The sequence below is a fragment of the Rhodospirillales bacterium genome, assembly GCA_016712595.1.
Lineage (GTDB): Bacteria > Pseudomonadota > Alphaproteobacteria > Rhodospirillales > Defluviicoccaceae > Defluviicoccus.
In genome coordinates this window covers 286,860-342,803 of the sequence record JADJQT010000001.1, presented here as the reverse complement: position 1 = coordinate 342,803, position 55,944 = coordinate 286,860, and the positions used below count along the sequence as shown (strand labels likewise).

General features: G+C 61.3%; 55 protein-coding genes and 5 pseudogenes (2 of these 60 running past the window's edge). 31 read left to right on the top strand and 29 right to left on the bottom strand.

Annotated features, from left to right (window positions below; translation table 11 throughout):
* Both IPK66_01535 and IPK66_01530 read left to right on the top strand, forming a co-directional pair.
* Window positions 1-336: the 3' portion of a CidA/LrgA family protein gene (locus tag IPK66_01535; protein MBK8174014.1), read on the top strand. Its footprint begins 27 nt before the window's first position; 336 of the gene's 363 nt are visible here — the last part of the coding sequence; its start codon lies beyond the left edge, outside the window; it ends in the stop codon at window positions 334-336.
* Window positions 333-1,052, top strand: coding sequence for an LrgB family protein (locus IPK66_01530; protein ID MBK8174013.1), 720 nt, complete (start codon window positions 333-335; stop codon window positions 1,050-1,052). The genes IPK66_01535 and IPK66_01530 overlap by 4 nt, the downstream gene beginning before the upstream one ends.
* An 18-nt stretch (window positions 1,053-1,070) precedes the next feature.
* On the opposite strand, the gene glgC is transcribed toward IPK66_01530, so the two are convergent.
* On the bottom strand, window positions 1,071-2,315 hold the full coding sequence (glgC, locus tag IPK66_01525; GenBank protein MBK8174012.1) for a glucose-1-phosphate adenylyltransferase: 1,245 nt from the start codon (window positions 2,313-2,315) through the stop codon (window positions 1,071-1,073).
* A 789-nt stretch (window positions 2,316-3,104) separates the two neighbouring features.
* On the opposite strand from glgC, the gene IPK66_01520 reads away from it, so the two are divergent.
* From IPK66_01520 to IPK66_01495, 6 genes are all read left to right on the top strand, one after another.
* On the top strand, window positions 3,105-3,302 hold the full coding sequence (locus tag IPK66_01520) for a hypothetical protein (GenBank protein ID MBK8174011.1): 198 nt from the start codon (window positions 3,105-3,107) through the stop codon (window positions 3,300-3,302).
* A 14-nt stretch (window positions 3,303-3,316) separates the two neighbouring features.
* The gene (locus IPK66_01515) at window positions 3,317-4,195 is read left to right on the top strand and encodes an FTR1 family protein (protein ID MBK8174010.1); all 879 of its coding nucleotides are present in this window, start codon (window positions 3,317-3,319) and stop codon (window positions 4,193-4,195) included.
* Entirely contained in the window at window positions 4,192-5,394 is a 1,203-nt protein-coding gene (gene efeO, locus IPK66_01510) for an iron uptake system protein EfeO (protein ID MBK8174009.1), read from the top strand. Before IPK66_01515 ends, efeO (IPK66_01510) begins: the two co-directional genes overlap by 4 nt.
* A gap of 44 nt (window positions 5,395-5,438) precedes the next feature.
* Window positions 5,439-6,743 carry a deferrochelatase/peroxidase EfeB gene (gene efeB, locus IPK66_01505; protein MBK8174008.1) on the top strand — a complete coding sequence of 435 codons (1,305 nt, stop codon included), beginning with the start codon at window positions 5,439-5,441 and terminating at the stop codon, window positions 6,741-6,743.
* Between the two features lie 30 nt (window positions 6,744-6,773).
* The gene (gene efeO / locus IPK66_01500; GenBank protein MBK8174007.1) at window positions 6,774-7,619 is read left to right on the top strand and encodes an iron uptake system protein EfeO; all 846 of its coding nucleotides are present in this window, start codon (window positions 6,774-6,776) and stop codon (window positions 7,617-7,619) included.
* A 236-nt stretch (window positions 7,620-7,855) separates the two neighbouring features.
* Complete coding sequence (locus tag IPK66_01495) at window positions 7,856-8,173, top strand: hypothetical protein (GenBank protein ID MBK8174006.1); 318 nt, start codon at window positions 7,856-7,858, stop codon at window positions 8,171-8,173.
* Between the two features lie 70 nt (window positions 8,174-8,243).
* On the opposite strand, the gene IPK66_01490 is transcribed toward IPK66_01495, so the two are convergent.
* A complete protein-coding gene (locus IPK66_01490; GenBank protein MBK8174005.1) occupies window positions 8,244-8,687 on the bottom strand; it encodes a YccF domain-containing protein in 444 nt (147 codons plus the stop codon).
* 405 nt (window positions 8,688-9,092) lie between these two features.
* Here IPK66_01490 and IPK66_01485 point away from each other — a divergent pair, with 405 nt between their 5' ends.
* On the top strand, window positions 9,093-9,851 hold the full coding sequence (locus IPK66_01485; protein ID MBK8174004.1) for a DUF4157 domain-containing protein: 759 nt from the start codon (window positions 9,093-9,095) through the stop codon (window positions 9,849-9,851).
* A 245-nt stretch (window positions 9,852-10,096) separates the two neighbouring features.
* On the opposite strand, the gene IPK66_01480 is transcribed toward IPK66_01485, so the two are convergent.
* The 3 genes from IPK66_01480 to IPK66_01470 all read right to left on the bottom strand — a co-directional run bounded on the left by IPK66_01480 (window position 10,097) and on the right by IPK66_01470 (window position 13,472).
* Window positions 10,097-11,302: an AraC family transcriptional regulator gene (locus tag IPK66_01480; protein MBK8174003.1), complete on the bottom strand. Its 1,206-nt coding sequence runs from the start codon at window positions 11,300-11,302 to the stop codon at window positions 10,097-10,099.
* Window positions 11,265-12,257 (bottom strand): AraC family transcriptional regulator, encoded by a 993-nt coding sequence (locus IPK66_01475; protein MBK8174002.1) that lies wholly within the window; start codon window positions 12,255-12,257, stop codon window positions 11,265-11,267. Before IPK66_01475 ends, IPK66_01480 begins: the two co-directional genes overlap by 38 nt.
* A gap of 168 nt (window positions 12,258-12,425) precedes the next feature.
* Window positions 12,426-13,472 (bottom strand): hypothetical protein, encoded by a 1,047-nt coding sequence (locus IPK66_01470; GenBank protein ID MBK8174001.1) that lies wholly within the window; start codon window positions 13,470-13,472, stop codon window positions 12,426-12,428.
* A gap of 147 nt (window positions 13,473-13,619) precedes the next feature.
* Between IPK66_01470 and truA the strand changes: the two genes are divergently transcribed.
* Both truA and IPK66_01460 read left to right on the top strand, forming a co-directional pair.
* The gene (gene truA, locus IPK66_01465; protein MBK8174000.1) at window positions 13,620-14,357 is read left to right on the top strand and encodes a tRNA pseudouridine(38-40) synthase TruA; all 738 of its coding nucleotides are present in this window, start codon (window positions 13,620-13,622) and stop codon (window positions 14,355-14,357) included.
* 216 nt (window positions 14,358-14,573) lie between these two features.
* A complete protein-coding gene (locus IPK66_01460; protein ID MBK8173999.1) occupies window positions 14,574-15,602 on the top strand; it encodes an SHOCT domain-containing protein in 1,029 nt (342 codons plus the stop codon).
* 16 nt (window positions 15,603-15,618) lie between these two features.
* Here the strand turns inward: IPK66_01460 and IPK66_01455 are convergent, their stop codons facing one another.
* From IPK66_01455 to dapD, 3 genes are all read right to left on the bottom strand, one after another.
* The gene (locus tag IPK66_01455; protein MBK8173998.1) at window positions 15,619-16,182 is read right to left on the bottom strand and encodes a hypothetical protein; all 564 of its coding nucleotides are present in this window, start codon (window positions 16,180-16,182) and stop codon (window positions 15,619-15,621) included.
* Window positions 16,176-17,342 carry a succinyl-diaminopimelate desuccinylase gene (gene dapE, locus IPK66_01450; protein ID MBK8173997.1) on the bottom strand — a complete coding sequence of 389 codons (1,167 nt, stop codon included), beginning with the start codon at window positions 17,340-17,342 and terminating at the stop codon, window positions 16,176-16,178. The genes IPK66_01455 and dapE overlap by 7 nt, the downstream gene beginning before the upstream one ends.
* Window positions 17,343-17,420: 78 nt before the next feature.
* The gene (gene dapD, locus IPK66_01445) at window positions 17,421-18,263 is read right to left on the bottom strand and encodes a 2,3,4,5-tetrahydropyridine-2,6-dicarboxylate N-succinyltransferase (protein MBK8173996.1); all 843 of its coding nucleotides are present in this window, start codon (window positions 18,261-18,263) and stop codon (window positions 17,421-17,423) included.
* A gap of 266 nt (window positions 18,264-18,529) precedes the next feature.
* Here dapD and IPK66_01440 point away from each other — a divergent pair, with 266 nt between their 5' ends.
* Both IPK66_01440 and IPK66_01435 read left to right on the top strand, forming a co-directional pair.
* Entirely contained in the window at window positions 18,530-19,051 is a 522-nt protein-coding gene (locus IPK66_01440) for an alkaline phosphatase family protein (protein MBK8173995.1), read from the top strand.
* Between the two features lie 144 nt (window positions 19,052-19,195).
* A complete protein-coding gene (locus IPK66_01435; GenBank protein MBK8173994.1) occupies window positions 19,196-19,558 on the top strand; it encodes a hypothetical protein in 363 nt (120 codons plus the stop codon).
* 102 nt (window positions 19,559-19,660) lie between these two features.
* On the opposite strand, the gene IPK66_01430 is transcribed toward IPK66_01435, so the two are convergent.
* Window positions 19,661-20,413, bottom strand: coding sequence for a pyrimidine 5'-nucleotidase (locus IPK66_01430; protein MBK8173993.1), 753 nt, complete (start codon window positions 20,411-20,413; stop codon window positions 19,661-19,663).
* Window positions 20,414-20,534: 121 nt separating this feature from the next.
* On the opposite strand from IPK66_01430, the gene IPK66_01425 reads away from it, so the two are divergent.
* Complete coding sequence (locus tag IPK66_01425) at window positions 20,535-22,217, top strand: EAL domain-containing protein (GenBank protein ID MBK8173992.1); 1,683 nt, start codon at window positions 20,535-20,537, stop codon at window positions 22,215-22,217.
* 157 nt (window positions 22,218-22,374) lie between these two features.
* Here the strand turns inward: IPK66_01425 and argB are convergent, their stop codons facing one another.
* The 4 genes from argB to IPK66_01405 all read right to left on the bottom strand — a co-directional run bounded on the left by argB (window position 22,375) and on the right by IPK66_01405 (window position 26,547).
* Window positions 22,375-23,286, bottom strand: coding sequence for an acetylglutamate kinase (gene argB, locus IPK66_01420; GenBank protein ID MBK8173991.1), 912 nt, complete (start codon window positions 23,284-23,286; stop codon window positions 22,375-22,377).
* Between the two features lie 173 nt (window positions 23,287-23,459).
* On the bottom strand, window positions 23,460-24,311 hold the full coding sequence (locus IPK66_01415) for a response regulator (GenBank protein MBK8173990.1): 852 nt from the start codon (window positions 24,309-24,311) through the stop codon (window positions 23,460-23,462).
* A gap of 120 nt (window positions 24,312-24,431) precedes the next feature.
* Window positions 24,432-24,887, bottom strand: coding sequence for a response regulator (locus IPK66_01410; protein MBK8173989.1), 456 nt, complete (start codon window positions 24,885-24,887; stop codon window positions 24,432-24,434).
* 142 nt (window positions 24,888-25,029) lie between these two features.
* Window positions 25,030-26,547 (bottom strand): PAS domain S-box protein, encoded by a 1,518-nt coding sequence (locus tag IPK66_01405; GenBank protein MBK8173988.1) that lies wholly within the window; start codon window positions 26,545-26,547, stop codon window positions 25,030-25,032.
* Window positions 26,548-27,022: 475 nt separating this feature from the next.
* Here IPK66_01405 and IPK66_01400 point away from each other — a divergent pair, with 475 nt between their 5' ends.
* The 4 genes and pseudogenes from IPK66_01400 (at window position 27,023) to tnpB (ending at window position 28,475) form a co-directional block, all read left to right on the top strand.
* On the top strand, window positions 27,023-27,382 hold the full coding sequence (locus IPK66_01400; GenBank protein ID MBK8173987.1) for a transposase family protein: 360 nt from the start codon (window positions 27,023-27,025) through the stop codon (window positions 27,380-27,382).
* A complete protein-coding gene (locus tag IPK66_01395) occupies window positions 27,282-27,587 on the top strand; it encodes a transposase (GenBank protein MBK8173986.1) in 306 nt (101 codons plus the stop codon). The genes IPK66_01400 and IPK66_01395 overlap by 101 nt, the downstream gene beginning before the upstream one ends.
* A gap of 127 nt (window positions 27,588-27,714) precedes the next feature.
* Window positions 27,715-28,176, top strand: a complete 462-nt coding sequence (locus tag IPK66_01390; protein MBK8173985.1) for a transposase — start codon at window positions 27,715-27,717, stop codon at window positions 28,174-28,176.
* Window positions 28,173-28,475, top strand: a pseudogene (gene tnpB, locus IPK66_01385) (IS66 family insertion sequence element accessory protein TnpB). Before IPK66_01390 ends, tnpB begins: the two are co-directional and overlap by 4 nt.
* Here tnpB and IPK66_01380 read toward each other — a convergent pair.
* Window positions 28,403-29,506, bottom strand: a complete 1,104-nt coding sequence (locus IPK66_01380; protein MBK8173984.1) for an IS1595 family transposase — start codon at window positions 29,504-29,506, stop codon at window positions 28,403-28,405. The pseudogene tnpB and the gene IPK66_01380 sit on opposite strands and share 73 nt — an antisense overlap.
* Here IPK66_01380 and IPK66_01375 point away from each other — a divergent pair.
* Together IPK66_01375 and IPK66_01370 are read left to right on the top strand one after the other, a co-directional pair.
* Window positions 29,454-29,726, top strand: coding sequence for an IS66 family insertion sequence element accessory protein TnpB (locus IPK66_01375; protein MBK8173983.1), 273 nt, complete (start codon window positions 29,454-29,456; stop codon window positions 29,724-29,726). The two genes, IPK66_01380 and IPK66_01375, sit on opposite strands and share 53 nt — an antisense overlap.
* Window positions 29,727-29,771: 45 nt before the next feature.
* Window positions 29,772-31,078 (top strand): annotated as a pseudogene (locus tag IPK66_01370) (IS66 family transposase).
* Window positions 31,079-31,566: 488 nt separating this feature from the next.
* Here the strand turns inward: IPK66_01370 and IPK66_01365 are convergent.
* The 3 genes from IPK66_01365 to IPK66_01355 form a co-directional block, all read right to left on the bottom strand.
* Window positions 31,567-32,898, bottom strand: a complete 1,332-nt coding sequence (locus tag IPK66_01365; protein ID MBK8173982.1) for a CCA tRNA nucleotidyltransferase — start codon at window positions 32,896-32,898, stop codon at window positions 31,567-31,569.
* Between the two features lie 266 nt (window positions 32,899-33,164).
* A complete protein-coding gene (locus IPK66_01360) occupies window positions 33,165-34,565 on the bottom strand; it encodes an adenosylhomocysteinase (GenBank protein ID MBK8173981.1) in 1,401 nt (466 codons plus the stop codon).
* Between the two features lie 358 nt (window positions 34,566-34,923).
* Window positions 34,924-35,526, bottom strand: a complete 603-nt coding sequence (locus IPK66_01355; GenBank protein ID MBK8173980.1) for a protein-tyrosine-phosphatase — start codon at window positions 35,524-35,526, stop codon at window positions 34,924-34,926.
* Between the two features lie 343 nt (window positions 35,527-35,869).
* Between IPK66_01355 and IPK66_01350 the strand changes: the two genes are divergently transcribed.
* Entirely contained in the window at window positions 35,870-36,118 is a 249-nt protein-coding gene (locus IPK66_01350) for a GlsB/YeaQ/YmgE family stress response membrane protein (GenBank protein MBK8173979.1), read from the top strand.
* 145 nt (window positions 36,119-36,263) lie between these two features.
* Here IPK66_01350 and IPK66_01345 read toward each other — a convergent pair whose 3' ends face one another.
* The 6 genes from IPK66_01345 to IPK66_01320 all read right to left on the bottom strand — a co-directional run bounded on the left by IPK66_01345 (window position 36,264) and on the right by IPK66_01320 (window position 42,333).
* On the bottom strand, window positions 36,264-36,428 hold the full coding sequence (locus IPK66_01345; GenBank protein MBK8173978.1) for a hypothetical protein: 165 nt from the start codon (window positions 36,426-36,428) through the stop codon (window positions 36,264-36,266).
* A gap of 158 nt (window positions 36,429-36,586) precedes the next feature.
* Window positions 36,587-37,873, bottom strand: a complete 1,287-nt coding sequence (locus tag IPK66_01340; GenBank protein ID MBK8173977.1) for an insulinase family protein — start codon at window positions 37,871-37,873, stop codon at window positions 36,587-36,589.
* The gene (locus IPK66_01335; GenBank protein MBK8173976.1) at window positions 37,870-39,282 is read right to left on the bottom strand and encodes a threonine synthase; all 1,413 of its coding nucleotides are present in this window, start codon (window positions 39,280-39,282) and stop codon (window positions 37,870-37,872) included. The genes IPK66_01340 and IPK66_01335 overlap by 4 nt, the downstream gene beginning before the upstream one ends.
* Window positions 39,283-39,492: 210 nt before the next feature.
* Window positions 39,493-39,975, bottom strand: coding sequence for a Smr/MutS family protein (locus IPK66_01330; protein MBK8173975.1), 483 nt, complete (start codon window positions 39,973-39,975; stop codon window positions 39,493-39,495).
* 281 nt (window positions 39,976-40,256) lie between these two features.
* Window positions 40,257-41,471, bottom strand: a complete 1,215-nt coding sequence (locus IPK66_01325) for an MltA domain-containing protein (GenBank protein ID MBK8173974.1) — start codon at window positions 41,469-41,471, stop codon at window positions 40,257-40,259.
* Window positions 41,472-41,625: 154 nt separating this feature from the next.
* Window positions 41,626-42,333 (bottom strand): Tim44 domain-containing protein, encoded by a 708-nt coding sequence (locus tag IPK66_01320; protein MBK8173973.1) that lies wholly within the window; start codon window positions 42,331-42,333, stop codon window positions 41,626-41,628.
* Between the two features lie 156 nt (window positions 42,334-42,489).
* Here IPK66_01320 and IPK66_01315 point away from each other — a divergent pair, with 156 nt between their 5' ends.
* Together IPK66_01315 and secB are read left to right on the top strand one after the other, a co-directional pair.
* Window positions 42,490-43,080: an FxsA family protein gene (locus IPK66_01315; protein ID MBK8173972.1), complete on the top strand. Its 591-nt coding sequence runs from the start codon at window positions 42,490-42,492 to the stop codon at window positions 43,078-43,080.
* 39 nt (window positions 43,081-43,119) lie between these two features.
* Window positions 43,120-43,653: a protein-export chaperone SecB gene (secB, locus tag IPK66_01310; GenBank protein MBK8173971.1), complete on the top strand. Its 534-nt coding sequence runs from the start codon at window positions 43,120-43,122 to the stop codon at window positions 43,651-43,653.
* Window positions 43,654-43,656: 3 nt separating this feature from the next.
* Here the strand turns inward: secB and dnaQ are convergent, their stop codons facing one another.
* The 4 genes from dnaQ to IPK66_01290 all read right to left on the bottom strand — a co-directional run bounded on the left by dnaQ (window position 43,657) and on the right by IPK66_01290 (window position 46,632).
* Window positions 43,657-44,385: a DNA polymerase III subunit epsilon gene (dnaQ, locus tag IPK66_01305; protein ID MBK8173970.1), complete on the bottom strand. Its 729-nt coding sequence runs from the start codon at window positions 44,383-44,385 to the stop codon at window positions 43,657-43,659.
* Window positions 44,386-44,501: 116 nt separating this feature from the next.
* Entirely contained in the window at window positions 44,502-45,110 is a 609-nt protein-coding gene (locus tag IPK66_01300; GenBank protein MBK8173969.1) for a dephospho-CoA kinase, read from the bottom strand.
* Window positions 45,107-46,021 carry a shikimate dehydrogenase gene (locus IPK66_01295; protein MBK8173968.1) on the bottom strand — a complete coding sequence of 305 codons (915 nt, stop codon included), beginning with the start codon at window positions 46,019-46,021 and terminating at the stop codon, window positions 45,107-45,109. Before IPK66_01295 ends, IPK66_01300 begins: the two co-directional genes overlap by 4 nt.
* Window positions 46,018-46,632 (bottom strand): Maf-like protein, encoded by a 615-nt coding sequence (locus tag IPK66_01290; GenBank protein MBK8173967.1) that lies wholly within the window; start codon window positions 46,630-46,632, stop codon window positions 46,018-46,020. Before IPK66_01290 ends, IPK66_01295 begins: the two co-directional genes overlap by 4 nt.
* Before the next feature lie 455 nt (window positions 46,633-47,087).
* Between IPK66_01290 and IPK66_01285 the strand changes: the two genes are divergently transcribed.
* The 6 genes from IPK66_01285 to IPK66_01260 all read left to right on the top strand — a co-directional run bounded on the left by IPK66_01285 (window position 47,088) and on the right by IPK66_01260 (window position 52,814).
* Window positions 47,088-48,164, top strand: a complete 1,077-nt coding sequence (locus tag IPK66_01285; protein MBK8173966.1) for a uroporphyrinogen decarboxylase — start codon at window positions 47,088-47,090, stop codon at window positions 48,162-48,164.
* Window positions 48,157-49,227: a ferrochelatase gene (gene hemH / locus IPK66_01280; protein ID MBK8173965.1), complete on the top strand. Its 1,071-nt coding sequence runs from the start codon at window positions 48,157-48,159 to the stop codon at window positions 49,225-49,227. The genes IPK66_01285 and hemH overlap by 8 nt, the downstream gene beginning before the upstream one ends.
* An 18-nt stretch (window positions 49,228-49,245) precedes the next feature.
* On the top strand, window positions 49,246-49,680 hold the full coding sequence (gene hemJ, locus IPK66_01275) for a protoporphyrinogen oxidase HemJ (protein MBK8173964.1): 435 nt from the start codon (window positions 49,246-49,248) through the stop codon (window positions 49,678-49,680).
* 241 nt (window positions 49,681-49,921) lie between these two features.
* The gene (gene rho, locus IPK66_01270) at window positions 49,922-51,172 is read left to right on the top strand and encodes a transcription termination factor Rho (GenBank protein ID MBK8173963.1); all 1,251 of its coding nucleotides are present in this window, start codon (window positions 49,922-49,924) and stop codon (window positions 51,170-51,172) included.
* Window positions 51,173-51,407: 235 nt separating this feature from the next.
* Complete coding sequence (locus IPK66_01265; protein MBK8173962.1) at window positions 51,408-52,034, top strand: SDR family oxidoreductase; 627 nt, start codon at window positions 51,408-51,410, stop codon at window positions 52,032-52,034.
* Between the two features lie 177 nt (window positions 52,035-52,211).
* The gene (locus IPK66_01260; GenBank protein MBK8173961.1) at window positions 52,212-52,814 is read left to right on the top strand and encodes an MBL fold metallo-hydrolase; all 603 of its coding nucleotides are present in this window, start codon (window positions 52,212-52,214) and stop codon (window positions 52,812-52,814) included.
* 74 nt (window positions 52,815-52,888) lie between these two features.
* Here IPK66_01260 and IPK66_01255 read toward each other — a convergent pair.
* Window positions 52,889-53,071, bottom strand: a pseudogene (locus IPK66_01255) (IS630 family transposase).
* Between IPK66_01255 and IPK66_01250 the strand changes: the two are divergent.
* Window positions 53,067-53,270 (top strand): annotated as a pseudogene (locus tag IPK66_01250) (transposase). The pseudogenes IPK66_01255 and IPK66_01250 sit on opposite strands and share 5 nt — an antisense overlap.
* A 73-nt stretch (window positions 53,271-53,343) precedes the next feature.
* Here IPK66_01250 and IPK66_01245 read toward each other — a convergent pair.
* Window positions 53,344-54,778, bottom strand: a pseudogene (locus IPK66_01245) (IS1182 family transposase).
* 709 nt (window positions 54,779-55,487) lie between these two features.
* Here IPK66_01245 and IPK66_01240 point away from each other — a divergent pair.
* On the top strand, window positions 55,488-55,944 hold the 5' portion of the coding sequence (locus IPK66_01240) for a disulfide bond formation protein B (GenBank protein ID MBK8173960.1). The gene runs 74 nt beyond the window's last position; 457 of the gene's 531 nt are visible here — the first part of the coding sequence; its start codon is at window positions 55,488-55,490; its stop codon lies off the right edge, out of view.

Sequence of the window (55,944 nt, the reverse complement as noted above, 5' to 3'; positions counted from 1 at the left end):
CTGATTTGTCAGCTCGCCGGCGAGATTGCGTCGCGCGGCCTGTCGCTCCCCGTCTCCGGACCGGTTATCGGCATGGTGCTCTTGTTCTGCGGCGTTGCCTTGCGCGGCGAAGCACCGCCCGGCCTCGAAGCTGTTTCGTCCGGGATCTTGCGTCACCTCTCGCTCTTGTTCGTGCCGGCGGGCGTGGGGGTGATGACACACGTTCAATTCATCGCCGATCAGTGGTTGCCGCTGACCGTCTCGCTTCTTGTCTCGACATTGCTGGCCATTGCCGTAACGTCGCAGGTTTACCGTGCGCTCGCCCGGGCCGGCGTGGAAAGGGGCGACGCGCAATGAGCACGGCCGGTCAGGGGATCTGGATCTACCTCGCCGCGACACCGCTGACGTGGCTTGCGCTGACACTCGTCGCTTACGAGGCCGGCGTCGTGATCAACCATGCCGCCGGGCGAAGGGCGCTGGTCAATCCGGTGCTCATCGCCGTGATCCTCATCGCGCTGCTGTTGACGGCGACCGGCACCTCTTATCAGAGGTATTTCGATGGCGCGCAGTTCGTCCACTTCTTGTTGGGGCCGGCGACGGTGGCGCTCGCCGTGCCGTTGTGGCGGCAGTTCCACCACGTCCGTCGTTCATGGGCGGCGGTAATCGTAGCCCTGTTCGCCGGCTCGTTCACCGCGGTGACGAGCGCCATCGGCATCGCTTGGCTGCTTGGCGCGACGCCGGAGATGCTCGCCTCGCTCGCACCGAAGTCGGTGACGACACCGATCGCCATGGCGGTTTCCGCCGAGCTGAACGGCCTGCCGACGGTTACCGCGGTAGCCGTGATCATCACCGGCGTTGTCGGCGCCGTGCTCGGCACCACGGTGCTGCGCGTCCTGAGGGTGCACGATCCGCACGCTGTGGGCTTTGCTCTCGGCCTCACCTGCCACGGCTTGGGAACGGCCCGGGCGTTTCAAATCAGCGACGAGGCAGGTGGTTTCGCCGGTCTGGCGATGGGCCTGAATGGGTTCGTTACGGCGGTGGTCCTTCCCCTGGCGTGGGTCTTGTTCTCGTAGCCGCGCGCGACCAGCATTTCAGATGCCGATTATCCCGACTTCGACCGGCGAGCGCGCGCCCGGTACGACGACGATGCCTTTGTCGCTGACATGATAGCGTCGCCGGTCGCGTTCGATGTCGAGCCCGATCCGCTCGCCAGCTGGCAGCCGCACGTTCTTGTCGAGGATCGTGCGGCGAAGGTGCGCGCCTGCGCCGATCTCGCAATTATCGAGCACGACGCACTCCTCAAGCACCGCACCGGCGTGCACGTGCACATTGCGCCCAACCACCGAATCCCGCACTTGGCCGGCAATGATGCTTCCGCCAGATATCAGCGAGTTGTGGGCGGCTCCCGGGCTGCCGTCGAAGGATTCGAACCGGGCGGGCGGGTCGGGATAGCTCGCCGTCCGCAGCGGCCAGCGGCGGTTGTGGAGATTGAGCGGCGGTCGGGTCGAGCGAATTTCCATGTTTGCCTCGAAGTACGCGTCAATGGTGCCGACGTCTCGCCAGTAGGCTACGTCGTTGGCTTCGGCCGGAATGCGGTTTGTTCGAAAATCGTAGGCGAACACCCGCTCGCTCTCGAGCCGGGGCGGCAGAATGTCGTGCCCGAAGTCGTGCGAGCTGCCGGGATTGTGCGCGTCTTCGTGCAGCATGCGGAGCAACGCATCCGTCGAGAACACATAATTGCCCATCGATGCAAGCACCTTGTCCGGCTCGCCCGGCATCGTCGGTGCCTGCGGGTCCTTTTCGATAAAGCGAACGATCCGGCCGTCCGTCATGCTTTCGACGACGCCGAACTCGCCGGCAAGACTACGGTCCGACGGCATGGTCGCAACGGTAACGTCCGCAGACCTGTGGCGATGAAAAGCGATCATATCGAGCACATTCATCCGATAGACGTGATCGGCGCCAAAGACGACAACGACGTCCGGCTTCGATTGCTCGATCAAATTCACATTCTGCCAGATCGCATCGGCGGTACCCCGGTACCATGTCTCGCCGGCGGCACGCATTTGCGCCGGAACCGGGATAATGAACTGCGAGCCAAGGATATTGGCAAATTGCCAACCTTCCTTGAGGTGCAACAGCAGCGACTGGCTCTTGAACTGCACGAGAACATAGATCGAGGAAATGCCGCTGTTAACAAGGTTGCTGAGCACGAAATCGACAATTCGATATTTACCGGCAAACGAAACCGCTGGTTTCGCGCGATCGTCCGTAAGTGGTGCCAGGCGAGTTCCCTTGCCGCCGGCAAGGACAAATGCCAGAGCCCTGAGATTCATTGCGGCCCTCCGTTGCCCATGCACTCAGCGACCAACAACGCCGAGGCGAGCGGAAGGTTGCGTGAAATTCCCGAATGTGGCTCGTCGAGCGGATGTGGCGATGATGATCGCGAAGATTACTTCCGCACCATCCCTATGCCGGAGATGTGAGCCGATCCTCGCGGGGCAAAACTCGCGGCTTCGTTGCCAGTCCCTGGCCTTTGATTTTGCCTTTATGGGCCGTCCTCACCTCGTGGCGGCGGGATAGCGCCCATTCGTGCAGGCGGGCCGGCTCTTCGGATCGGAAGGAAACCGGTCTGGAGGATCGCGTCCGGGGCAGGCGATCACCGACATCGCGGGCGCGCCGTCAAACGACATTTCCTCGCGCTTTTCCCGCAAGTGATTCCCGCTTGACGGCGCGAGTGCCGCTGACTATGAGTCAAATGCAAATGCGAATTACTATTAGTTATGTGGCTCGACGTGGACATCAGCCTGTGAAACAGACCGAACTTGGTGTTCTCAGCCCGGCGGAAAGCCGTCTTCTTCGGTCGATGAGATCACCGGCGTCGCGCACCTGCTCGCCCCTCATGACAGCGGTCCACCTCAGCTGTGGGCCCTTGATCAAAACGGCGATGCAAAAAGGCCTCGATCCATGATGTTTTGGCGCGCCCTCGATCCCAGGACACTGGTGTCCACCTTCGCCCGCATCGCTCGATCCTTCGCGGCGCACGCGCGGAAGGCGAAAGCACCCAGGCGGCATCAACCTTCCTCTGCTCGTGCCTCCCCTCCGCGCGCGATCCGCCGCCCCCGATGGCGGTGATGCTGGCGGTGGTGACGAGATCCCGCGTCGTGCTCGCAACGGCCGGGGTGACTCACGATGCTTCTCGCGTGAAGGGGCGAACGGGCTGCCGGTTTGACGGCTCGCAGGATCGCGCGTTTTGGTCGCGTAAAGCCCAGGGCGGTGCCCGTCGCCCGATCGAAACCATGCCCGATCAAAACAACGATTGAGAGAAGGTCCTTCGATGTTGGTCCCATTCCTGATCATGTTGCGTGAAGGCATCGAGGCCGCGCTTATCGTTGGTATCATCGCCAGCTATCTCAAGCAGACCGGCCGCGTCGCGTGGATGCCCGCCGTGTGGCTGGGGATCCTGCTCGCTGTGGCGACGTCGTTGTTCGCCGGAGCCGTACTGCAGTTCGCCAGCGCCGAATTTCCGCAGAAAGCACAGGAGTTCTTCGAAGCGATTGTCGGGATCGTCGCCGTGGTCGTGCTCACGTCGATGGTTTTTTGGATGCGAAGGATCGGGCGTTCGATCAAAGCTGGGCTGCATGCCTCGATTGACGCCGCGCTTGCAGGTGCCGAAGGCCACCCTGCCGGACAGGGATGGGCACTTGTCGGGATGGTCTTTTTCGCCGTCGCGCGCGAAGGGCTGGAATCGATCTTCTTTCTGCTCGCCGTCTTCCAGCAGAGTTCGGGGCCGGCGGCACCGATGGGCGCGCTGCTCGGCATCGCCACCGCCGTGGTTCTCGGGTGGGGAATCTACGCTGGTGGCGTTCGCCTCGATCTCCGCCGGTTTTTCCGCTGGACCGGCGTGTTCGTGCTCGTCGTCGCCGCCGGTATCCTTGCTGGATCGCTCAGGGCACTGCACGAGTCGGGAGTGTGGAATTACCTGCAGGCGACCGCCTTTAATCTTCGCTCGGTTCTGCCGGCGGATAGTCCGCTCGGCACCGTCTTCGCCGGTCTCTTCGGCTACCACGACGCGCCCGCAATCGGCGAGGTCGTCGCGTACGTCGCGTTCCTTGCAACGACGCTGGCGGCCTTCCTGGCCCCCGCGGGCAACGCGATGGCGAAGCCTTCTCTGGCTGCCGGTCGATCAGCGTCAACCAACCACGAAAAGGCATGAAATCCGTGTCCCCTTCGCACACCTCCGGTCCCGCGCCGCGCATCAAGATGAAGCTTGCCGTCGCGGGCGCCGTCGTCCTGGTCTTGGCGGGCGGCGCGGCCTTTTACATCGCCTCGAAGGCGGCCAGGCAAGCGGCGCCAGACGCGGCGGAGTCGGATGTTCTGGTAACGATTACCGCGCGGGCCTGCGAACCCAACGACCTCGTCGTTCCGGCAGGGCGCAGGACGTTTCAGATCACCAACGCCTCCGACCGCGCCGTGGAGTGGGAAATCCTCGATGGCGTCATGGTGGTCGAGGAGCGCGAAAATATCGCGCCCGGTTTCAAGCAGGCGCTCACGGCGAAACTCTCGCCGGGCGAGTACGCGATTACCTGTGGCTTGCTCAGCAATCCGCGCGGCCGCTTGCGCGTTACGCCCTCGACGCAGGCAGCCGAGGAAGCGGCGGCTGCCCCATCCCCGGTGGCGTTCGTCGGTCCGCTCGCCGAATATAAGGTATACCTCGCCCTTGAAGCCTCGACGCTTGTTCAGGCCACCGACGCCTTCGTTGCGGCGATTAAGGCGGGCGATTTGGCAGGGGCTCAAGCTCTCTACGCGCCGACGCGCACGGCTTACAAGCGGATCGAGCCGATGGCCGAACGCTTCGCCGATCTTGATAGCGCGATCGACGCGCGCGCCGCTGATTTCGAAAAACGCGAGCAAGATCCCGCGTTTACCGGCTTTCATCGCCTCGAATACGGGCTGTTCGCCATCGGCAGCACCGAAGGGCTGGCCTCGTTCGCTGATAAGCTCCAGGCGGATGTGAGCGCTCTGCGCCAGCGTGTGCGTACGCTTCAGGTCGCGCCGGATGTCTTGGCGGGGGCGGCGGAGCGGATCGTAACCCGCATCGCCGAGCAGACGAGCGCGGGCGAGCAGAACCTCTACAGCCACACCGATCTATCCGACTTCGCGGCCAATCTCGAGGGCGGCCGTAAGATCACCAGGCTGCTTCGCCCGCTGGCCGCAACCGCCGAGAAGGATCTTGCCGCGAATATTGACGCGCGTTTCGAGGCCGCCTCCGCCACCCTTGATCGCTTTCGCCGCGCCGATGGTTTCGTGCCCTACGCCGAGGTCAGCGCGGAGGACCGGACAGATTTCTCCAATCAGATGCGCGCATTGGCGGATGAAATCGCCAAGTTCAACGCCGCGCTGGGTCTGAGCTGAGCGGGAGATCATGCATTATGACGATCGCTGACATCGACGGTGAGATGATCTGCGCGTCGGCCGCTTTCAATCGCCGCAGACTGCTTGCCGGCATGGGAGGGACCGCCCTTGCGCTGATCGCAGACGCCGGGAAACCGCGCGCCGCAGGCGAGCAAACGGCCGGCAGGAGTAACGTTGCGCGCGCACCGATCAGCGAGCGCACCCTGGAGCGCCAGCCGTTTTACGGCGCGCATCAGGCGGGCGTGCTCACGCCACGCCCGGAAACCGGCATGGTCGCGGCGTTCGACGTGTTGGCGTCGACTCCGGATGAACTTGTCGACCTCTTCCGTACCTTGAGCGGGCGCATCGCTTTTCTGATGCAAGGCGGAACGCCGCCCGCCCGCGATCCGCGATTCCCCCCGGCGGACTCGGGCATTCTCGGTCCCGTGGTGGCGCCTGACAACCTGGCGGTCACCGTTTCGCTTGGCGCGTCGATGTTCGACGACCGCTTCGGCCTCGCCGCCCATCGTCCGGCGCACCTGGTGCGCATGATGCGCTTTCAGAACGACGCGCTCGATGCATCCCGCTGCCACGGCGATTTGTCGTTACAGATTTGTTCCAACACAGCCGATGCAAACATTCACGCCTTACGAGACATCTTGAAGACGATGCCCGACAGCCTGCTGCTGCGCTGGATGCAGGACGGCTCGGTGCCCGTGCTGCCGGAAAAACCCGGCTCCCCACCCGAGAGTGCGCGCAATTTCCTTGGCTTCCGCGACGGCTCAGCCAACCCGGACGTCAACGACGAAGCCCTGATGAACCGGATCGTCTGGACTGCGGCAGGACAGGGCGAGCCAGCCTGGTGCGCGGGTGGCACCTATCAGGCGGTCAGGATCATTCGCAATTTCGTCGAACGTTGGGACCGGACCCCGCTGGGTGAACAAGAACGCATCATCGGCCGCCAAAAAGCGAGTGGATCCCCCCTTGCCGGCGGCACCGAAGGTGACGAGCCAGCTTTCGAAAACGATCTCAAAGGTGAAATTACGCCGCTCGACGCACACATTCGCCTAGCCAATAATCGGAACAAGGACAGCCAAGACCATTTAATCCTGCGGCGCCCATTTAACTACTCAAATGGCGTGACAAAAGCGGGACAACTCGATCAAGGCCTCCTCTTTATCGCCTACCAATCTGACTTAGAGCGTGGATTTATTACTGTTCAGCGCCAGTTAGATGGTGAGCCGCTTGAGGAATACATAAAGCCTGTGGGTGGTGGCTTCTTCTTTACCCTTCCTGGGGTCGCAAATGAAAATGATTTTCTTGGTGGGGGCTTGCTTTCTGCGGCTGGCTACACCGTTGCCAAGAAATGATGGGCTCACAACAAGACGGGAGTTTTGCAGATGAGACAGCGTAGAAGAGAAAATTACCCGCGATCGCGCACCACAATTATCGCCACCGCCTTGATACTCGCGGCTTCGAGCGCAGCGCGAGCCGAGGTTTCGCCGCTCGACCTGGTCACACCGGTTGCCGAGTATAAAATCTACGTCTCGGAGAACGTGCAGGCCCTGGTTGCCGATACCCGGACGTTCACCGATGCGGTAAAGGCGGGAAACCTGGACAAGGCGAAATCGCTGTTCGCGCCGACGCGGGTTCATTACGAAGCGATCGAGCCGATCGCCGAACTTTTCAACGATCTTGATTCGTCAATGGATTCGCGTGCGGATGATCACGAACTCGCGGAAAAGGACCCCGGTTTCACCGGCTTCCATCGTATCGAATACGGCCTGTTCGCACTCTCGAGCACGGACGGCCTCGCGCCTTATGCGGACAAGCTCATGGCTGATGTGCTTGATTTGCAAACACGAATCGCCGGTCTGACGTTCCCGCCGGAGAAAGTTGTCGGCGGCGCCGCCGTTCTCATGGAAGAGGTCGCGGCGACGAAAATTTCCGGCGAGGAGGATCGTTACAGTCGCACCGACCTGTGGGATTTTCAGGCCAACTTCGACGGCTCGAAAAAGATTTTCGTTCTGTTCCGTCCGCTGATCGATCAAAACGACCAAGCTTTTGTCGAGAAAGTCGACGCCAATTTCGCCACGGTCGAAAAAATCCTCGCCAAGTACAAGACGGCGGACGGTTTCCTCAGTTATGACAAGCTGACCGAAGCGGATCGCAAGGTTCTCGCTGGATCCGTCAACACGCTCGCCGAGGACCTTTCAACCCTGCGCGGCAAACTCGGCCTCAGTTAGGACCATCGCTCTCAGCAAGGGCCATACCCCCGTTGACACGTCCATGCCGACGCCGCTCAACTGAGACTTGCCCCTGCCCGCGAGTGCGAGTAGTGCTGGTGCATTCATCTTCTTGGCAATAGGATGGGAATATCCCATCTTTGGGAAGATGCGGAACCGACGCTTGCGGCTGTGTGCGGCGATCGTTGGTTCCGGTTCGCCTTGTGCACGCCGGAAGGATATTCCGGGAGGGCTTGATGAAGCGTCTCAGGATTCCCTTAGCGAGTTTCGCCATCGCTTTCTTGCTTGCCGTACCGTCTGCGAAGGCGTTCACGATTGATCCGCTTCAGCACGGGACCGGCAACGCTGCCCAGTTCGACGATCCTGACGAGCAATACAAACGGCTCGCAGACCCGAACTCGAGTGGGACGTCCAATTCCGGTCAAGCGGATCGGGGAATATCGTTTGGCGCGACCCGGCCGAATAATTTCGGCGGTCAGTACCTCGATCCCGCAAAGATCGGCGGTCCGGACAACCAGCATCTCTACTGGAATAACAGCACTCGCTACCGCTAGCCGGCGATCCGCCGCACCGCCTGTAGCATTGCCGCCCGCTGGCGGAACGGCACAGCACAAGACCCGCGCGTTATGACCGGCGAGTGGCGAGGCGAAGGCGATCCGCCTCGTCGACGGTAATGATCACCTTGCCGACCGGCCACAGCGACAGAACGGCGAGCTTCGCGTGTGCCCATGCGAAGGGAATGCCGATCAACGTCAGCGCCAGACCGATGGCAATGACGAGGTGACCGAGCGCAAGCCACCAGCCGGCGAGAACGAGCCAGATGAGATTGCCGAGTAGACCCAGGGGTCCGGTGCCGAAGTCCTCGCGCCCGGTTAGTTGGTCGCGGGGCAAGGCGACGTGGCCGAACGGCAGAAGTGTATAGCCGGCGATATTAAGCGCCGCCCGCGCCCACGGCAGGCCGATAATCGTCACCGCCATGATCAGCGCCGCCAAGAACCAGCCCGCCGCCATCCACACGCCACCGGTTACGACCCACAAGATGTTCAACACCAAGCTTAACAACGACATAAAATCCGCCTCCGCTCGTGCGCCACTCCGCTCACGTTCCGTTGCGATCATCGCATCCCAACCGTCCGCGGCGTGCCTTTCCCGGGCGCGATGCTCGATGCCTGGCAAGAGCGTGCCGTCTTCCGGAGCCACGCAGATTCGGTGCAATCGTCCGCTGCGTTGCGCTTGACCTGCACGGCGCCCAGCATCACGTCTATCTCCTGAGGATTGATTTCGCCCCCCCCCCGCGAACACATGGCAATTCGCGAACAGATGATACCTATGGCGTGCTTAACCGGATTCCAATCTATGGGCGCTTCTCAAGGATTCCCGCTGGCGCCGCCGCCCGCTTCAAATTATCCGTGGCCAAAGCTGGGCACTCCGAGCGGCGAAGTCGCGGGACGGCGAGGAACGGTATCGTCCGTCTTGAAAATCGTGAGCGCCATATTCGCCTGGCTGGCCCGCATTTATGTACCGCGGTGGGCCGGCAGACGCCTTGAAATCGGGTTGCGGGCGGGGTGTGTCCTCGTCGCCATTCTGCCGGCGATTGCCGCGGAGGCCGCAAGCCTGTCCGAGCGGGAGCCATACGCTATCGAACGGCGGGCAGGACAACCGGACCCCAACGCGGTGCAGTCCCGCGATCCCACCCCCGCCCTGCGCGCCTGGGTGGACGATTTAACCGGTGTCGGTATGTCCGCATGGACGCAAGTCAAGGAAAGGTCCGTTGCCTTCGGGGCGCCACTGCTGGCGCGCGAGATCGTCGCGTGGCGCAGTGAGGCGCTTGTCGACGGCGTTGCCCCCATGCCCGCAGCAATCCGCCGCAGTCTCCGCGGGTTCTTTCCTGACGACCTGCTCAACCGGGTGCGGTATCGAATCGGCTGGTCAGCACCTCGGTCGCTGAAATCGACCGCGTTCGATATGCTGGACACGCGAGCGATCGCGCTCAGCGACATTGTCGTCTTCCGAGATGCTGCAGTCAGTCAGGACGCGGCGATCTGGGCGCACGAGCTCAGGCATGTTCAACAGTACGATCAATGGGGAATCGAAGGATTCGCCAAGCACTATGTCGCGGACAGCCAAGTCGTTGAGGACAACGCTTGGCAAGAGACCGCTCGATTCAGGATGTGGGTGCTGGAGCATACTGGCAAGGTTTATGGCACGGAGGCTGCGTCCCTGACCCCTTAGGTGAGGGGTCCGGCGCGCGGTTTTTTCCAACGCCGATCACAACATGATGAAAGATGCGTCGCGCGTTGTTTTTTCTCTGTACCAAAGCGTCCGCTTCAGTCAACCTGTCGACGCCTGGATACGGGGATGCCCCTACACCCCCCACGGGGCAACCACCCAACCGTTCCAGGAGCCGGGCCGTGCCGCTCACCCCCCTAGGCGCGGCCCGGCAGCCCTCAATTCTGCCATCGCGCACGGAGCAGGTCTCACCCGACCTCTGCTCTTTTGCGCGTTGCCGGCAATACCGGCGACAGGCCAGATGTTCCCACGAGCGACGGCCCGGCGCTATCCGCTATGGAGCAATTCGCGATTTTTCGTAATCTGGATAATGCCGCTGCCGCGTCCGGAACAACCGCCAGTGCAGCTCCATGACTGCGCCGAGCTCGTGAAAGTGTTTCCGACGGCCGTTCGCCGTATCGCTCGGCATAGCTGGCGGAAAAACGGCCAAAATGAAAAAACCCGCAGTCGCTGGCAACCTGAGTAACGGTGGTCGTGTCTTCGGCACGCAGCAGAGCATTGCGGGCATTCGCCATTCGACGCTGTGCAACGGCCTGCATCGGTGTACATCCGCGCAGCCGGCGAAAGGTATTTTGTACTGTCCGCACACTGACGTTGCCAATCGCGGCAAGATCTTCAACTCCTATGGGCTCGGCAAAATGCGAATCGAGCCACGCCTCGATTCGCTGCAACTGCTGGGCCGCCAGATCATCGATCCATCTATTGGCGGATGGCCGCAGGTCGGCCAAGCACTCGATGAACAACGAGAGCAACGAGCGCTCCAGATGCTGCAATGCGGTGCGCGAGGCAAGGAGGTGCGAATCAGCGACGTCCAACTCCTGTCCCATCCAGCGACAAAGGCTCTGCAGCGTCGTCATTGCCGGATGGGCGAGAGGAATCGCGGCCGCCCAGCTCTCAAACGGCGGCATCTGGCGCAAGCCGTGACGCGCCAGGGCCTTTTTCACAAAGGTGCCATCAAAACTGAGAAGCAAAATTTTGAACGGTTCGATGTCGAGCTGCAGTTGCTGCCCTGGTGCCTGCAACACCACGCTCGTCGTCGACGAGACCGCTTCATGGCCATTGATACGATGATGGATGCCGCCGGCTTCGTGGAAGGTCAGATGAAACGTGTCGGTGACGGGACCACAATTCACGTGAATTGGGGTTTCGTTATCGCCATAGGTGAGCGTGGTGCGATCGAGCGTGGCGAGGTGCCAACGCAGCGAATAGCTCCGCCCACGCCGCAGCCACGATTCGTGCCTCTCCCACATCCGACCAACAGTCTCCCGCGCCTCGTCGAGGTCGTTGGTGACCATCTTGCAATGCGTGTTGAGAAGATGACCGCTCATCTGCGCCGCATGCCGGACAGAAGGAGAATCACCGAGGGTCCCTCGGCCGACGCCGATGTCGCGCAAGCGTATCAGATGGCTTCTCGCCGAAAACCTGCGAGTACCGCATGGCAAAGCGGCCGAGATGGAAAAAGCCCGCATCCATTGCCGCGCGCGTGACGTTGACCTCCGGCCCGCCGCCACGAAGCGCATGCCGAACATGATCGAGCCTGCGGCGCTGGATGGCTTCCGATGGCGTGCAGCCGCGAAGTCGTTGGAACCCTCGTCGCAGGGCGCGCACGCTTACCCCGGCGATGACCGCCAGATCATCGACGGTAATTGCGTCGGCGCAGTGCGAGTCGAGCCATTCCTCGACCCGCCGGAGTTGCGCCGCGTCGAGGTCTTCAGAGCGCCGCGCCGAAGCCACGTCCTGTGGCACGAGCACGTCAAGCAGCAGGCTGAGGAGCACTCGCTCGAAGCGAAGGGCACATGCCCGATTTTGCAGCAGCGGCGTCATTGGCCGATCGAATTCACGGGCGAGCCACTGGCACAAGGAGCGCAATGTCGCGACGGCTGGAGCTTTGGTCGCAAACCCCGCGGCCCATTTGTTCGAATCGGGGACGCCACCGTCAAGGCGACGGGCAAAGGCCGATTGAACGAGGTCTTGGCCGAGACTGACCCGCAGGCGACGCACCCGGTGCGTGTCCATCAACAAAGTCTGCCCCGGCGCGTAGAGCACCGCTCTCTCCGGCGAGGACGTGATTGGTTGACCATCGATGACGTGATCGACGGCGCCGCTTTCGTGCATGCTGAAGGTATAAAATCTGCTGACAGGGACACACAGGGCCCGAATCGGCCCGTCACTGTCGATAAAGCTGAGTGAAGAGTTACCGAAGTCGGCTTGGCGCCAGTCCATCAGGATCGTGCGGCCATGGCGGAGTTCCGACGTATGTCGCTCCCACGCCCCGGCGATGTATGAACGTGCCTCGTCCAGGTCCCGCGTGACCAGTCGGGAATGTGAGAGCAGGTAGTCGTCGCTCATATCTGATGCCCGCGTTCGCCCTGAACGCTGCTCTTGTTGACCGCGTTGGCCGATTATGACGCATCTTAGTCAAGGTCACCGGGGATGAACAGATGGCTTGCGCCAAATCGAGCAATGCCATACGGATGTCCGGGTGCCTCTCCCTGTTCGGGCCACGCTGGAGTAGCATCAGCGGAGTTGCGTGAGCGCCGGTGCCGAATCCTCAATGTTTTGAATCTTTTCCATACCCTGGCGCATGCTGGTCATGATGAATTCAGCGCGTTTCGCTGGCCCGCCCGCCTTTTTGTGCGAGAAGGTTCGCGCCCACGCCTCCATCTTTACCGTCAACGCGCACAACACGCCGCCAATTGTGGTGTGATAGCTTTTGATCATTGTCTCCACCTTGCGGAACCGGTCGGCCGAGACATGATCCCAAAGATCCTTGGTGCTGCGATCGAAGCTTTCGAACCGGCCTGTGATCGCCAGCATCGTCGCGTTCATCGTCTCCTCGATCATCCGGCACGACGCGTTGATATTCTGATCGCGCTGGACTGGCCAGCTCTTGCGCAGTTCGTCGAGCCATTCGAGAAAGCCGGTCACGAGCGGCTCGATATGGTCGAGACAGCTCCGATAGTAAGATAATGACAAGAAAATATCCCCGTAGTCTTCCAGAAATGTTGGGATATCTTCAAGCTTGACTTCGAGTTTTGCCGCCATCATGCGCAGTTTTTCTAGTGCTTTGCTGATGTTTGGATCACGAAAAAGGGCAATGATATCCTCAAATCCGCGAATCGAGACGTCTGCATCGCCATAGATATTGGCGATTAGCGGGCGGGTGAACGCCACCATGTAGGAGGTCAGTTCCTTATTCTTGGTGTCTGAGAGACGAAGCGCGCTGAAATCGTTCACCGGAATGTTGTGCTGGCGCAGCAGGATGCGCAGGCTGTAGACATCAAAGCTCGGCAGCTGTGCCAGCTTGCGCATAATCAACAGGTCCGGGTGCATGCCGACATCGCGCCAGCCAAACTGGTGCGGCAGGTCCTCGATACCGATTTGGCCGGAGCCGCATTTCGCGTCTTCGAAGAGTTCGATGACGCTATCGAGACGCACGTTTTTGATCAGGCGCGCGCGTGTCAATGCCGGTGTCTGAAGCGGAATGATCGCCAGCGGCAGGATATAGAGGGAGTCGCGATCGATGTCGCGAATGTTGGATTCAATGACCGCGGTTTCTTTCATTTGGATGTTCCCAAGCCCGGCCTGCGGCGCGCGCTCGTGCGTCAGCTTTCAGCGCTTGGCGAAGGATACGCCAGCAATTCCTTACAATTCGTATGCATGCGGACGACGCCTGGCATCGGCGGCCGCACCCTTTGCGCAGGCCGTCCCGTGCCTCGTTATCGACTGACGATCGAATATGACGGCTCACCGTTCGTTGGTTGGCAGCGCCAAGACAACGGGAGGTCCGTTCAGCAGGTTCTCGAAGACGCCTTGCTCCGGTTCTGCAACGAGCGTCTCGTCGTTCATGGAGCGGGGCGAACCGATGCCGGCGTGCACGCGGCCGCGCAGGTCGCCCACGTCGACCTTGCCCGGCCGGCTGCGGCGTCGACGGTGCGTGATGCGATAAATTTTTACCTCAAGCCCCTGCCGGTCGTCGTGCTCGCCGCCGAGCCGTGCGATCGAACCTTCCACGCGCGTTTTTCCGCGATCGAGCGAAAGTATCTTTACCGCATTCTCAATCGGCCCGCGCCTCCCGCCCTGGAGCGCGGGCGTGTGTGGTGGATCCCGAAACCGCTTGATACCGACGCGATGGTCCGAGCGTCGCGCGTTTTGGAGGGCCATCACGATTTTTCGACCTTCCGCTCAACCCAATGCCAGGCCCGCACGGCGGTAAAGTCGTTGTCCTTGCTCGATGTTCGTCGGCAGGGCGACGAAATTCACATAGAGGCGCGCGCCCGTTCATTCTTGCACAACCAGGTGAGAATCATCGCCGGCACGCTGGCACGCGTCGGAGATGGAAAGTGGACGGCCGACGACGTCGCCGCGGCGCTAGCGGCGTGCGATCGCACGCGCGGAGGCCCCACGGCGCCACCCCAGGGCCTTTCTCTTGCCGGCGTCGGCTATTGATGCACCGGGCCGGTGCGTCGCGCCGATCAGACCACGCGGGCCGCGGGTCGCTGGCCAACGCCCCCGGGCCAGACGAAAACAGATGGAGGCGCCAGCGCAATCTTCGCGTATATCACTCTTCGTGAGTGCGTGGGCCGGCGGCGACCGGGCCAAATCGCGCGGGCCAGATGGCGTGAACCAGCAACTAAATGACCTCGCCAAAAGGGAGAGCGGACAATGCGGCAGTTGACCCCCGAAGGGCAGCAAGTCGTCGACGATCTCGCGCGACGCTACGCCGTCAGCACGGATGCCGTAACGACATTGCTGGAGAGTCTGGTCGCGGGGGGTGGGACAATGGCGCAATTCAGTCATCCCGATCTCGGTGGCATGGGTCAATGGTCGCGTGGCGGAATGACCATGGTTGGCGATATGTTCAATCATGGGCTGAAAGCAAAAGTCGATGGCCTCTGCTCAGAATTATCCGATCTGATCGGCCGACAGCCGTTTGCCTCGATTCCGGCGGCAAGTCAGTCGCAATACCAGGGCGCAGGTACCGGCTCCTACCAAGGACAGTCTCAGGGCGGTGGATCTTCCTTTGGCACGACCCGCTTCGGCGATGTCAGCCTCTATGTGGCTGACAGCGGCAGCTTCGGAACGTGGTGGCCGGGCGATCTCGGCGTACCGTCGTCGACTGGCGGACAGAATAACATCCGCTACGCCTACTTTCCCGATTCCCGACGTCTCGCCATCGACATCGGCGGTCGCGTGACGGTTTATAATACCGGGGATCATTGGATTTCGGGTGTCTCGCAGCAGCAAAGCGGCGACGCATCGCTGACATTCACCAGTCAACTCGGGCTGGTGCGCGTAACCGATCTGCCGGTCGTCAGCAACCCCAGCGATGGAAACACGGCCGAACCGGCACGCGCGAAAACACCGGCGTCGCCGCTTGCTGCCCGTGACGAGCTGCCCGCAGAACCGCCTCCCGCCGCGGGCATGGACTTGAACCGCGCCGAGCCGGCCGTGGAGACGGACATCGTCGCCGGGGCACCGGCGATGGATGTTGCGCCAAAGCCGGACGCGCCGGCGTTCGCTGCGGCACCGGCGGAGCAGACCCGTCTGGAGCCGGGAAAACCGGAGCAAGCCATGAGCAAGAGTGACGACATCTTCGCCATGATCGAGCGCCTGGCCGCACTGCGCGATAAGCGCATTCTTTCCGAAGATGAGTTTACCGCGAAGAAAACCGAATTGCTGAGCCGGCTTTAATCGAAAAGCCGCGAGGTTAGTACAATCGCGCGGCGATACCATCGATCAGCACGCTCAAAAGAACGTCCAGCAGAACGAGCCCGGCGGCGGTGAGCGGCGGCACGCGCAGCGCGTTGCGGGCGATGAACCAAAGAAAGCCACCCATCGCCAGGAAGGCGACGAGCCACAGGGCCTGACCGGTATCCGGGCCCACCAAGCGCAGCATGACCACGAGATCGAGCGGTACGAAAATGAGGTTTTGCAGCGCAATCGACCAGTTGTACGCGGTAAGGTATTCCTCGAAATTCTCGCGACAGCGAAGGATATCTGAAAGCGCTTCGAGGACAACGGGATAGGCAACCCACGCCATGACGTACGCGATCAGTTCGACGAGCGCGTACGGCACGACGCTGACCTTCTGTCCGGTACGGAACCCGACGAAGACATCAAGCGCGTAAACCGGCGCGACGAACCCCGCCACCACGAACGAGCGCAAGGCGCCGCTTGGTGTTCGGTTGAAGAAGGCGAGACCACCGCTGTCGAGGTGTGCCAGTCTCCACACGCCATAAAGCGATAAAAAGATTTCGCGGGCGCTCAGCATGCTGCGCTTTCGATGCTCTCGGCAAAGAAAAGAAGCAGAGTTTGCTCGTAGATGCGTGTCAACGCCTCGATATCGGCAACCGCGACGTTTTCGTCGACCTTATGCGCCGTATCGCCCACCATGCCGAACTCGCACACGGGGCAGACGGCCTTGATAAACCGGGCATCTGAGGTGCCGCCGGTGGTGCTGAGATCTGGCTCACGCCCGCTCGCTTTGCGCACGGCCTCCGCGACCACATGGCTGAGAAGACCCTCAGCGCAAAGAAAAGCCTCGCCCGAACATTCCCACGCTAACTGGAAACGATCGGACACGGCGGCACATTGCCTCTCGAGCCACTCGGCAACGCTCTTGCCGGTATGGCTGTCGTTGAAACGGACGTTGAGACGCGCCCTGGCGCGGGCAGGAATAACGTTCGTCGCGGGATTGCCGACGTCGACTGAGGTAAAGGTGATGGTTGACGGCTGAAAGTGCGGCGTGCCGTGATCGAGGGGGGTTGCGTCGATTGCCGCCAGCATCCGCACCAGGTGGGGGATTGGATTGTCGGCGCGCTCAGGGTAGGCGCTATGCCCCTGTACGCCCACAACCGTAATCTCGGCGTTGAGGCTGCCGCGCCGGCCGATTTTGATCATGTCCCCGATCGCATCCGGATTGGTCGGCTCGCCGACGAGACAGGCATCGATCCGCTCCCCGCGGGCGTTCAGCCATTCGAGCATTTTGCGCGTGCCGTTGACCGCCGGCCCCTCCTCGTCGCCGGTGATCAACAGGCTGATCGACCCGAGCGTTCCGTCGTGCCCAACAACACATCGCGAGACGGCGGCAACGAAGCAGGCGATGGCGGCCTTCATGTCGGCCGCGCCACGACCGTAAAGACGGCCGTCTCGGACCTCGGCGGCGAATGGATCAACACTCCATGCGGCGAGGTCGCCCGGTGGAACTACATCGGTGTGCCCGGCAAAGCAGAAATTCGGCCCCGACCGGCCACGCCTCGCGTAGAGATTATCGATCGTCGGCGTTCCGTCCTGCTCGAAGCGCATGCGCTCGCATGAAAAACCGAGCGGTTCGAGCGCGTCCTGCAATATGCCCAGCGCCCCGGCATCGGCGGGGGTAACGCTGGCGCAGCGGATCAACGCCCGGCTGAGTTCAAGTGGGTCGACGATGATGGACACGTTAGCCCCTGCGACGGCGAGACAAACCCGAAAGGCGGCATTCTGTGGGACGGCAACGCGCCGGCGCCAGGGCTAATCGCGCAGCAAGTCGTTGATTGACGTCTTGGCGCGTGTCTTTTCATCAACGCGTTTGACGATAACCGCGCAATAGAGACCGGGGCCGGGTGTGCCGTCGGGCAGGGGCTTTCCCGGCATCGTCCCGGAGACGACAACAGAGAATGGCGGAACCGCGCCATAGTGCACCGCGCCGGTCGTCCGATCGACAATGCGGGTTGACGCGCCGAGGTAAACCCCCATCGACAGCACCGATCCCCGGCCGACGCGAACCCCCTCCGCCACCTCGGCCCGAGCACCGATAAAGCAGTCGTCCTCGATGATAACGGGATCCGCCTGCAGCGGCTCCAGCACGCCGCCGATACCGGCGCCACCGGAGATGTGGCAGTTGCGTCCGATCTGCGCGCACGATCCGACCGTGGCCCAGGTGTCGATCATGCTGCCCTCGCCAACGTAGGCGCCCACGTTGAGAAAGCAGGGCATCAACACTACGCCGGGGGCAACGTAAGCGGAATAGCGCACGGTGCAGTTGGGCACGGCGCGAAAACCGGCGGCACGGAACCGTTCCTTGTCCCATCCCTCGAATTTTGGGCGAACCTTATCGAACCAGGGTGCGCCAGCCGGACCGCCCGCGACCGGCACTGAATCGTTCAGGCGGAAGGAGAGCAGGACGGCCTTCTTGAGCCACTGCTGCACCCGCCAGCCCCCTTCATCGTCCGGCGCGGCGACGCGCGCGCGGCCGGAATCGAGTTGCTCCAGCGCTGCCTCGACCGCCTCGCGCACGACACCGTTTGTCGCCGCGCCGATCGACTCTCGGTTTTCCCAGGCGGCATCGATCGTTGCTTGCAGGTCGAGAGACATCGCTGGCGGCCTTCCAAATGGCGATGGGGAAACATGGATGCCGACCATGCGCAAGCACGCCGGCGGTGTCAACGATCCGCCGCGCCCAGCCGTCACACGGGCGTAAAGCCCCCCTGCTATGCATACCCGCCTTCGCGGCCTCTTTGAGGAGGAGTGACGCCAAGGTCGAAACGCCGATCATTAATTAAAGCGCTGACCCCAAGTCTTGTCTCCGCAACGCTGCTATCGCTGCCGGTCGTTGCTTCCGCCGGTGAAGACACCAAGGCATCGGCAAGCCCGCGGCCCAGCAAGCGCCGAAAGTTATCCTGATATCACTCGACGGTGCGCAGCCCGACCTGATCAGCGCGTTTCTCGATAGCGACGCGATGTCGCGCCACAGCGGCCTTGGCATCATCCGCAGGCGCGGCGTTTCCGCGCGGCAGAATATTACCGCCACACCGTCGCTGACTACGGTTTCGCATATCACCATCGCCACAGGATCGAGTGCGGTTCACAACGATATCCCCGGCAATACCTTCCACCCCGTCGGGGCCAGCATCGCCTCGAGCATCAGCGGTTTCGCGGCACCGATCGGCGGCTACGACATCGACCCCCTGGGTCCGAGCGTAACGCCGACAGCCGAACCGTTGTGGGTGACGTTGCGCGCCGCCGGACCGAAGATCAAGGTGAATAAAACCATGGCGCTGGTGCGTAACATCGATGTTGCGCCGACGATCATGTCCATCCTCGGTGTCGAGCCGGAAACAACGGTCGATGGTCGGGTGTTAAGCAAGATCTTCCGCAACTAACCCCTTATTTGTCCGGAACCGTCCGCGTCTCGAACGCTCACATGTCGCAGGCACGAACGGTATTTCCGGCTGAAACCGACTTCCTTTGAGCCTGTGATTTGCCAGCACCCGCGGAACCGTTTGCCGTTTGCGGGATTACCTTAAGTGTCGTTGAACAAACTGCGGGAGTTTACAATGAAGTCACGACCAAACATCAGGGCGGCGCTTTTCCTCGCCGCTGGTGCTGCGATCGCAGCAGGAGGGATCGGGAGCAGCGCCCTCGCCGAATCAAACGGATCGTTGGTGATGGCTGCGGAGAGCAGTTCGACCACCCAGGACAAAGACAATGTCCAAGGAACCGCTCCGCATACGGGCACAGGGATTGGCGATGCGAAAGCACCTCAACAGCAAATACCGGCGGAGAAGATGAGCAAACCCCTCGATTCAACCATGGATAAGGGTGGGGCTACGTCCGAGGACAACGCCGATAAGTACGAGCGCAAATCGGGTGAAAAGCCCGCACCTTGATGCCAGGCACAGTGGCTTGGCCACGACGCCCGGCAGCTTGCACCGCCGGGCACCACTGCCCGCAACCGTGTCAGGTTCGGGGCCGATGCGCTGTGCCGATGCTCAAATCGTTCCGTCGGCGACGTCGGTGAGCCATTCGGCGAGGTCATCGACCATAAAATGGATATAGCCGGCATCGGCGCCCACAGCGCCCCATTCCGAATTTGTGCGCACCCACACCGTCGTCATGCCCATCGCCGCCGCGGGGGCGAGGTTGCGTGCCATGTCCTCGACCATCACCGATCGGCGCGGATCGATCGCATGTCGCTCAACCACGGTGCGGTAGATGTCGGGTTCAGGCTTCGGGCGGAAGTCGGCGGCAAAGATATCAAACACCCCGCAAAAATGATGATCGATGCACAGACGCTTGAGGACACGTTCCGCGTGCGCGGTCGACGCGTTGGTAAAGACGATCTTTCGTCCGGGTAACGCGGCGAGAGCCCGCCCGAGTGCGTCGGCGGGCGCGAGAACGCTGACATCGATATCATGCACATGGTCCAGAAACGCAGCCGGATCCATGCCGTGCCGCTCCATAAGACCGCGCATCGAGGTGCCAAATTCGGCGAAATATTGCTTTTGCAGCGCATAGGCCGCGTCTTGATCAACCCCAAGCAGCTCTGCGATATAGCCGCGCATGCGTGCGTCGATCTGGCTGAATAGGTCGATCGATGCCGAATAGAGGGTGTTGTCGAGATCGAACAGCCAAGCGTCAGCGTCGCGGAGGGGCGAGATTGGCGCGACGACTGACGTCGCCTTCTGACCGGTTTCGATGGAAGACCGCTCGTTGCCGCCGCAGGCACGCTGTTCCTCGTTCATGTTGCAGAGCGTGCCCTCTCTCGCATCAGTGCGCAAGGCGCGAGGTGAAGATTAACTTTTTCTCTACCTCGCCCGCCTAATATCGGAAGGTCGCGAACGGTGCCCCGAGGCGGATTGACACATGACATTATCCTCTGATTTCCACGGCAAAGCGCTTGACCCAATTCGTCTCGATCGCGATCGTTTCGTCGCTCTCGCTTTCTCCGCGGCCGAAATTTTGTTTGAGCTGGCCAGCGACGGGTGTATCGCCTATGCGGCTGGCGCCACCGAGTCGCTTCTGAAGCGCCCCCTACATAAGATCATTGGCGTTTCGATCTTCGAGCTCACCGTGCCCAGCGAGCGCGCCGTTCTGCGTGAACTGATGGCCAATGCCCGGCGCGGCCGGCGCATTGACAGCGCTCCCTTGCTATTCGCGACCACCGAAGGAGGGTCGGCTTGTTTCAGCGTCTCCGGTTACCAGTTACCGGACCTGAACGGGCACTATTTCTTCAGCTTGCGACGGCACACCGGCAAGACACTGCCCCGCCGCCCCGCCGATATCGCGCGAGACGAAGTTAGCGGGTTGCCGTGTGATCGCGATTTTGTCGACATGGTCGCCCATCACCTCACGGAGACGTCGCACAAAGACGATACACAACTGACATTAATTACCTTGCCTGGCTTCGAGTGTCTGCAAAAACGGTTGGTCGAGACCGCCGAGCATCACTTGTTCGCTGTCCTCGGCGAACACTTGCGCCAAGCATCGCTCGGCGGCGATGCCGCCGCCCGCCTGTCAACGGGACGCTTTAGCGTTCTGCACGACCGTGAGCTCGACCTCTCCCGCCTTGAGGAGGACATCGCCAACCTCACTCGCGAGGTCGATCCGCTGAAACGCGGCCTCGATATTGAAACATCGACGATCACCCTTGAAAACGACGCGACTGACGCAGCCCAAGCGGCTCAGGCTATCAGCTATGCCATCAGTCATTGCGGCGCATCTAAGCGATCCTTAGAGAAGTTTCGCGCCAGTATCTCACTGCTGGCGCAAGAAGCAATCGAGGCGGCGAACAACATGCAAAAGATCGTCGCCGAGGCCGACTTCGATATCGTCTTCCAGCCGATTGTCAATGCGCGCACGAGTGTCGTTCACCACTACGAAGCGCTCGCGCGCTTCAGCGATTCTTATGGCTTCGGATCAGCCTACGAACACATTGCCTTTGCCGAGGCGACGGGGGTCATCACCGATTTCGATCTGGCGATGGCGCGCAAGGCCGTCGACTGGTTACGTCAAAAAACCACGATGAACAGCAATGTGAGCATCGCCGTCAACCTTTCAGGTCAGTCGATCAACTCAACGCCGTACCTTGCGAGCATTGATCGCCTGCTCAGCGAAAACCCGTGGCTTCGGGGTCGCCTGTTGTTTGAGATTACCGAATCCTCGCGCATCACCGAACTTGTATCGGCAAACAACTTTATCCAGAGGCTGCGCCAGCAGGGTATCAAGGTTTGCCTCGACGACTTTGGTGCCGGCGCGGCCAACTTTCAATACCTTGCGACGCTCGAGGTCGATATTGTCAAAATCGACGGACTGGCGATTCATAACGCGCAAAAAGCCCACAAGGGCAAGGCTTTCCTTAAGGCTCTGGTCGGGCTGTGTCATGAGATCGGCGTCATCACTGTCGCCGAGATGATCGAATCCGACGCGTTGCTTAGCTTTGTCCGCGAATGCGGCGTGCATCTCGTTCAAGGCTATCTGTTCGGGCAACCATCGCCCGACATTGCCGCCTTCAAGCGCAAGAGTCCGCTGCTTAAGGCGCGGGCTTGACTGCCGTCCGCCACTCCTGTTTGTGGCGCATCCGTGGTGATTAAACCGGCCGAAAGACAGGTCACGCGCCTGGGATAACCGGCAAAGGCGCGTTATGTCGGTCTCGCCTTGCAAGCGCGACGACGAAAGGGTGGCGCGAGGGGTCCGTTTTTCCGCGTCAGCCCGCCTTGACCAGGGTGCCGGCACCATGTTCGGTGAACAACTCGAGCAAAATGGAATGCGGCACGCGGCCATCAACGATGACGGCGCCTTCGACACCCTTGCCCACGGCGTCGAGACAGGTCTCGATCTTGGGAATCATTCCGCCACGGATGGTGCCGTCAGCCATCCATCGCCGCGCCTGAACCGCCGTCATCTCCTGAATCAGCTTGCCGTCCTTATCGAATACCCCCTCGATGTCGGTCAGCATCAGCAGGCGCCTGGCACCAACCGCAGCGGCAATGGCACCTGCCACGGTATCGGCATTGATGTTCAAGGTCTCCCCGGCAGCACCGATACCGATGGGCGCGATCACCGGGGTGATGTCCGAACGCTCGTAGAACTCCAGAATATGCGGATTGATTTCGCTCGGTTCGCCCACAAGGCCGAGGTCGAGGATGCGCTCGATATTCGAATTGGGATCGCGCTTGGTTCGGCGTAGCCGTTGCGCCTGGATCAGGTTGCCATCCTTGCCCGACAGGCCGACGGCGAATCCCCCAGCCGCATTGATCGCCGAGACAATTTCCTTGTTGATCGAACCGGCAAGGACCATTTCGACGACCTCGACGGTCTCCTTGTCGGTGACGCGCAGGCCGTCAACAAATTCACTTTTGATCTTCAAGCGATCGAGCATGCGGCCAATTTGCGGGCCCCCGCCATGAACCACGACAGGATTGATGCCGACGTGGCGCAGCAGCACGATGTCGCGGGCGAATGTTCGAAACAAGTTCGATTCGCCCATGGCGTGGCCGCCGTATTTGATAACGAAGGTGGCGCCTGCATAACGGCGCATGAACGGCAGCGCCTCAGAAAGAGTTTGTGCTTTCGCCAGCCATTCTTCCTTCGAAGGAAGGCTCTGATCGCTCGTCATATCGTTCGTGATTCCGTGCATGGCGCCGGACTTTAAGCGGCGGCGATCAGAATACCAGCGCTATTTTTCCGAACGTATCGGGCATTCGCCTCTGAAATAGATTTGCCAAACGCGGGGTGACGTTTTCTCCAGAAAGTCACGCACTTTCGTATCGGCAGCCGATCCGCGCCGACTTACCGCACACGTTTCGATTGCGCCAGACGCACCGATCCCGATCGCGGACCGTCGTAAGACTTCCGGTAGAAACTGACGAGACGCCCCATCAGTTCAAGAAGGGTAAGACGCCCCTCTTCCAGATAGGCCTGGGCTTTTTCGATCGTAACACCCGACATTTTTCCGCCGATCGCGGCTGCATGAACTTCGATGATATCACGCGGCCCGGCGCGCAGGCCGGCAAGCTGTCCGCATAACGCGTGTATGTTTTCCCGCCAGTTTTCAGTCTTGATTGCTCTGGTGTCGAGCGACTCGTCCAACAGGTGCCCGTAGTGCTCGACAATCAGATTAAAATCCTCTGGGTAGGCGTCTTTGATTGGCACCCCGTCACACGTGCCCGGTTCCGCGATGGCGGTCCCCTGGCGTGCGATGTGTTCAATCCCGCGAACCTCCCGCTCCTGCTCTTCCTGCCGGCGTGCGTTTTCCTGAAGGTTGCGCGCCAGATTGCGTTCGATTGCGTACCGTATGGCTCGACCCAGTACCGGTGAGCGCATCTCTCGCTTAAGGAGGTAGTCCTCGGCTCCTCCCCGCATCGCTTCAATTCCTGCCAACTCGTCGTCCAGGCCGGTCAGAACGAGAATGGGCGTGTCCGATGCGTACTCATAAAGTTTTTGAAATGTCTCAACGCCTTGCGAGTCGGGAAGACCGAGATCCAACAGAATTGTATCGAAGCCCGCGACCTCGACGTAACGGATCGCCTCCGAGAGCCGCGACGCACGCGTCAATTCAAAAGTGCAATCTTGTAAATCAGCGAAAGCATCTTCCAGGATCATGCGATCGGTCGGGTTATCTTCAACCACCAGCACGCGCACTATTTTGTTCCACGACATAGGATTTTTTTCCCCAATACCGCGTGCCGATCGCATTCGCCGGAGATTACATCCGTTCGGCTCGACGTTCCCTTAATACGTCGTTCGATCGAATGAGCGGAGCTAAGAAACCATCGGAGGGAGTGTCGCGACCTCAAACCAGTAGTCGCACACTAACCGCATAGATTCAGAAAATTTTTCGAAGTCTAAAGGTTTTGTAATATAACAATTTGCGTTCAATTGATAGCTACGCATGACATCAGATTGTGCCTTTGACGCGGTTAATACGCAGACTGGAATCGAGCACAACTGCTTATCGTTCTTGATTTCGCATAAAACATCATGCCCTCGTGTTCCTGGCATGTTAAGGTCAAGAAGTATTAAATCTGGACGTATGCTTTCTTTATAAGGCGCTTTGCCACGCAGATATGGCATAACCTTACTGCCATCATCCAAGAGGGTTACATGATTGCGTTTTATGCAATCACCTAGAGCCTCTGATGTAATCATTGCATCCGTCACATTGTCTTCAACCAGGAGAACCTCAAAAGGTCTAGCGTCTGTGCCGCGCGGATCCATCGTTTTTCCTAGTGACCAAAGGGTCAATGCTGCTAACTTTGGAGCAGGATCCAGATTTGTGCTCCTGACACGAGCACCCTCAAATGAGGTATATAAACCAAACCACATCGCCGGGCAAGGCGTGGGCTTTCGATTTTCCCAGTTACCTGTTGGCCGAAGATGCAAATGATGGAAGGGTAAAGAAAAAGGAAGAGCCCTCTCCTGGCTGAGAGTTGACGCCGATCGTACCGCCATGCGACTGCACAATTTGCCGGCACAGGGCAAGACCAATTCCAGTTCCTAAATATTCTTCTCGTGTGTGCAGCCGCTGGAATAATTCAAACACGCGTTTTGTTTGGTCAGCAGGAATACCGATTCCGTTATCGTCAATAATTATTTCCCAATGATTTCCTTTATCTTCCGCCCTTACGCGGATTTGCGGAACAATATCAGCCCGGTGAAACTTAATTGCGTTCCCCAAAATATTTTGCAAAAGCATCACCATTTGTTCTTTATTTCCAAGAACAGTGGGAAGTGTTTGCACTTGAATCTGCGCACAGGCATCCGCGATCGCTTGAGCAAGGTTCTGCATGGCCGCAGAGACGGCGGTGTTTAAATCCACCGCGCCGTGAACCCTTGGCGCGCGCTGTACACGTGAAAAGGCAAGGAGATCATCTATCATCTGATGCATGCGCTGCGCCCCCTCGACGGCATGCCGGATGAATTTACGAGCCCTGTCGTCCAGCTGCGCGGCATAGCGCTTTTCCAAAAGCTGGACGGATCCCGCGACCGCGCGCAGTGGCTCTTGCAAATCGTGCGAGGCTGCGTAGGCAAATTGGGTCAATAACTCGTTGGACCGCTTGAGGTTGGCGGCCTGCTCACGCAGAGCGTGCTCCGCGATCTTCTCCTCAGTAATATCGCGCGTAATGACGGCGGCACCGACAGTGCGTCCCTTATCATCCCGAATGGGCGAGAGTGTTGTCGATACGTCAATGTTCGAGCCATTTTTATGGCGGCGTACAGTTTCAAAATGCTCGATGCTTTCCCCTGCGCGAAGCCGTGCCATCACGTCGTCTATCTCGGTGCGCCGATCATCGGGGACCAGAATCCGGATCGTCTCGCCGATAATTTCGTCTGCAGTGTAGCCAAAAATTCGCTCGGCGCTTGCATTCCAACTGGTCACGATCCCATCGAGCGTTTTTGAAACGATGGCATCGGTTGACGATTCAACAATCGCGGCAAGCCGCTTGGTCGTATTGAAACGAACAGCGGCATCGAGTTTCTCTTGGGTCAGATCGCGGATGATGCCGACGAAAATTTTTCGCCCGGCCACCGACCCTTCCCCAACCGAAAGATACATCGGAAAGGTCGTGCCATCCTTCCTCCGCCCTTCAACCTCGCGTCCGATACCAATTATGCGCCGTTCTCCGGTCTCAGCATAATGGCGTAAATAACCATCGTGTTCTTGGCTATAACGTGATGGCATAAGTATTTTTACATTTTTCCCAATAACTTCATCCGCTGTATATTGAAAAAGTTTGTTACATGACTGACTATAAATCTCCACTGTTCCATGCTCGTCGATAACCACAATACCATCGACCGCAGCGCTCAATAGAACATTGAACAGATCTTCGCCGGGCGTTTTTGAAAATGCGCCGGATACGGGTGATTGCGTCACGTTATTGCGAGTCCGCGGAAGAATATACCCTGATCGGACCTACAAGCTCCCGACGCACTTCGTGTGCCAAGCCAGGGGTCCCGAACGATCAGCATGGTGCTCCTTTCTCCTTCTTCGATGATTGGCAACCGGCGCGTTCCGCGCCTTCCAGCGGTCGATCTTCCCAAAACGACAGGAATATTATCATGTTTTATCCCGAGTTAAAAGATCCCAGTCTTTGTAATCCCTCATGTTAAGTTTATTTCGCGCCTTTCCGGTAAAAAGCGTGCCGGCAGACGGGCTGAAGCGGACCCCGAATTTGGGGCCAGTGGCTTGATTGGAGCGGGGTCGGCTCCGTCGTGGTAGACAGAGACGATGATGAAGAAGCCGAGACGGAAGCTCGATACGGCGCTGAAGCCGCGGACGACCAAGCCGGCGCCGGGGCACAAGATCTTCCCGTATCTGCTGCGCGACCAGGTGATGTCGGCCGAACCAGGTGTGGGCGGCGGATATCACCTACATCCCGATCGGCCGCGGCTTCCTCTACCTGGTGGCGATCATCGACTGGGCGAGCCGGGCGGTACTGGCCTGGCGGCTGTCGAACACGATGGACGGCGCGTTCTGCGTCGACGCCCTCGACGAGGCGCTGGCGCGCTTCGGCCGGCCCGAGATCTTCAATACCGACCAGGGCAGCCAGTTCATCAGCGCCGCCTTCACCGGCCGGCTGGCGAGCGCCGACATTCGGATCTCGATGGATGGCCGATGGATGCAACGTCTTCATCGAACGGCTGTGGCGGTCGCTGAAGGACGAGGACGTCTATCTGAAGGGCTACGCCGACGGCCGCGATGCACGTGACGGGATCGCCGCGTGGATCGGCTTCTACAACACCCGCCGGCCGCATCGGGCGCTGGCCGGCCGGACCCCGATGGCGGTGTGGCGCGATGGCATCCACGGCTCCCTGCCCGGCAACGCCGTGGACATGACGCTGCGCTTGGACGACGCTGCCGCGTCGCCCACATGCCCACCGCGACAACAGCAACAAACGCCTTGCGTGGCGTGATCGACAAGAACAGAGCCGGCCAGCCTTCCAATCAGGAAGTACGCATCCGGTGATGGCCGCCTTGTGGTGAGGCGGGATTTTGTGCGGCATTTGGCTCGGATTTGGAGCTAGCGGCAGCGCAAGATCGATGTCTTATCGTCAGGGTGAGGTACTGGGACGGGTCGAGCGGCGGCGTCGGTTCTCGCTCGGGCAGAAGCTTGCGGTTCTGGCGGAGGCGTCGGCGCCGGGAGTGGTGATCTCGGCGGTGGCGCGGCGGCATGGGCTGCTGCCGGCACAGGTGTTCAAATGGCGGCGTCTGGCGGCGCTGGTCGTGATCGACATCCCCGGTGCTTCGGAATTGCCATCGTTCGTCGCCGTCGAGGTCGCGGAAGACGCGGCCGCGAACGAGGTGGCGGCGACGGAGGCCGTCGCGGCGGGGCCTGCGGGCAGGGCTGCGGGTGTGCCGGCGATGATGCCGCCCGCGAAGCCTGGGCAAGGTCGGTCGGGGGTGATCGAGATCGAACTCGGCGCGGGTCGCTGTGTCCGCGTGGTTGGCGATTTCGACGCCGAGGCGCTGCGGCGGGTTCTGGACGTGCTGGATCGGCGATGATTGCCGTTCCGACCGGCGCCCGGGTGTGGCTGGCGACCGGACACACCGACATGCGGCGCGGCTTCGATGGGCTGGCGCTGCAGGTGCAGGAAAGGCTGAAGCAGGACCCGCACTGTGGTCATTTGTTCGTCTTCCGCGGAAGACGCGGTGACCTTTTGAAGATCCTTTGGCACGACGGCCAGGGCCTGTGCCTGTTCGCCAAACGTCTCGAACGCGGTCGGCGCGTTTATAAGCAAAACGCAGCGATTGGCGATTTGATCGAGATGCTGCCGTTGCGGGTTCGGCGGAGTTGGCGGCCGACGGCGGTTCTGAGGACCGCAACGAGTTGCATAGCAGGCGGGATGCGGTCCCAGAGGGTTCGAACGTGCTCCCGTCCACGGGGTGACCGGCGGGTGGTCTGGCCCGCGACGACGCGCTGTGACCACCGGAAGCCCATCTCGTGGAAGTAGAGGTCGGCGTGCTCCGGACTGATATGATGGAACACGCCGGCGACGGTACGGCGGACGCGGGAATTGAACCCCTCGACGGAATTGGCGTGGACCGTGCCGCGCGCATATTCGCGCTTGGCATGCTGAACCGTATCGTGCGCTGCGAAGCTCTGGCCGACGGCGGCAAAGGTGCTCCACGCATCGCTCATCAGATGGGTCGCGGCCACGTCGACCTCCTTCTCGAGGACTCGTTCGGTCTCGACGGCAGAGAGGTCGACCACCACCGAGGCCCGTGCGCCACCCGCGACCGTCCCGATCTCCGCGTCACGCGGTCGTTCGACCACCGCGAGGACGCACGCCTTGGTCGTCCGCTTCTGGCCTTTCCGGCCACGGCCGACCGGCGGTGTGTCCCGCTGTTTGCGCGGACGGCCGCCAAGATAAAATTCGTCGATCTCGACCGTTCCCTCCAGCTGGGTCTCGCGCGCCATCATCAGCCGCAGGGCGTGCCCCATGCGCCAAGCCGTGGGTTGGCTCACGCCGAGGGCCTCGGCCAGGCGCACCGACGACAGCCCCTTATCGGATTGCAGGGTCAGCCACAGCGCCTTCAACCAAGTGGCGAGCGGCAGCTTGGTAGAGTGCAGCGGCGTTCGTGTCGTCACCGTGAACTGGAACCGGCAACTGCCGTTCGAGCACTGGTAGAGACCGGGTCTCGCCCGCCAATTCCCCATATCCCGCCCGGCGAGCGCGATCGAACGTCGGTATCCACACGCCGGACAGACCCGCCCGGTCGGCCAGATCATGCTTTCCATCAGGCGGCGGCAGCGCTCCTCGTCGCTGAACGCTCGCACCATGTCATCGACCGTCCTGATCCCAGCCAGCGTCGATCGAACCAAATCTGACATCGCCACCACCCGACTATCCCGAACGTCACTAGAATCAGCCAGAAAGCAGCTTTGTTCAACGATTTTGCTGCGTTTTGTTTGTAAACGCGGCGGTCGGTTTCTGTGGCCGTCGGCGGCCGATGGAACGGTGACGATCACGCCGGCGCAGCTCGCGTATCTGCTCGAGGGCATAGACTGGAGGATGCCGCGGCGAACCTGGCGTCCGATCGCCGCCGGATGAGATAACAGCTTACAAAGGTGTGCGAATCTGATTCAGTTACGAGTCGTGATGACGACGCCCGAGCCGCTGCCCGCCGACCTCGCCGAAGCGCACGCGATGATCCTCGCCGAGCGCGCGGCCCGGTGTGCTGCCGAGGCCGAAGCGGCGATCGCGAAGCAGACGAAGCGGGTTCTCGACCTGGAGATCGAGCGCCTCAAGCTGGAGATCGCCCGGCTGCGCCGGCAGCGGTTCGGTTCCTCGTCCGAGCGCAGCGCCCGGCTGGAGCAGCTGGAGCTGGCGCTGACCGAATTGCAGGAGACCGTCGCCCAGGCCGACGCCGCGGTCGAACTGCGGGCGGCGGAGCGCAGCCCGACCCCGGCGCGCAGCGCCGCGACGCCACGCAAGCCGGCGCGCCGTGCGTTGCCGGAACACTTGCCGCGCACCCGCGTCGTGTATCCCGCGCCGGCGACGTGTCCCTGCAGCCGCTGACCGCGGCGATCGAGGCGCATGTCCGCGCCGCCGCCCGCATCCACGCCGACGAAACGCCGGTGCCGGTGCTGGCGAAGGGCAAGACGCGGGAAGGCCGGCTGTGGACCGTCGTCCGCGACGACCGGCCGTTCGGCGGTCCCCACCTGGACGGAACAGGCCCGCCGGCCGCCGTCTTCTTTTATTCGCCCGACCGCAGCGGCGTGCACGCCGAACGCTTCCTCGCGGGCTGGACCGGTATCATGCAGGCGGACGCCTTCTCCGGCTTCGGCCGGCTGTACAAGACCGATCGCCGGCCTGGCCCGATCACCGAGGCCGGCTGTTGGGCACATGGCCGCCGCGGCTTCTTTGAGCTGGCGGAGCTGCAGCAGGGGCCGATCGCCATCGAGGCGGTCAAGCGGATCGACGCGCTGTTCGCGATCGAGCGCGAGATCAACGGCGCCTCGGCCGAGCAGCGTCTGGCCGTCCGCAACCAGCGATCCCGCCCGCTGATCCTCGACCTCGAAGCCTGGCTCCGCGACCAGAACGCGAGGCTGTCGGCGAAGTCGAAGACGGCAAAAGCCATCGACTACCTGCTGAAGCGCTGGACCGCCTTCACCCGCTTCCTCGACGACGGCAGGGGTTGCCTCTCGAACAACGCCGCGGAACGCGCGTTGCGTGGCATCGCCGTCGGCAGACGGAATTGGACCTTCGCCGGCTCCAACGAAGGCGGCTGCCGTGCCGCGGCCATGTACACCCTGATCGAGACGGCGAAGCTGAACGGCATCGATCCCCGCGCCTGGTTGGCCTCCGTCCTCGCCCGCCTTCCCGGCCACCCCACCAGCCGCATCCACGAGCTGCTGCCCTGGAACTGGCAGGCACCAGAGCCAATCAGCACCGCCGCATAGCCGCTCACAACTGCGCCGGTCCGGCAACCCACTCCAGCCGCGGCCCTCGCCGGATGGGTACATCAGGAACGACGATCCAGTGGTTCCACCAAAGGGGTCCACTTCAGTCACCATCGCCGGAAAGCACCCTTATCTCTGGCGTGTGGTTGATCGAGACGGCTTCGCGCTCGATGTCCTGGTACTGTGCCGGCGAGAACGACAGATGAAGCGGTTCAAGTCATCCCAACATGGCCGACGCTTCCTTGCCGTCCACGATCCGATCGCCAACCTCTTCCCCCTCCTCCGCGATCACCGCCCCGCTGTCGAATACCGAGTTACTTAAACCCTGGTGTGTGCGTCCTGGGCCGAGGTCGCAGATGCCCCCTTGGCGGCGCAACCCGCTCAATACCGCCGACGTCAGCGTCCACCCATCCCTGAGCGGGGTTCACCCGAACAACTGACAGAGCCCGAGAAATCCTGTGTTGCTGTGAACCGGGAGCGATCCGCGTCTACTGTCTGGCCCGGATCAGCGTGCCCAGGTGTTCAAGACAGGCGTCGTATCCGGCACGGCAACCGTCGTTCTCCCACCACGCCTGCACCTCTTTGAGCAACGCCCCCATGCCCGGCCCGGCGGCCAGGCCCAGAGCCTGGGCGTCGCGTCCCTTGAGCGGAAAGGCGACCGGCTGCCACGAATCAATCCGTTGCAGCAGGTCAATCCAGCGGGCATTCCGTCCTTGGGGCGCGCGCGGCGTCTCACAAAGCTCCCCCGCCCAGGAAAGCAAGGCTTGGTCTCGCGCCGCCTCCGCGCCAAGGCGGTAGAGCGCCCGGGCAATCGTATCGGCATCGGCGTCGGGATTGACCGCGCCCGGCTCGCTCATCATCACGCTGAGCCGCTCGCGCTGCCGATTGGACAGTTTTAGCCGATCCGCAATGCGCGTCGCCGCGAATTTGTCCTGCGTGATCAGTGCGCCAAGACGGCGCAACGGATCGGCGGTGACGCTTTCGAGGCGGATCGCCCGGGTATCGAGCCAGCTCAGCATCTTCAGCCGTGCGGTATCCTTCGCTTCTGGCAGAACATGCTCGAGCACTCGCCATGTGCGCATCAGGTCGAAAACATCGCCGGGATCAGGCGCCATCAGTGTGCGAAATACCTCGCCGCGCACCCGTTCTCCAGACAACATGCTGATCTTTTCCGCTCCATCGCGGCAGGCGATGAGCGCGCCTTGATCAATCGGCGGGCGGCCGTACCAGGCGTAGAAGCGGAAGAACCGCAACAGACGCAGAACATCTTCGCCAATTCGTTCCTCAGCCTTGCCGACGAACCGCACGCGCCCGTAAGCGAGATCGTCCATACCATCGAAATAATCGTAGATGTCCCCGTTTGGCGTGCTCGAAAGCGCATTGAAGGTAAAGTCGCGACGGGCAGCATCGGCAATCCAGTCGTCGGTGTAAGCGATCCGGGCACGGCGGCCGAAGCTCTCGACATCGACGCGCAGGCTGGTGATCTCGAATTGCATGGCGCCCAGCAATGCCGTGACCGTGCCGTGATCAATTCCGGTCGGGACAGCCTTGATCCCCGCTCGCTGGAGCAGCGAGACGACCTGATCCGGCCGCCGTGCCAAAGCCAGGTCGATGTCATGCACCGGGCGCTTGAGGATCGCATCGCGCACGCACCCGCCGATGAACCGCACCTCCGCCCCGTCAGCGGCCAATGCCCGCAACACCTGCTGGGTCTCCGCGGCTTCCATCCACGGCTGGGGGGGCAGTTTTCCGAGCGGCGCCGGCGGCAATATTCGCGCTTGCCGTTCCGCCTTCGCATCATCGGTGGGCCGTCCGATCATGAGCCTACCCTGGCTGGCCGGTGCGGATCACTTGACGCGGATCGCCGCCACATCAATCCCGGCGCCGTGATCGTCTCAGCCGCGCGCCGTGCCGCTCGTCTTCCCAAGTGTAATATAAATGCGGTTCACGCGTCAAAGTCGCAGCGCGGGTGTTCACACTGCGTGTCGTTGCCCGCAGTGTGGCTTTTCCACAAACGGCCCGCCGCGCCGCCCTGAACGGCGGGAGTGAGGCGCCGGCTGACAAAGAGTCGCCGGCGCCTCAAACGTTAGTAACGATAATGCTCGGACTTGAACGGGCCGGTCAGCGGAACACCGATGTAGGCCGCCTGTTCCGGGCGAAGCTGCGTCAGCCGCACGCCGAGCTTTTCCAGATGAAGAACGGCCACCCGCTCATCGAGATGCTTCGGCAGCACATAGACATCCTTGCCGTACTGCGCGCCCTTGGTCCACAGTTCGATCTGCGCGAGAACCTGATTGGTGAAACTGGCAGACATCACGAAGCTCGGATGACCTGTGGCGTTGCCAAGGTTGAGCAGGCGGCCTTCGGACAGCAGGATGATGCGCTTGCCGTCCGGGAACTCAATCAGGTCGACCTGGGGTTTGACGTTGGTCCAGCGAAGATTCTTCAGCGCCGCGACCTGGATCTCGTTATCGAAGTGGCCAATGTTGCCGACGATGGTCATGTCCTTGAAGTGGCGCATGTGATCGAGGGTGACAACGTCGCGATTGCCGGTCGCGGTAATGACGATGTCGGCCTTTGGCGCGGCTTCATCGAGAGTAACGACTTCGAAGCCGTCCATCACCGCCTGCAGCGCACAGATCGGATCAATCTCCGTTACCTGCACACGGGCGCCAGCCCCACGGAGCGACTGCGCCGAGCCCTTCCCGACATCACCATAGCCACAGACGATGGCGATCTTTCCAGCCATCATTACGTCCGTCGCTCTGCGGATCCCGTCAACCAGGCTTTCCCGGCAGCCGTACTTGTTGTCAAACTTCGACTTGGTGACCGAGTCATTGACATTGATCGCCGGAAACGGCAGCAGTCCTTGCGCCTTAAGCTGATAGAGGCGGGCGACTCCGGTTGTTGTTTCCTCGCTGACGCCGCGGATGGTGTCTCTCATGTTGGCGAACCAGCCTGGCGAGGCGGCCATGCGCGTGCGGATCTGGCGGTAAAGGCACCCCTCCTCCTCCGAATGCGGATCATCGAGAGAAACTTCGCCAGCCTCGGCACGGGCGCCGAGGAGAATGTACAAGGTTGCGTCCCCACCGTCGTCGAGGATCAGGTTTGCCGTCTCGCCATCCGGCCAGTGAAAGATACGATCAGCGTAATCCCAGTATTCCTCCAGCGTCTCGCCCTTGACAGCGAAAACCGGCGTGCCGCGTGCCGCGATCGCCGCCGCCGCGTGATCCTGAGTCGAAAAGATATTGCACGACGCCCAGCGAACTTCGGCGCCCAACGCCTGGAGCGTTTCAATCAGGACCGCCGTCTGAATGGTCATGTGCAGGGAGCCGGCAATGCGCGCGCCCGCCAGGGGCTTCTGCTCGCCGAATTCGTGCCGGCACGCCATCAGGCCCGGCATCTCGGTTTCAGCGATCTCGATTTCCTTGCGGCCCCATTCTGCCAGAGCCATGTCCTTGACGATACAGTCGGCAATACGGGTCATCCTGCCTCTCATTGGTCGGTTCCAACACGCGATCGGGCGTATCTGATCCAGAGGAACGCGCTCGCCGTCGGAAGACTGGCGGTGGTCCGCTCGTGTAAAACCCGCCTTGCCATCGGCTTGGCCGCGCGCGCAAGGCGCCTGTTTACTCGAAACGCCACCGGTGATCCCCTACGAACTGAGCCAGATTTGCAACACATGCCCGGCTCAGCATGAGCCATACCACTCACGTCCCGGGGACAACAGGACAAATTATCCCCGGCTTGACCCGCATGTATCCCAAGTGAGGCCCTCATCCTCGCGGCGCGCCAGGGTGGTCCGATGGTGGGAACGCGGGACAGGTGGCCGTCGCTTCCGCCCCCTACCAGCGGTCGTCCAGCGCCGCGATCTCGTGGGCGCGGCCACATCGCACGAGCAGTTCGGCGAATTCGGGATGATGCCGGGCGATTTGCGCCTGATGTCTGCGAAGCGCGGCGATCAGCGCTCCCTCGCGCCTCAGCAGTTCGTCGGCATGCCGCAGCATGAGGGCGTTCGGCCAGCTTCGGGGACGTAGACGAACGAGCTCATCGAAAGCCTCCTGTTCACGTCCCGGGTTCCGCTGTGTCATGAGGATGATCGCGGTCGCGGTCGAGCGAGAGACGCCCGCATGGCAGTGAATCAGCAATTTGGTTACCGGCTCGCGCTGCAGCGTGTCGCCGAGTTCAAGGATCGCCTCCACGTGCGTCCGCTGCGGTTCGCTGTAGCCGCGGATCGCGTTGACAACATCGTCAAACCGCCAGAGGACCCGCGTGTGTGCGCCATAGTTGTGGAAGTCCTGCGGGTCCGGCCACGCCGGATCAAGGATCGAGATGACATGGCTGACCCCCGCATCCGCGTGCAATCTCAACTCGGACAAGCCACAAATGGTGATCGAGTAGGGCAGCAACGGATGCGAGATGCGCGGATTCGTGATCTCGGTATTCATGATGTCCCCATCGAATCGATCGAGGCCGGTTCACCCTGAATGCGCCACCGGGGAAGATCAATCGTATTCTCCACCTCGCGAGCGGGAACGGGCCTGAGTGTGGTGTTCATGCCCGGCGGACAGGCACGCACGACCGAACCTCAGGCGAAACCCGGGGCAAGTGTGAATTTAACGCAACAGTGTTGTGGACCTTTTGGCGGTGCTGACCGTTTGCGGTTGCAGAGCTTATCGTCTGGGCTGGCCGTAAGGAATTTCGAAGCCGTAACGGGTCCAGCACCCGCGACAACAGCCGATGTTCGTCCCATGCGGGCGGGCAAAGCGAAATCATGTGGGAGAGGGATCAATGGGAATACTGACTTGGATCGTGTTTGGCCTGCTGGCGGGACTCGTCGCAAAAATGATCATGCCGGGCAAGGACCCGGGTGGTTTCATTGTGACAATCTTGGTTGGCGTCGCCGGAGCGCTGATTGGCGGCTTCATCGCCACGTCACTTGGCTTTGGCGGCGTTGACGGATTCAATCTTGGCAGCTTTTTTGTCGCCGTGCTCGGCTCACTGCTGCTGCTGTTCGGCTACCGGATGATTCGCAAATAAGCCAATGCGGCGGGGGGCTGGCGCGCTGCGGCCGCAGCCCCTTCGTCGCGGATCACCTCGCAAAAAGCTCCGCCGACATCGCCGGTGTCGGACTTCGCTTGGTCGCTCGGCCAGCTACCGGAGGTGAGGCGTGGCGATGATCGCGCTATGCCGCGTCACGAACGCGTTTCAAGATGGCACTGGATGGCACCAACGATTCAATTTCACTGTCCGTAAGGTCGGCGAGTTCGTCGAGGGCACGAACCCACTCTGCGAGATCGCACCAATCGTGCCGGAAAACAACGCGTTGCATGTCGACCAAGGTTGCCATGACTGTTTCCCCTGTCGCGGAGCCTCTTTGAGGTCTCCCGATATCCGGGAGCGACGAGCGGCGCGACCCATTCGAGTTACAGTCGCGAGTCTAACGCGAAATACTTTATGAAAGACTAAGACGAAGATTTATGATCTGGGTCACATTCGGGCCGTTAATTACCCGTTTAGGGCGGCCGTAACTGGCTGAGCCAGCCACGAGGTCAGTTCGGAATACGCAGCAAGCCGCTTGATGGGACCAATTGTGGCGAGAGTCGGCGGGGAGACGAGAATTCGCTCCGCGGTGCGCACGACAGCCGAGCGGTCGACTGCGGCAATTCGTTCGACACTCTCCGCAATGGGAACGGATCGCCCGAAAACCATCAGTTGCCGTGCCAGCTGTTCGCAACGGGCCGACGTGCTCTCCAGCGACATGAGCATCCCTGCCCGCAGTTGTGCCCGCGCCCGGTCGATCTCGGCCTCGCCGATCTCCTTCGCAAGTTTTCCGAGTTCCTCGCAGACAAGCGGGAGAAGTTTTTCGGCCTCCTCCTCGCCGGTGCCGGCATAGATCCCGAACACGCCCGTATCGCTGTAAGAGGAGGGAAACGAGTAGATGCTGTAGACGAGACCTCGCTTCTCCCGAGCCTCCTGAAACAGCCGCGACGACATCCCGCCGCCGAGCAGCGTCGACAGTACGGACAGCGCGTAATAATCGGGATCGCGATAATTAAGCCCCTCGAATCCAAGGACAATGTGCACCTGCTCCAGGTCGCGTTCCTCGCGATAGTCCCCGCCGCGATAACGCGCGGGCTCACGCTCGGCGCCGACCGCATGCGGTAGGCGATCGAACGCCTTTTCCGCCAGCGCCACCAAGGTATCGTGATCGACCCGGCCGGCGGCCGACAGGATCATCCGCGGCGCGCCATAATGCTCCCGCATATAGCCTTGCAGAACGTCGCGGGTCATCGCTTCGATGCGGTCGGGCGAGCCAAGCACCGGCCGGCCGAGCGCCTGCTGGGGAAAGGCGGTTTCCTGGAAGCGGTCGAAGATAATATCGTCGGGCGTGTCCTGCGCCTGCATGATCTCCTGCAAGATCACCGTCCGCTCTCGGCCAAGCTCGCCGTTGTCGAGCGTTGCGTCCTGCAGAATATCGGCGATGATATCGATGGCGAGCGATAGGTTCTCTTTCAGGATCTTGGCGTAGAACGCCGTGTACTCACGCGATGTATGCGCGTTGAGATGGCCGCCGACCGCCTCGATTTCTTCCGCAATGGCGCGGGCGTTGCGCCGCCGTGTTCCCTTGAACACCATGTGTTCCAAAAAATGCGAGATGCCGGAGATGCTTGACGACTCATAGCGGCTGCCCGCCTCGATCCAAACGCCAACGGAGATCGTTTCAACCGAATCCATCGCATCGCTGGCGACACGAAGGCCGTTCTTAAGGGTCGAGACGCGGATGCCCGTCATGCCGTTGCTCCTTTTGTGGTTGCTTTTGCCGCGATCGTCTGACGCAAGGCATCCACGTCGGCCGGCAGCACGCTGTAATGCTCGTCTCGTCGCATCAAATCAGCGAGTCGTTTTGGTAGGGTCGGGCGCACCCCCGTCGCCGCCTGAACGGCATCGGGAAACTTTGCCGGATGCGCCGTCGCCACCGATACCAGGGGCACTCCGTCCGGGCGCCGCCAAGATCGCCCGGCAGCGACGCCGATGGCGGTGTGCGGATCGAGAAGCTCGCCTGTTTCCTCGAAGAGGACGCGCATCGTTTCCTTCGTCTGCGCGTCGTCGAAGCGCGCAGCGACGAAACTCGAGCACGCGCGGGCGAACTGAGCGGCATCAACCTCGAACCCGCGCTGCGCGCGCAAGCTATCCATCCGCTCCACAACCGAGGCCCCGTTGCGATCGAGGACCTCAAACAAGAAGCGTTCAAAATTGCTGGAAATCTGGATGTCCATGCTGGGACTTAAAGTGGGGAAGACGTCGCCGATTTCCATCCGCCCGGTCGCGAAGAACCGTGGCAGGATGTCGTTGCGGTTCGATCCGATGATAAGCTGCTCGATCGGCAGTCCCATGCGAGCCGCGCTGTAAGCCGCAAACACGTTGCCGAAATTTCCCGTCGGTACCGCGAACGCGACGGGATGCTCGCCCGCGTTCAGGTCCAGCACGGCGTGAACGTAATAGACGATCTGCGCTGCGATCCGCGCCCAGTTTATCGAATTGACCGCGGCGAGACGGTGGCGGCGACGGAATTCCGCGTCGTTGAATAGCGCCTTGACCAGATCCTGGCAGTCGTCGAACGTGCCCTCGATGGCGATGTTATGCACGTTCGGTGATTCAACTGTCGTCATCTGCCGGCGTTGCACGTCCGAAACCCGATCCTTCGGGTGCAGAATGAAGATATCGAGCGAATCCCGGTCTCGACAGGCTTCGATCGCCGCCGATCCGGTATCTCCCGAGGTTGCCCCGACGATGGTGATCCGCTCTCCGCGGCGCGACAGCACGAGGTCGAACAGGCGACCCAACACCTGGAGGGCAAAATCCTTGAAGGCAAGCGTGGGGCCATGAAACAGCTCGAGCAGCCATTCATCGGCACCGATCTGCTTTAATGGCGCCACGTCAGGGTAGCCATCAAAGGCTCGGTACGCATCCTCTGACAGCATCGCCAACTCGTCCTCGCTGAGAGACGGCTGGGCGAAGAGAGCAAGCACGCGGGCGGCGCGCTCCGGGTAAGACAGGCGCCGCATGCCCTGTAGCGCATCGCGCGAAAGCGTCGGCCATGTCTCAGGAACATAAAGGCCGCCGTCCTGGGCAAGCCCAGCAAGCACGACATCATCGAAGGAAAGAGCGGGGGCCGTGCCGCGGGTACTCACATAGCGCACGATGTCAAAATCCAAATGCATCAATTACGTCGCTGGTCTTAGCGCGGATCCGCACGCCCCAGCAAGCAACGCACGGCGATTTACCGCGCCAACAAACGCCCGTGCCCCAAAGGCGGGCTGAAAACCCCTGTCGCGCTTCCGCCACCATCGTCCCCGCCTTCACACTATAATGGCGCGTGGGGTGTGCCCTTGCTGCGCGGCGAGGCGCGATCAAAGCTGATCGTGCCGCTTAGCCCGACGCAGCAGGATATAGAGCGCGCCTTCGCCTCCGTGGGCCGGGCCAGCGTGGGCAAAGGCAATGACGCGAGCACGATACGGCTGCTCGCCGAGCCATTGAGGAACCATCGATTTCAGCACGCCGACCGCGCCTTCGGAGCCATACCCCTTGCCGGTAATGACAAGAACGCATCGCCGGCCCGCTGACTGACTGGCGCTAAGGAAACGATCGAGTGTCCGGTGTGCTTCGGCTTGCCTTAAGCAGTGCAGGTCAATGCACGCTTCGGGTGCCATCTGTCCCCGCCGAAGACGAGTGAGCACGCGTTTGTCGAACGCCACCCGTCTTTCAAGCTCACTCCGCCGCGGATCGATCGCCAAATGACGCTGCGACGATGGCGGCCGTTTCAGCGCCTCCATGGCCGGGAGGCGGGAATTCGTGCCGCCAATCTTTGGCTGGGCATCATCGACGGCAGGCATCTGCGGCCTCTTGTGCGCAAGAGGCACGACATCAGCAATGGCTTGGCGCCACAGCCGGCTATCCTCGGCGCTCAACGATCGTTCGCGACTCGCCCGGCGTCCAGTTCCCTTAGCGAATATCGTTCTCATCGGCGGGCATGAAATGTGTATCTGTCCGCGTGTCATCGCTGAAATTCGCCGTGGGTTCAATACCGCCGCAATGGCCGGCCGCCCGGTGCGGGCGCTGGGCTTGACCGCCGGTCTTGGGTCCGCGCCGCACGCACGCCCCCGCGCGGTGGGTTTCAGCTCGCGGCGACGGCGGCCTTTGGCAACAACAAGTACCAGCGCCCTTCCTGCTTCATGAGACCGGCGGTTGCGCCGGCGGTTGCACCGGAGCCACAGAAGAGATCGCCGCGCACCGGGCCGCGAATGGCGCCGCCGGTATCTTGCGCCACGACAAGGCGGCGCATCGGCTGATTTGCGATGGGATCGCTCGTATCGAGCCACAACGGCACGCCATAGGGAACAAACTGCGGATCGACAGCCATGCTCCTGCCTGCGGTCAGGGCGACACCTTGGGCCCCCTTCGGCCCATCGCCGGAAACGAAATCAAAAAAAACGTACGACGGGTTCGACTGCATCAGCCTGGTCGACTCACCCGGATGGCCTGCGAGCCAGGTCCTGATCGCCTGCATCGACATGTCTTCTCGAGCAATTTCGCCCCGCTGAATGAGTTCGGCTCCGATCGGCACATAGGGATGTCCGTTCTTGCCCGCGAAGCCGATGCGTACCAACGCTCCGTCTTGCATTTGTACGATCCCCGATCCTTGGATATGCAAGAAAAACGCATCGACAGGATCGTCGATCCACAACAGCTCGAGGCCCCGGCCGGACAGGGCACCACGGTCGATCTGTGCCCGGCTCGGCAACGCGGGGCCGCTTGATTTGCGTCCCGCGGCTCCTGCCGCCGCCTCGGGGGGGAGGCGATAAATGGGCACAGCGTAGCGCGATGTTCGAACCCAGGAGCCACGCAACACCGGTTCGTAATATCCGGTGAACAGTCCCATGTCGTCCACGCCATCGTGCGCGCGGTACGGCACGAACCAGCGCTCGAAAAACGCCCGCGCTGGCCCGTTGCCGGCAGGAACGAGAAATGCAGCCGCGCAGAGTTCCTGCCATTGGCCGGCCCGGCCGAACGTAAACGCCGAGCCCACTGGCTGAGCGGGGTTTTGCTTGGAGAACTTAGGGCACGATCGCTTCAAAGCGGCCAGCGCTTCGGCATGCTGATCGTTGCGCCAGTCCGGCAAATCGACAAAGCGCGCCGGGGAGAGATCCAGTCGCGGCGGCAGGGTCCCGGGAGCTTGCGGTGCCGGAGCCGAGACCAACGATCGACTCGTTGCATGATCCGAAGATGAACACGATGCCAGCGCCAGCGTGCCGAACAGGACACTCAGAGTAATGCACGCTGATTTTACGCCTGCGGCCCGCACCCCCATGAACTCGCTCGCCTCGAACATTGACACCTGGTATCGAAGTGTCCGTTTAAAGCACCATGAGTCCAGCATCCAGCTCAAGGCCAGGATAAGGTGCTGGTGAACTGGCGATTTGTCCTGCGTAAAGCCTGGCCGCAGATTGGCCCGAGTCCTCGCGGCGGCGGCGGTGATTCGCCAGTTATTCGGCGCTATCCGTGGCGACGAGCGTCCAGTTGGGATCAGGCGAGCGGGTATCACGCGCGAACGTCCAGTAGTCCGTTACTTCGGTGACGGCACTGGGATCGCCGTCAACCACCGCGTCCGCGGCATCGTAGGTCGCAGAGATCTGCTCGCTCAAAAAGCGAACCGTGACGTGTGCCGTTCGCCCAGCCATATAGGCCTCGACAATGTCGGCAGACCGCAGCGAGACGAGCTTGATGTCCAGGCGCTGGCCTGACGCCTGTCTTTCTTGAATCGGACTCGTAAAGTTCTCGTAGACTTCGGGACTGAGCAACGGCTTGAGGGTCTTTTCATCGCCAGCGACGAACGCATTCAAGATCAGTTCGAAGGCAATTCGCGCCCCGGAAATGAACTCGACGCTATCAAACGCCGGATCGGCGATCTTAATCTGCGTTAATCCGACCTCGAGCGGCCCGTCGGAGCCGGTGACGGGCACATCCGCCGACGGAGGAGCCTCGCCTGGCCGCTCGCCCCGCTCAGGAAGCCGCACGACCTTGTCGTTCGCTTGTTCGCCCGCGTGCTCCGGCTTCGGTCTTGGCGCGAACGGGTCTGGGGTGCGGTTCTCGTGACCGTCGCGACGACCAAGAACGCTCCGCAATCGCAGGATCAGAAAGCCAGCGACGAGTGCGAAAAGCACGATGTCTATAAACTGAAAACTGTCACTCATTGCGATCTGTCGCGTGCTTGAATGCTGATCCGGACTGTCGGTTCGTGTTCTACTTTCCCTTACGTTACCGGTTCGCCCGCGCTCGGTCCAGTTGGGTTCGGCAAATCCGGAAACGCGATAGGGTGGATGTAAGGCTGTAAGGCGGGATGAGCAAGCATGCCCCTGATGATCTTGTTTCTGATCGGATTGCCAATCCTTGATATCGCCTCCCTGATAGAGGTGGGTGGCTTCATTGGGACGGGCCCTACCATTGCCCTATTATTCGCCTCCGTGGTGGCCGGCAGCGCGCTCATGCGCCTGCAAGGCTTTTCAATTCTGCGTCAGGCGCAGGAAACCCTCGCTGCCGGTAAACCGCCCGCCCGCGAGATGTTCGATGGGGCCTGCGTGATCATTGGCGGGCTGCTTTTGATCTTCCCCGGCTTCGTTTCCGACGGCCTTGGCCTGATGCTGTTGTTTCCCTTGATTCGCTCAGGTTTGTGGCGATGGATTGACCGGAGTATCCAACGCTCCGGCCGCGTGGCGGTTTGGACAATCACACCGGACGGGAACGGGCCAAACGGTCCGGCCACGGGCCCGGTGATCGACGGCGATTATGTCCGTGTCAATCCATCCGAAGAAGATGGTCCCTCTCCGCAAAACAGTAACGAGGGTGATCCGCGTAAGGCACCGACCCATCGTCCCCCCTCACCTTGGAAACCGGCGGATGGAACCAGCGGACCCGAGGTTGTCCGTTCAGACGATCCATGATAGGTCCGCGCGACGAAACAGGACGAAGTGAACGGCATCATGACCGAGCCCCAAACCGACGGACTGCGGACAGCGAACGGCAATGGTAAGCAAGACGCGACGACCCAAGCCGAACCTCGGCCGCCGCTGGTCATCAACGCTCAGTACGTCAAGGACCTCTCGTTCGAAGTCCCTGCGGCTCCGGCAATCTTCGCGCAGATGCAGCAGCGTCCACCAGAAATCGCCATTAAAGTGGACGTGCAGGCCAAGCCACTGGACGTGGATGCTCACATATTCGAGGTCATGCTCGAAATCCGCGCCGATTGCAAGTCCGCGGAACAAGTCGCCTTTATTCTCGAACTCTCTTACGGCGGCGTATTCACCATCAACGTCCAGCCACAGGACGTCCGGCCCGTTCTTCTCATCGAATGTCCGCGGATGCTGTTTCCGTTCGCGCGCCAGATCCTGGCATCGACAACAATGAGCGGCGGATTTCTGCCATTGATGCTGGGTCCGGTCGATTTTGCTGCCCTTTACGTCAAGCAGCAGCAGGAAGGACAGAACCCCGAAATCCTGCCGACCATGACCGCCTGACGTTCAGACGATCGAGTTTTTCTTCCCCTGTCTGGGGCGGGCGGTCGTCGCTGGCGACGCCGCCCGGGCTTCGCGCCAGAGGGCGTCAGGTATCCGCCCGACAAATGCCTGGTGAGCGGCTTCCTCGTCTTCGTTCGGAAAAACCAATCGAGCAATCCACTCGCTCGTCTCCATTCCCGTCAGTCGCCGCGTCGTGCTCGAAACGAGACTCAAGCCCGGTTCGCGCCCGCCGAGCAATTCGAGATAGACGCTTGCCAGAAGCTGCGCATCCTTAAGGGCGCCGTGCAGCGCCCGATCGCTGATATCGATCTGGAACCGCCGACACAGGGCATCGAGGTTTGCCGGTGCTCCCGGAAACCTCTGACGGGCCATCTTTACCGTATCGGTGGCTCGTTCCGCCGACAACGCCGGCATTTCGAGCCGAACAAACTCGGCATTGATAAAGCCGAGATCAAATGCGGCATTATGAATGACCAAGGGTGAGTCCGCGAGGAACTCACAGAATTCGCTCGCGATTTCAGCAAAGGTCGGCTTATCAGCGAGAAAATCCGTCGACAGTCCATGTACGGCGAAGGCTTCGCTCGGCATGCTGCGCTCGGGGTTGACGTAGCGATGATAGTCCCTGCCCGTCGGGACGTGATTCAGCAATTCGACGCAACCGATCTCAACGATGCGGTGACCGTCGGTGGGGCTGAGCCCGGTCGTTTCAGTATCGAGCACAACTTCTCTCATATGAAATATCTATATCTTGCGATATTACGGGTCAATATCTCATATATATCGAAACACAAGTATGACTCACCCGTCTGACCTACAGCAAAGGCGGGGCGTCAAGCCCGCGATGCCCGTCATGGACCCGCCTCCCGAGGCCGCTCGCGCAGGTGCTCGGTAATCCGGCGGATCGCCTTGAAGGTCGGGGCCCGTCCGAGGCCGGATGGAATGACGAAATCGGCGCGTCGGCGCTTCTGCGCGTCAGGCATCTGTCGGGCCGTGATTGCCGCGATCCGCTCCCGGGTCATGTTCGAGCGCTGCAGCAGGCGCGTAAGCTGCAAGAACTGCGGCGCGGACACGACCACAACCGCGTCACACAAGGTCTCGGCGCCGGTTTCGTAGAGAAGCGGAATATCCAGAACGACAAGGGATCGCCGCTGCCGTCTCGCCTGGCCGAGAAAGTGCTCGCGCTCGCGGGCGACCAGCGGATGCAAGATGCGCTCGAGCAATCTCAGCGCCCGGTCGTCGCCGAAGACGCGCGCGCCCAGGCGTTTGCGGTCGATCGCGCCACAATCAACCACGCCCGGAAAGGCGCGTTCGACTAGCGGCACGGCAGCCCCGCGCGCTGCCAATAGACGATGAACCGCCTGATCCGCATCATGGACCGGGATTCCGAGCCGGCGAAACATTCCGGCGGCCGTGCTCTTTCCCATCGCGATGGACCCAGTGAGGCCGAGGATAATCATCGGCTCAAGACGCCTTCTGTCAGCAGCGCGCGCAGATCCGCCGTGACGTCGGGCATTCGCCCGAACCAGGCAGAAAAGCCCGGACGGGCCTGATGCAAGAGCATGCCCAACCCGCCGACGACGGGATTGCCGCGCTGTTCGCCCGCAACAAGCAGAGGCGTTCGCAATGGCACATAGACGATGTCATAAACGACGGCATCGCGTGGGAGTAGCGAAAGATCAAGATCAAGCGGCGCATGGTTACGCATCCCCAGAACGGTTGCATTGACGAGAAGGCCCGCGCCGTCAAGCGCCGCGGCTCGCTCCGCCCAGGGCACCGGGCGCGCTGTGCTGCCGATATCGTTTGCAAGCTGCTGGCTGCGATCGAACGATCGGTTGACGATGCGAATTTCCGGCGCACCGCAATCATGCAGCGCGAACGTCACCGCCCGAGCCGCGCCGCCGGCGCCGAGGACGACTGATGCTCGCCGTTCAGCTTCCCAGCCCGGTACGCTCTCACGCAAATTCTCGAGAAATCCGAAGGCATCGGAATTATCACCGGTTAACTTGCCGTCCGCATCGATCCAAATCGTATTCACCGCGCCGATGCGCCGGGCTACGGATGTGGCCGCATGCACGAGGCGCAACGCCCTCTCCTTGTGCGGAACGGTGATATTCACGCCGCGAAACCCAAGTTTTGGTAACGCCGCCAGCGCCTCGGCGAGATCCTCCGCCCGCACGGCCATCGGGATATAAGCACCATCGATTCCGTATGCCTTCAGCCAGAATCCATGCAATCGCGGCGAAAGGGAATGATCGATCGGCCAGCCGATAACGCCGGCAAGTCGCGTTCCGCGCTGAGGCACTTCCCGACGCGTTCCGCGTTGGGATTCTTCGCTTCGTGTCTCCAAACTCGTGGTTCCGTCACTCATCGTGGAACGATGCCTCGGCTGCGCAAAAAATCGAGCAGGGGCAATAAGGGAAGCCCCAGAATGGTGAAATAATCGCCTTCGATGCGTGCCAAGGCCTGCACACCGAGCCCTTCAAGCCGGCAGGCCCCAACAACCTGCAGGTCGGCGGGCTGCATGCTGTCAAGATACCAATCGATGAACGACGCGCTGTAATCGCGCATGGAAAGCGTTGCGACGTCCACGTACGTCCAAACGACAGTAGCGTCGATTGCCACGACAACACCGCTCACCAAACGATGCTCGCCGCCGCGCAGACTCTCGAGCGTCGCCCGTGCGGCTTGCCGTGTCTGCGGCTTATCGCACCAGCCCGCCTCGCCAACCAGCAACTGATCGGCACCGATGACCAAGCGATTTGGATGACGGCTCGCAACCTCGATCGCCTTGGCCTCAGCGAGGCGAACGGCCGCCTCCTCAACCGGCACCGCGCCGGCTTGACAGGCGATTTTGATCGCGCCCTCGTCGATACGGGCATGATCCACCTCGAAGGCAACGCCGGCATTTTGAAGAATCTGCGCACGCGTGACACTGGCGGACGCCAGCAGCACAACCTTGGCATCGCAGGGCGCGATCATCGCCAGGACATCGCGAAGGTTCCCGTCATCAGCTGCCTGGCGCTTTTTGTCCACAGGTGAGCCTGGGGATGAGCGGAGGATGAACGGTGGGTGTTTTTCGTCGACCTCGAACGATGCACGCAGAGCCGGTTCGCATCCACAGGCAAAAACGCGGGGGACGATCGGCCCACAGGGAGCCAGGACGGGGGACGACTACGGCATGAACGACAAAACTGTGCCCTTGATAACCGTAACCAGGATGCAAAAAAAGGCTCGCCCTTTCCGTGCGCTGTGCGCGTCCGCTTTCGTTTATCCACGGTATCGCTCCTCGATAACGGCGATCCGGTTGCGTCGGGCGCCGGGATGGGGATAGCGTGGGGACATATGACAATCCCCGTTTCTCACGGCACAACTACTACCCCCATTCATAGATTCTCTTTTTTAAGGATGAAGAGGGAAAAGGTGCGGTGTTGCCGATGAAAAATCCCAACATTATCGATCAGGTTAAAGCAAAAAGGCTGATTCAAGCGTTACGCGGGCAAGCTTGCGCCCGGCCACCGTTCTGGTTCATGCGTCAGGCCGGCCGTTATTTGCCGGAATATCAACAGCTTAGAAGACAAGAAACTGATTTTCTAAAATTTTGCTATACACCTGAGCTGGCCATCGAAGCGACGATGCAGCCGTTGCGACGGTTTTCTCCGGACGCGGCAATTCTTTTCAGTGATATTTTGGTGATTGCCGACGCGCTCGGCAGCGGCGTGCGTTTCGTCGAAGGTCAGGGACCGGTGCTTGAGCCTCTGCGATGCGAGGAGGATATCGCTCGTCTGACACCAGAACGGGTCGAGGAGCACCTCGCGCCAGTGTTTGAAACTGTCCGCGGGATCACTCGTGCCCTTCCCGCCGACGTCGCCTTGATCGGATTTGCCGGGGCGCCCTGGACCGTTGCGCTCTACATGATCGAAGGGCGCGGCGGAACCGACGGCAGCCGCGCCCGGCAATGGGCGTACCGAAATCCCGCGAGCTTCGCCAAGCTGATCGCGAGCTTGGTCGATGCGACCATCGTCTATCTTGATCGCCAAATCGACTGCGGGGCCGAGGCGATACAACTGTTTGACAGTTGGGCGGGCCTGCTGGCGGCGGAAGAGTTCATGACATGGGTAGCCGCGCCGACGGCGCAGATTGTCGAGGCGCTGTCCGTGCGCCATCCGCAGGTGCCGATCATTGGCTTTCCGCGCGGGTGTGGTGTTCTCTACGCCGACTACGCCGAGATGTCCGGCGTCGACTGTGTCGGTTGCGATTCTGGTGTTCCTGTGCACTGGATACATACGCAATTGCAAACGCGCTGTGCCGTTCAGGGCAATCTCGACAACCAGTTGCTGAGGGTCGGTGGCGAGAACCTGTGCGCGGCGACTGACCGCATTCTCGCCGCTCTGGGCGAGGGCCCGTTCGTGTTTAATCTCGGCCACGGGATTCTGCCGGATACGCCGCCCCAGCACCTCGAACTCGTCGTCGAGCGAATCCTCGGCTACCAGGGGGTCACGGCCGGTGCATGACCGCCTGGCGGTAATCGTGTTCAATCTCGGCGGTCCTGATCGTCCGTCCGCGGTTGAGCCGTTTTTATTTAATCTTTTCAACGATAAAGCGATTATTGGTGTACCGTCTATCCTCCGCAGACGATTGGCCTCTCTGCTCGCCCGCCGCCGGGCAAAGGTGGCAGCGCATATTTATGCGCAGCTCGGCGGAGCCTCACCGCTGTTGCCGCTTACGATCGACCAGGCAAATGCCCTCGAGACTCTGCTGGTCGAGCGGGATCATGAGGCGCGGGTGTTCGTTTGCATGCGGTATTGGCATCCAATGGCCGAGGAGGTTGCGCGGGATGTCGCGGATTTCGCAGCCCGGCGCATTGTTCTTCTCCCGCTTTATCCGCAGTTCTCGACGACGACGACCGCGTCCGCCTTCGATGCATGGTCGGTGGCGGCGGAAAGGGCTGGGATCTCAAATACGAGCGCGATCGTCTGCTGCTATCCGATGCTCGCAGGTCTGGCTGATGCCATGGCGCGAGAGATTACGCGGACCCTCGACGATGGCGGGCTCGACGGGCGCTATCGTTTGCTGTTTTCGGCGCATGGCTTGCCGAAGCGGGTTATTGCCCGCGGCGATCCGTACCAGGGGCATGTCGAGCAGACCACGGCGCAGGTCGTTGAACGCTTATCAGAGCGATTGCGGCGCGACGGGGCGGATCACGCGATTTGCTATCAAAGCAGGGTCGGACCACTGAAGTGGATCGGTCCATCGATCGACGAGGAACTAGTCCGCGCTGCCAACGATCGGGTGGCGGTCGTGGTCGTACCCGTGGCGTTTGTCTCTGAACATTCCGAAACGCTGGTCGAACTTGACATCGAATATCGCCGGCGGGCCGATGAATTGAAGGTGCCCCGTTATCTGCGCGTCGCGACCGTGGGCACTTCGCGCGAATTCATTGCCGGGCTTGCCGATCTGGTGGAAACGGCCGCGGCACCGACTGATCCTGGGGCCGTGCGCATTGTCGCTCAATGCGGCGATTCATGCGCCAAAGTTTTTGCTGGGTGTGGTGTCAGGCGCTTCGGACGATCCTAACGACTAGGGACGGAAATCGTGGACATTTACCTGTGGATCAAGGCACTGCACGTGATCAGCGTGATCTCGTGGATGGCTGGGTTGCTCTACTTGCCGCGTCTGTTTGTTTATCACTGCGCCCAGCCGGTGGGATCTCCGGCATCCGAGACGTTCAAGGTCATGGAGCGCCGCTTGCTCCGTTTCATCATGAACCCGGCAATGGTCACATCCTTCGTTTTCGGGATTTGGCTCATCGTCGAAATGGGTGCCGGTGCTTGGTCGCAGGGCTGGCTGCACGCGAAAATCGCGCTTGTTCTCGTGCTTGCTGCGATGCACGGCATGATGGCCAAGTGGCGCCGCGATTTTGCTGCGGATCGAAACCGCCGGTCGGCTCGCTATTATCGCCTCATGAACGAGGTTCCCACCGTGCTGATGATCGGGATCGTCGTTCTGGCCGTCGTCCGACCCTTTTAGGTTTGGGCGGATGCGCGACAAAATCTGAGTTTGACAAAGTGCGGTGCAATGCCGCATTGTGAAAGCAAGTCATACGAATTTCTCACTCCCTCTTTTCGAAGGTCCAGAGAGCGTCGCCCACTGTTCGCTCGGCGAAAGCGTCGGCGTTGTAGATGGGTCACCGCGGTGACCCGGTCGGATCTCAGGGAATCCCTCCGCCAATCTCTGGCTTGCGTTGTCATTTCGGAGTCGCGATCCACCAATGAACCTTAAGGAACTCAAGGCCAAGCCGCCGGCCGAGTTGTTGAGCTATGCGGAAGAACTGCGGATTGAAAACGCCAGTTCCCTGCGCAAGCAGGAGATGATGTTTGCAATCCTCAAGCAACTCGCTGAAAACGATCAGCCGATCTTTGGCGACGGCGTCCTCGAAGTATTGCAGGACGGTTTTGGTTTTCTGCGTTCGCCTGAGGCGAACTATCTGCCGGGGCCCGATGATATTTATGTCAGCCCGAGCCAGGTCCGCCGCTTCGGACTGCGGACAGGAGACACGGTGGAAGGGGAAATCCGCTCACCCAAGGACGGAGAGCGCTATTTCGCCCTGTTGCGCGTAACCAGCATCAATTTTGCCGATCCGATCGAAGTCCGGCACCGGATAAATTTTGACAACCTGACGCCGCTTTATCCGCAGGACCGGATGTCCATGGAAGTGGGTCAGATCAAGGATATCACCTCACGGGTGATTGATTTGATCACGCCCATCGGCAAGGGGCAGCGCGCCCTGATCGTCGCGCCACCGCGAACCGGTAAAACGGTGATGTTGCAGAATATCGCCCACTCGGTCGCCGCTAACCATCCGGAATGCTATCTGATCGTATTGCTCATCGATGAGCGCCCGGAAGAGGTGACCGACATGGCACGATCGGTCAAGGGTGAGGTTGTCAGTTCTACCTTCGATGAGCCTGCGGCGCGGCACGTGCAAGTCGCTGAAATGGTGATCGAAAAGGCGAAGCGGCTGGTCGAGCACAAGCGCGACGTGGTGATTTTGCTGGACTCGATCACGCGACTGGCCCGGGCTTACAACACGGTTGTTCCGTCATCGGGCAAGGTCTTGACCGGCGGCGTCGATGCGAACGCGCTGCAGCGGCCAAAGCGCTTTTTTGGCGCGGCAAGAAACATCGAGGAAGGCGGATCGCTGACGATCATTTCGACCGCGTTGATCGATACGGGTTCGCGGATGGATGAAGTGATTTTTGAAGAGTTCAAGGGAACCGGTAATTCGGAGATCATTCTCGATCGGAAGCTGGCAGACAAGCGGACATGGCCGTCGATCGATATTACGAAATCCGGCACACGGAAAGAGGAACTGCTCGTCGACAAGGCTACTCTTTCCAAGATGTGGGTATTGAGGCGCGTGCTGATGCCGATGGGTGTGGTCGATGCCATGGAGTTTCTTATTGACAAGCTGCGCAACTCCAAGACAAACGCTGAATTTTTCGAAGCGATGAACAGTTAGTTTGTGGATCGGCGCAACTGTTGTTGTGGATTGGCTCAAGCCGAGGCACCCGCCGAGGAAAAAACGACAAAATTCTGATGGTCGAGGTTTGACGGCGGAAACGAGACCATTTTAAATTAACCACCGCCCTTGATAGGGTGAGGGGAAGGCCTCACACTGCAGGCACGTAAGTTGGGCGAAAACCATCTCTGATTTGAGCGGCCTAAGAATACTGGTGACACAGGCGGCGGACTTCATGGGTCCGGTCCTGTGCGCGGTTTTCGAGGAACTCGGAGCGGAAGTAGTGAGCGATGGTCGGGCAATGACCGAGCCCGATCTGCCGGCCGCGATTGTCAGTGAGGCGGGGCGGATCGACGTCCTGGTGGCTAATCTGGCAATCACCGCGCCGACGACCCCGGCGGTTGACGTCGGCGAAGATGAATGGCACAGCGTCTTCTCCCATCTGGTCGATCCTCTCCCGCGGCTGGTTCGAGCCGTGCTCCCCCAGATGATCGCGCGCCGTTCGGGTAAAGTCCTCCTGATCGGAAGTGCTTCGGCATTGCGCGGGATGAAGCGGGCCTCGACATACAGTGCGGCCAGAGGCGCGCAACTGGCGTATATTCAGGCGGTCGGCATCGAAGCTGCGGCGCACAATGTGCAGATCAATGCGATCGCGCAGAACTTTGTCGACAATCAGACGTATTTTCCCGCCAGTGTGCAGGCCAACCCGGCATTTCAGGAACGATTGAAGCGCGAGGTTCCCCTCGGTCGGTTGGTTTCTCCCCGCGAAGACGCGCTCTTTGCCGCCTATCTCTGCAGTCCGGCTGCAGACTGTTTCGTTGGCCAGGTCTTTCCCGTGTGCGGCGGGTGGGTTTGCCGCTAGCATTTTCGATCGTCAGGCCAAGACGAGCGCGGCTGGAGCAACACCAAAAGGGTAATTCACCTCTCGCGCGGCGACGCTCTGCGGCACCGCGACGGGGATGGCTAATCCAATTACCCGGACTACTGGCAGCATAAATCGCCATAATCGTTCCCACAGGAGCTTTGTAAGGAGGGAGGAATGCGGGAAATCGTCCCTGACGTCGTCGTCTGGTCACGGCGATCAGAGCGGCATGGCTATGATTTCAATGGCCATCTGATCCGCCATCCGGACGGCAATCTTTGTATCGATCCGGTCGAGCCGGAGGATTCGGTGCTCGACGAGATAGTTGCCATGGGAGCGACGCGGATCCTGTTGACCAACCGCAACCATACGCGGGCCTCCAATCTGCTTCGTGCACGGCTTGGCGCGCGAACAGCGATCCATGCGCACGATCGAGATCACGCACGCGGCGAGGGAGCGGAAATCGACGATGCCCTGGAGGTGGGCGAGCGCGTTGGGCCGTTGCTGGTTGTCGGCGTATCGGGAAAGTCCCCGGGCGAGGTCGCATTGTTCTGGGAAGCGAGAAAGCTGCTATTCGTCGGCGATGCCGTGATCGGCAATCCACCCGGCAGGTGCGGACTCCTGCCCGAAGCGGTCATGGACGATCCCGTGCAACTGAGACGCAGCCTTGAGGATCTGGCTGCGCTCGATATTGAAACGCTGCTTATGGGCGACGGGGTCTCGATCCTGTCCGGCGCCAAAGGGTCCCTGGACGCATTGGTGGCGAGCTTTCGCAAATAGCTGCTTATTTTACGGCTCACGACATTCGCCAGCCGTGATCTCTTTGTCGTGCCTGCGAACCGGGATTTTGAGCGCTAGTGGATCGAATCCAATGTTTGGGGCCCGCATTTGACGGCGGCGATGATGCGGTTGGGGTCGGTGGTCCAGGCGAAGGGCTTCGGGTCGTCGTTGGTTTCGTCGAGGAAGCGGATGATCGCGGTCTGCAGGTTGACCAGTGAACGGAAGACACCGCGCTTCAGGTGCCGCTTGGTCAGCTTGCGCGATGAATGCCTCAACGAAGAGATATTCGATAGCCTCGCCGATGCCCGCCGCAAGCTGGCCCTCTGGCGCTACGACTATAACACCGTCAGGCCACACTCATCGCTCGGCAACCAGATCCCCGCCGAAGCGCGCCGGGCGCTTGAGCAATCTGAGGGCTCCGCGCCCGGCGCGCTTGCCCATCCCGAGCCCGTGTGAAAACTGGTGCTCAATCGCCGATTGGCAGGCACCTTGGCTGGTGCGGGCGCAGTCGGCGGGACGAGATCGCGCCTCAGCTGCGGATCGCGGCGATGAGCGGTCGGGTGCCGAGGAGATTGATCACCCGTTTCATGTTGTAGGCGAGCACGTGCAGGCTCATTTCCGTTCGCACCCGCTCCAGCCCCCTGGTGAGGGAGTGCGTCGCACCCATCCAGGCCTTGAGCGTGGCGAAAGGATGCTCGACCGTGCGGCGGCGCACCGTCATTGCCTCGGGCGCGTGCTCGATCCGCGCCAGCATGGCGTCGATGACCGCCTCGTGCTCCCAGCGCCGGACACGCCGTTCCTTGGCCGGCGTGCACCGGCTCTTCAGCGCGCACTCGCCGCAGCGGGTCGAAAAGTAGGTGATCATCGTCCGGCCCTGCAGGACCGAGCCGAAACGGCGCGGGAGCACCTCGCCGGCGGGACAGCGATAGGCGTCCTCGGCCGGCAGATAGACGAAGTCCTCTTTGGCATAGCGGCCCTCGGCTCTTGCCCCCGAGGTCAGCGGCTTGGGCAGGTAGGGGGTCACCCGATCGCTTCGCATGCCCGGATCTGCTCGCTGCTGAAATAGCCGCGGTCGGCCAGCACGTCGATCGCGTCCTGGCCCATCGCCGCCTTCGCCCTGGCCGCCATCGGTGCCAGCAACGCCCGGTCGACGACGACGTTCGTAACCTCGTGCGCGACGATCAGATGATGCTCGGTCTCGACCGCCGTCTGCACGTTGTAGCCGACGACGCTGGCGCCGCGCATGTTGGTCGCCATCGCCCGTGCGTCGGGGTCGGTCAGCGAGATCTGGCCGTCGGGCGCGGCTTCCACCCGCGCCTTCAAAGCACGCAGCTCGCGCACCTTGGCGCGCATCGCCGCGACCTTCTCCGCCAGCCGCACCGCTTTGTCTTGCGCGACCGAGCCCTCCTGCAGGTCGGCCGCGTCCAGCGCGCCGAGCCAGCGGGCGACGCTGGCCTCGATCTGTTCGATGCGGCGCTGCAGCTTGCCCGGTGTGTAGTTGCGGTCGCGGGCGTTGACCGCCTTGAACTTGCTGCCGTCGATCGCCGCCACCGCTTGGCTGAAAAGCCCCAGCCGGCGGCACAGCAGGATGAACTCGGCACACGCCGCACGGATCGCGGCGCCGTTGTCGCGGCGAAAGTCGGCGATCGTCTTGAAGTCGGGGCGAGCCGGCGGGTGAGCCACATCAGCTCGAGATTGCGCCGCGCCTCGCGCTCGAGCCGGTGGCTCGACTGGATGCGGTTGAGGTAGCCGTACAGGTAAATCTCGAGCAGCGTCGCCGGATGGTAGGCAGGACGGCCCGTTGCCGCCGGGCTCGCCCGATCAAAACCCAACGCCGCCAAGTCGAGTTCGTCGACATAGGCCTCGACCACCCGCACCGGATTGTCCTCGGAAACATAATCGTCGATGCAGTTCGGCAGCAGCGACTGCTGCAGTCGGTCCTCGCCTTCGATGAAGCGGCTCATGCGCACCCCCGGCTAACCCGCCGCCAACAATAGCCCACCCCGCGTTTTCACACAGCCTCTCCCATAAACCGTCTGGGCGCCGGGGAGGACATGGCATACGAAATCTTGTGCTCCCACCCATCGAGCCGGGGTAATCATGGTAACCATGGCCACGAATAGAGGGAGGAACACTCTCATATTTCCATTTTCTTTTCGTTGAGGCGCAAGATCGCCAAGATTCGCGACGACGGTACTAAGGGGGTGAGTCCGCGACACGCTACAGAGCGGCGTCTATGGGCTACCGTCAAGTCGTTCGGGTGGAATCCGATCAAGAACGCGCGGATGCTGACTTCGGCGGTATTGGGCGGGTTGCGCCGCCAGCTGGGCATCTATGACCTCGGCCCGGTTGTAAATCCCCTTGCGCTGCCGGCGCTCGGCGCCTCCATGATCTCGCGCCTGGCAACGGCGTCGCTCTTGAGCTTGGAGGCGGGCACTACCCGCGGTGCCCGGCCAACCGGGGCACAGAGCGCATCGTTATGCCGCATCATAGCCAACCTGCCCGGCCCGACAACACATCCGCCTGTCAACTTGACAGGGCCGTTTCTCGCACGGCGAGGTTACGGTTATCGCGACAGACGGATAAGGTAGCGGTCGCGCGGCGCGTTGTTGTGGTGTGGATGTCTGCGACTCGCTATATGCCGAACAGAACCCACGGCAAAGCGGGCCGGGCATGCGCGTTCTTGCATCGATAACGAGGCCAAGCCATCTGACTGGCGGCGGCGACGGGATTCTCGCCATCGTGTTGCTTGCCAGCCTCGCTGGGCTGGTGGCAGCGTTCGCGGGGCAGTACGTCTTTGGTCTTCAGCCGTGCATCTTGTGTCTTTACGAACGCCTGCCTTGGGCGTTGGCGGCGGTGACATCGGCTGTCGCGCTGGCCGGCAGGACAGGCATCGGACCGCGGCTGCCGATCGTCCTGTGCGCGGCCGTTTTTGGCATCGGCAGCGCGCTTGCCTTTTTCCATGTTGGCGTTGAGCAGCACTGGTGGGGGTCGATCGCCGGCTGTAGCGGTGGCCCGGTAAGCGGCCTCGGCCTGCAGGATTTGAGCGCCGCAGCCCTGGCGGAGCCGATCCGGCCGTGCGATCAGGTCGACTGGCGGCTGTTCGGCCTCTCGCTTGCAGGCTATAACG

Excerpts from the sequence above, each read along its gene's own strand:
- IPK66_01395 (MBK8173986.1), top strand. The coding sequence starts at position 27,282 with ATGGCCGATGGATGCAACGTCTTCATCGAACGGCTGTGGCGGTCGCTG.
- IPK66_01460 (MBK8173999.1), top strand. The coding sequence starts at position 14,574 with ATGCGGCAGTTGACCCCCGAAGGGCAGCAAGTCGTCGACGATCTCGCG.
- IPK66_01515 (MBK8174010.1), top strand. The coding sequence starts at position 3,317 with ATGTTGGTCCCATTCCTGATCATGTTGCGTGAAGGCATCGAGGCCGCG.
- rho (MBK8173963.1), top strand. The coding sequence starts at position 49,922 with ATGAACCTTAAGGAACTCAAGGCCAAGCCGCCGGCCGAGTTGTTGAGC.
- IPK66_01530 (MBK8174013.1), top strand. The coding sequence starts at position 333 with ATGAGCACGGCCGGTCAGGGGATCTGGATCTACCTCGCCGCGACACCG.
- IPK66_01365 (MBK8173982.1), bottom strand. The coding sequence starts at position 32,898 with ATGATCGGACGGCCCACCGATGATGCGAAGGCGGAACGGCAAGCGCGA.
- IPK66_01340 (MBK8173977.1), bottom strand. The coding sequence starts at position 37,873 with ATGACGGGCATCCGCGTCTCGACCCTTAAGAACGGCCTTCGTGTCGCC.
- dnaQ (MBK8173970.1), bottom strand. The coding sequence starts at position 44,385 with ATGAGAGAAGTTGTGCTCGATACTGAAACGACCGGGCTCAGCCCCACC.
- secB (MBK8173971.1), top strand. The coding sequence starts at position 43,120 with ATGACCGAGCCCCAAACCGACGGACTGCGGACAGCGAACGGCAATGGT.
- IPK66_01350 (MBK8173979.1), top strand. The coding sequence starts at position 35,870 with ATGGGAATACTGACTTGGATCGTGTTTGGCCTGCTGGCGGGACTCGTC.
- IPK66_01285 (MBK8173966.1), top strand. The coding sequence starts at position 47,088 with ATGAAAAATCCCAACATTATCGATCAGGTTAAAGCAAAAAGGCTGATT.
- IPK66_01390 (MBK8173985.1), top strand. The coding sequence starts at position 27,715 with ATGTCTTATCGTCAGGGTGAGGTACTGGGACGGGTCGAGCGGCGGCGT.
- IPK66_01265 (MBK8173962.1), top strand. The coding sequence starts at position 51,408 with ATGGGTCCGGTCCTGTGCGCGGTTTTCGAGGAACTCGGAGCGGAAGTA.
- IPK66_01330 (MBK8173975.1), bottom strand. The coding sequence starts at position 39,975 with ATGCCTGCCGTCGATGATGCCCAGCCAAAGATTGGCGGCACGAATTCC.
- glgC (MBK8174012.1), bottom strand. The coding sequence starts at position 2,315 with ATGAATCTCAGGGCTCTGGCATTTGTCCTTGCCGGCGGCAAGGGAACT.
- IPK66_01470 (MBK8174001.1), bottom strand. The coding sequence starts at position 13,472 with ATGAAAGAAACCGCGGTCATTGAATCCAACATTCGCGACATCGATCGC.
- IPK66_01380 (MBK8173984.1), bottom strand. The coding sequence starts at position 29,506 with ATGTCAGATTTGGTTCGATCGACGCTGGCTGGGATCAGGACGGTCGAT.
- IPK66_01475 (MBK8174002.1), bottom strand. The coding sequence starts at position 12,257 with ATGAGCGACGACTACCTGCTCTCACATTCCCGACTGGTCACGCGGGAC.
- IPK66_01315 (MBK8173972.1), top strand. The coding sequence starts at position 42,490 with ATGCCCCTGATGATCTTGTTTCTGATCGGATTGCCAATCCTTGATATC.
- IPK66_01490 (MBK8174005.1), bottom strand. The coding sequence starts at position 8,687 with ATGTCGTTGTTAAGCTTGGTGTTGAACATCTTGTGGGTCGTAACCGGT.
- IPK66_01345 (MBK8173978.1), bottom strand. The coding sequence starts at position 36,428 with ATGGCAACCTTGGTCGACATGCAACGCGTTGTTTTCCGGCACGATTGG.
- IPK66_01375 (MBK8173983.1), top strand. The coding sequence starts at position 29,454 with ATGTCATCGACCGTCCTGATCCCAGCCAGCGTCGATCGAACCAAATCT.
- IPK66_01295 (MBK8173968.1), bottom strand. The coding sequence starts at position 46,021 with ATGAGTGACGGAACCACGAGTTTGGAGACACGAAGCGAAGAATCCCAA.
- IPK66_01430 (MBK8173993.1), bottom strand. The coding sequence starts at position 20,413 with ATGAACGAGGAACAGCGTGCCTGCGGCGGCAACGAGCGGTCTTCCATC.
- IPK66_01355 (MBK8173980.1), bottom strand. The coding sequence starts at position 35,526 with ATGAATACCGAGATCACGAATCCGCGCATCTCGCATCCGTTGCTGCCC.
- efeO (MBK8174009.1), top strand. The coding sequence starts at position 4,192 with ATGAAATCCGTGTCCCCTTCGCACACCTCCGGTCCCGCGCCGCGCATC.
- IPK66_01455 (MBK8173998.1), bottom strand. The coding sequence starts at position 16,182 with ATGCTGAGCGCCCGCGAAATCTTTTTATCGCTTTATGGCGTGTGGAGA.
- IPK66_01520 (MBK8174011.1), top strand. The coding sequence starts at position 3,105 with ATGGCGGTGATGCTGGCGGTGGTGACGAGATCCCGCGTCGTGCTCGCA.
- IPK66_01410 (MBK8173989.1), bottom strand. The coding sequence starts at position 24,887 with ATGGATCCGCGCGGCACAGACGCTAGACCTTTTGAGGTTCTCCTGGTT.
- IPK66_01495 (MBK8174006.1), top strand. The coding sequence starts at position 7,856 with ATGAAGCGTCTCAGGATTCCCTTAGCGAGTTTCGCCATCGCTTTCTTG.
- IPK66_01425 (MBK8173992.1), top strand. The coding sequence starts at position 20,535 with ATGACATTATCCTCTGATTTCCACGGCAAAGCGCTTGACCCAATTCGT.
- efeB (MBK8174008.1), top strand. The coding sequence starts at position 5,439 with ATGATCTGCGCGTCGGCCGCTTTCAATCGCCGCAGACTGCTTGCCGGC.
- dapD (MBK8173996.1), bottom strand. The coding sequence starts at position 18,263 with ATGTCTCTCGACCTGCAAGCAACGATCGATGCCGCCTGGGAAAACCGA.
- IPK66_01290 (MBK8173967.1), bottom strand. The coding sequence starts at position 46,632 with ATGATCGCGCCCTGCGATGCCAAGGTTGTGCTGCTGGCGTCCGCCAGT.
- IPK66_01300 (MBK8173969.1), bottom strand. The coding sequence starts at position 45,110 with ATGATTATCCTCGGCCTCACTGGGTCCATCGCGATGGGAAAGAGCACG.
- IPK66_01320 (MBK8173973.1), bottom strand. The coding sequence starts at position 42,333 with ATGAGTGACAGTTTTCAGTTTATAGACATCGTGCTTTTCGCACTCGTC.
- IPK66_01260 (MBK8173961.1), top strand. The coding sequence starts at position 52,212 with ATGCGGGAAATCGTCCCTGACGTCGTCGTCTGGTCACGGCGATCAGAG.
- IPK66_01360 (MBK8173981.1), bottom strand. The coding sequence starts at position 34,565 with ATGACCCGTATTGCCGACTGTATCGTCAAGGACATGGCTCTGGCAGAA.
- argB (MBK8173991.1), bottom strand. The coding sequence starts at position 23,286 with ATGACGAGCGATCAGAGCCTTCCTTCGAAGGAAGAATGGCTGGCGAAA.
- efeO (MBK8174007.1), top strand. The coding sequence starts at position 6,774 with ATGAGACAGCGTAGAAGAGAAAATTACCCGCGATCGCGCACCACAATT.
- IPK66_01325 (MBK8173974.1), bottom strand. The coding sequence starts at position 41,471 with ATGTTCGAGGCGAGCGAGTTCATGGGGGTGCGGGCCGCAGGCGTAAAA.